Consider the following 57,671-nt stretch of genomic DNA (forward strand, 5'->3'; position numbering starts at 1 on the left):
AGTTCGGTCAGCGAGCTGCTGGCGGCTTCCTGCCAACTGGCACGGCGGGCGAAGTTGACGTAGGCATCGACGGCAAAACGTACACCGGGCAGTACTAATTCCTGCGAGCGTAGCTGATCCGGGTCGAGGCCGACGGCCTGACCCAGACGTAGCCAGGCCTCGATTCCGCCGTCTTCGCCGGGGGCGCCGTCATGGTCGAGCAGGCGCTGAATCCACTCACGACGAATCTCGCGGTCCGGGCAGTTGGCGAGGATCGCGGCGTCCTTGAGCGGGATGTTCACTTGGTAATAGAAACGGTTGGCGACCCAGCCCTGGATCTGTTCGCGCGTTGCCCGGCCTTCATACATCGCCACGTGGTACGGGTGATGGATGTGGTAATAGGCGCCTTTGGCGCGCAGGGCCGCTTCGAACTCGGCGGGGGACAGTGCGGTGTCAGTCATTTCGGTTCTCCGGGTACGACCGGTGGATTCTTTGGTGTCTGGTCGGACGCCTTCGCGGGCAAGCCCGCTCCCACAGGGTGACGCGATCCACTGTGGGAGCGGGCTTGCCCGCGAAGAGGCCATCCACTACAGCACAATACTCATGCCGTCATACGCCACTTCAACCTCGCGCCGAGCCAGTTCTGCACGCTCCGACGAATTCTCATCGAGAATCGGGTTGGTGTTGTTGATGTGGATAAGTACTTTGCGCTGTTTGGGCAGTTGTTCCAGCACTTCCAGCATGCCGCCGGGGCCGTTCTGCGCCAGGTGGCCCATTTCCCGGCCAGTGCGGGTGCCGACGCCACGGCGCTGCATTTCGTCGTCATCCCACAGAGTGCCGTCCACCAGCAGGCAATCGCTGCTCGCCATGATCTCGAGCAGCGGTGCGTCGACCTTGCCCAGACCCGGTGCGTAGAACAGTTTGCCGCCGGTGTTCAGGTCTTCAACGATCAGGCCGATGTTGTCGCCGGGGTGCGGGTCGAAACGGTGCGGCGAGTACGGCGGGGCGGCGCTGCGCAGCGGCAAGGGGGTGAAGCGCAGGCTCGGGCAGGCCGGGATGGTGAAGCTGCGGTCGAGCTCGATCGGGTTCCAGGTCAGCCCGCCGTTCCAGTGGGTCAGCATGGTGAACAGCGGGAAACCGCTGCTCAGGTCTTCGTGGACCATGTCGGTGCACCAGACCTGGTGCGGGCAACCTTCACGCAGGCTGAGCAGGCCGGTGGTGTGGTCGATCTGGCTGTCCATCAGGATGATCGCGCTGATGCCGGTATCGCGCAGGGCCCGGCCCGGTTGCATCGGGGCGAAGCTCTGGAGTTGGGCGCGGATGTCCGGCGATGCGTTGCACAGCACCCAATTCACGCCGTTATCGGAAATGGCGATGGACGACTGGGTCCGCGCCTTGGCGTTCAGGCTGCCATCGCGAAAACCGGCGCAGTTCACGCAGTTGCAGTTCCACTGGGGGAAACCACCGCCGGCGGCGGAACCTAGAATCTGGACAAACATGGCCGCTCCATCATTTTGAAAACTGAAAATAAAAACGCCCCGGCGAGCCGAGGCGTTGCACTGCGCTACAAAAAGATTAGCGGCTTGCGAAGTACATGGTGACTTCAAAGCCGATACGCAGGTCGGTGTAAGCAGGTTTGGACCAAGACATAGAGCGCTCCTTCAGGTGATGGGACAGTTGAGATCTATACATATAGTCCACCTCCAGCCGGAGATGTTCAGATAGTTAGGTGGCTATGTTACTCAAAATTACAGGGCGATTGCCGGGAATCTTTGAGAAAGCTAATTGCAGCACCGGTAATGATCATTTTGCCGCTTGCCAAGGCGAGCCCGGGCCCGGTCCGCTGGCCAGACAGCGCCAACCACCTTCGGCCTGATTCAGTCGTTGTGCTGCGGCCAGTAACGTTTCGCGGTCGATTTTCAGAATCGCCTGAGGTAGAAGCTCCAGATAATCCGACGAGTGGCCGGCCAGTTTGCCCTGCCAGAGCAGTTCGGCGGCCTGCGCATTGGGCAGCGCTGCGCTATCGAATTGATCGGCCAGTGCCTGGCGTTGGTCAATGAAGGTCTCGTCATCGAGGTCGTTGATCATCCCGGCCAATCCGCTCAGGAAGTGTTCGATGTGTTCCAGCAGATCCAGAGGGACGACGCTGGGTGATTGCACGCCGAACAACAGCCCTGTCTGCCCATGGATCTGCCGCAGGGCGCTGAACACCGCATAACCGAGCTGCAGTTCTACCCGCAGGCGTTGGTAAAACGGCGTCTGGCAGACGTGAGCCAGCAAGCGCCAGGCGGCTTCGTCAGCGATATTTGCCGTTGCGGTCGGACAGAAGAGCAGCAGCGCATGTTCGCTGGACCCGGTATCGACCGCGCTCCACAGATGCTGCGCGTTTATCGGCGAGGGCGGTGTCAGTTGATTGTCCGCAGTGCCAGGCACACGACTCAAGGCAAGGCCCATCGCCGCTTGTGTCTGGGCGGACAGACCGGTCGCCAGACCATCCCAGCGTGCGCTCGACCAAAGCTGCATCAAATCGTCCGAGTCAGCGGTGCGCTCAAGGCAGTGATCAGGCAGCGCTTTAAGCAGCTGTCGAATCGGCATCAACGCAACGCTCGGCGGCTCTTCTTGCGAGAAACCGGCATCGGCTGTTGTCAGTTCTTTCAGCACATGTTCAAGGACGGTCGGCATCGGCTCCTGTAGCCCGATCATTTTCAGCAGCCATTCATTACTTGATGCGCTAAAGGAAAAGTCGACACCTGCCTGACGCGCGTCTTCACGCAACGGCTGAAGGCGGTTTTCCAGGCTCGTCTGAACGTTGCTGCGAGGTGCCGAGTCCAGACGCCAGCGCAGGTAAACGGCACCTTCGGCACTGTTATCCGGCAACGCCTGACTGAACTGCATGGGCGAACGTTCGCGACGACCGCGCGAGCGATCCTGGGCAAAGGTCCGCAGGCCTCGGTGTTTGCTGGTTTGGCCGCGGATCAGTCCGGCACTTGGGGCCGGAGCCTCTGCGCGTAAAAATGGATTAGGTGTTGGCAGTTGCCATTGGCCGGTGAAGTTATCCACAGCGCCGATTTTTTCCAGGACTTCCTTGAGGGCTGCAATGCCCAATTCTGATAACCCGGTTTCACGCTGTTCGCTGTCCAGTCGGGCCAGTTGCAGGGCGCCGCTGACTTGCTGCTGACGTTGCAGCAGGGCGGCGTATTCTTCACGCAAGCCGGCCCAAGGTTGCTGTGAGGCAAAGAATCCAAGCCAATCCTGTAGCTGTTCGCGGATCCCGTTGGGCGTCGCGTTGGCATGCAACGCGAACTCGATGTGCAACAAAGCCTGGCCGGCGAACTGATACAACGGCGCAGCTTTCAGGCTGTCAGCCAGCCCGCGTTCGCGCAGTTCCGCCAGCAGACCACCGGGTTTCGCGGCGTTCAGCCAATGGCACAGGAACGCCAGCGCCTCGGGCGATGAATCGGGCAATGCTTCGAAGGCAAACAGCAGATCCAGTCGCCGCGCTCCAGCCTGTTGATAACTTTTGTCCGAAGAATCCATCAGCGATGTAGGCGCTTGTTGCAGCACCTTTTCCCCTACGGGAATCGCAGCGCTAAAGCGCTGAGCCATTGCCCTCAACTCATCGAGACTCTGCGGCCCAGTCAGGCTCAACGTCATCTGTCCGGTCTGATAAAACCGCTGATAGAAACCCTGCAAGGCGTGCTGGAACTCAGGTTGCGGCACCGGCAGGCTGTAGCGGTTGCCGGCATGAAACGCCCGCAGGGGATGCGCCGCTGAAACTCCGTCGAACAGCGCGAATTGCTGTTGAGCGGCCGTGTCCCGAGACCATGCGACAAATTCTGCGTGCAGCACTTCCCGTTCCCGTCGCTGATCGTCAGGATTCATACGCGGATGAGCGAGCATGTCCGACAGGCGCTCCAGTCCCCCGGCAAATGACTGAGGCGGTAACTCGAAAAAGTAGTCCGTGGTGCGTTCACTGGTCCGCGCATTCACCTGACCACCATGGCCCTGGACGTAGGCCATCAGTGCTTGGCTTGCGGGAAAACGCTCTGTGCCGAGAAACAGCAGGTGTTCAAGAAAGTGCGCCAGTCCGGGCCAGGCCAGCGGCACGTCATGGCTGCCCGCCGCGACCCGCAACGCAGCAGCACTGCGCTTTAAATCAGGAGCATGACGCAGCGTCACCCGCAGACCGTTGGCCAGGGTTTCAGTGTGAGGGTGGGGGTGGTTCAGCGCAGGCATGAGCACTTCCAGAACAGAGAAGTGCCAATGCTAGCGGATAACGATGGATCAGCGCTTGTTAAGCTCGCTGTAAAGCTCGGGGCGACGATCGAGGAAGTAGCGATTGGCGGCGCGGGAATCGACCATCAACTGACGATCCAGCTCACCGACAATCAGTGCTTCATCGAGGCCGGCCTGGGCAATGCGATTGCCATCCGGCGCGGCAATGCTGCTCTGACCGCAATACTGGATCTCGCCTTCGTTGCCGCAATAGTTGGCGTAAGCCACATAACACTGGTTTTCGAAGGCCCGGGCACGGACGGTGACGTCGGCGATGAAGTCGTAGGGAATCATGTTCGCCGTCGGCACCAGGATCAGCTCGGCGCCGGCCAGGGCCAGGCGTCGAGCGTTTTCCGGGAACTCCAGGTCGTAGCAGATCAGGAAACCGAGCTTCCAGCCATTGAGTTCAACCAGCGGAAACTCATCCGGCCCGGCGCTGAACATTGAGTGATCGAGGTCGCCAAACAGGTGAGTCTTGCGGTAGTTGCACAACCGCTCGCCATTGGCGTCGATCAACTGCACGGCGTTGTAGATCTGCCCGTCCTCGGTGCGCTCGGGATAACCATACAAAATGGCGATCCCGGCCGTCTTGGCGATGCGCGCGATTTGCTGCGCCGACTCACCGTTGTGCACCTCCGCCAGCACGCTGACGGCATCGATGCCGATGTTGTAACCGGTCAAAAACATCTCCGGCAACACCAGCAAATCCGCGCCCTTGGCCTCCAGCGCCAATTGATGCAGACGTTGCAGATTACCTGCGACATCCAGGGGCAGCGGTGGACATTGGTAAAGGGCTACGCGCATTTCGGAATCCTCTTACTCGGGCAGGGCGATCGGACCGATCTCGTTGAACACATCTCCTGGACCCGGGTTCTCGGCGTGAGTTTCACCGCCGAAGTGTTTCATGATGCCCCACACCGCATTAAGCGAGGTCTGCACCGCGCCTTCGACCCAGGCTGGCGTCCACGAAACATCGTCGCCAGCGATGAAAATCCCGCGCTGCTCGGCCGGCATATCGGCCTGCATGAAGTGCGCGTACATGCGCTGGTTGTAGCGGTAGTGGCCGGGCAGGGCGCCTTTGAAAGCGCCGAGGAAATGCGGGTCAGCTTCCCAGGACACAGTGATCGGATCACCAATGATCCGCGCCGCGATGTCGACTTTCGGGTAGATCTTCTTCAACGCATCCAGCGCCAGTTTCACGCGTTTTTCCACCGGTTGCGGGAGCATTTTCAGCGCGTCGCTCATCCACGAGTACGACAGGCAAATCACGCCCGGCTTGTCGTCGCCGTTGTCGAACAGATAAGTGCCGCGGGTCAGGCGATCGGTGAGGGTCATGCTCATCAGGTCGCGGCCGGTTTCCGGGTCCTTGTCCTTCCAGAATGGGCGGTCGACCATCACGAAAGTTTTCGACGATTGCATGTAGCGGGTGCGGTCGAGGGCCATCCACATCTTTTGCGAGAACAGGGTTTCGTCGCATTCGATCTGGGTGGTCAGCAGCCAGCTCTGGCAGGTGGTCAGCACCGCCGCGTATTCGCGGGTGTCGCCCCAGTTATCGGTGACGGCAAAGCGCCCGTCTGCCGCGTGGGCAATTTTTTTCACGCCGGTACGCGGTGCGCCGTTGTGCAGGGAGCTGAGGCTGGTGCCTTCTGGCCAGTGCACGCAACGTTCCGGCACATGACGCCAGATCCCCAATGGCACTTGTTCCACACCGCCGACCACCAAGTGCTGGTGATCGTCGCAGTTGGTCATGACCACGCGGAAGATTTCCAGCATCGAGTTCGGGAAGTCCGAGTCCCAGCCGCCGGTACCGAAACCGACCTGCCCAAACACTTCGCGATGATGGAACGAGAGTTTGGCGAAGGCTTTGGAAGTGGCCACGAAGTCGTAGAACGTGCGGTCGTCCCATAGCGGAACGAGGGTATTCCACAGCTCTTTGAGGCGCGGCACATCGCGGTCGCGGATCGCTTGCTGGATGTCAGAGAATTGCGAACCGGCTTCCAGCGCGTCGGCCCAGGCGTCGGCGACTTCCTGGAACAGTGCCGGAAGATCCGCCAGTTTCTGTGCGTAATGGGTCTGGCCTTCGAGGTCGATCACCGTGCTGCCCGAGGCCGGTGTCAGCGGGTTCGGGAACGGTTTGGTTTCGAGGCCGAGCTTGTCGACGTAGTGATAAAACGCGGTGGAAGACACTGGGAAGCGCATGCCGCCGAGCTCGGCGATGATGCCTTCAGCGCCGTTGAATGCCTGGGAGCGCAGACGGCCGCCCATTTTCGAGGCTTCGTAGACGACGGGTTTGAGGCCCAGTTTCATCAATTCGTAGGCGGCCACCAGACCTGCGATGCCGGCACCGACGATCGCAACCTCGGCGCCATGGTTGTGCGCAGGGATGCTGCCCAGGCCGGCCGGATGCTCGATCCAGTCGTCGAAAGCGAAGGGAAAGTCCGGACCGAAAATGGTGACTGGTTTTTTACCGTCTGCAGGATGGCGATTGTTCTTGTTCATGGCTGACCTTGCTGGCGACCGGACGCGGCATGCGCGTCTGAGTATAGGAAAAGATGCCAGCCATTCTAGAGAGCGTAGAACACGTTAATAAGACGCAATGTGTCGTCGTTTTGCTAATAGTTTGATCAGAATGACGACAGCTTGCTGCACATCGTCAATGTAGGAGCCGAGCTTGCTCGCGATGAGGCCCTCCCAGACACCAAAGAGCTATCGGTAAAAAAACTCAAACTGGCTGCCCCCGATCAATCTTGCTACTCAAGATGATTGACGTAGTGGTCTTCTCCACCCCATCCACACTGCCGATCTGATCCAGCAACTGATCCAGCTGCTCAGGTGAATCGGTGCGCAACCACGCCACGTAATCAAATTCGCCACTGACCGCGCACAACTGCTGCACCTGAGCCATCGCGCTGAGACGCCGCAACACCTCCTTGCCCGAGCGCGGTTGCACCGTGATCCCGACGTACGCCTGCAAGCCGCCATCCACGACACGTTGACCCAAACGCACGCCGTAACCGGTGATCACCTTGGCTTTTTCCAGTCGAGCCAACCGCGAAGTGACGGTGGTGCGAGCGATGCCCAATTGGCGGGCGAGCATGGCTACGCTTTCGCGGGCATTGATCTGCAGGGCTGCAATCAATTGGCGGTCGATTTCGTCAAGAACGGGCGGGCGGGTGTCAGGCAAGGGTCGTCTCCAGCGGCACAGATCAATGGGTTGGCATGTTACAGGCACATCTCGCACTGCGGAGGGTTGATCTCGCCTCAGTACCGTTCATAGCGTTTTCTACATGTCGGGTTTTTCTTTGGCTTGAACAAGGCGCGATCGACAGGATGGACACCAACAGTCAGCCGTAGTCGAATGCGAAATCGAGGGATGCGAGGCAATGGAAATGACAAAGAAAATGCCGCCCGCTGTACGGGAACGTGCGTTGCAAATTGCCAATCACGAAATGGCTCACTACGTGATTGCCCGAGCCTTGGGGTTTGATACGGGTGGCGTGACCCTGACAGTGACCATGGACTTGCGGCATCAAGGCGGGGCGTCCATTAGCTTGGTGCGGTCAATTTCGTCGATGGACGCCATGAGGGAACACCTGGAAGCGCGGATGATGGTCCTCTTTGCTGGCGCTATGGGGCAGGCATTGGTTTCAAAGCCTTCGCTCGACAAACGCGTCGATAAATCGAAAGCGACAGCCATCCTCAAAGGAGAGCTCGGGGCGGAACAGGATTACGCAAAAATAAGGGAGTTACGGCACTTGCTGCGCAATATCGCCCACCCCGATACGGATCCGGCCTCGTCTGATCGCATCACGGCTGAGCTGAAAGAGATTACTGATCGCGTGTGGTTTCGGACTCAAACGATCGTAGAGCAATTGTCCGAGACGATTACCGGATTGGGAGGGGCGCTGGTCGACGGCATGGTCATCGTGGAGCAGTGGGGCAGGGCGGCGGATACGTATGAAGTCGTATGGACGGGTGAAATGCTTGAGCGGCTGCGGCTGGTGCAGGCCATTCCGGTGGTAAGTGTTTGGACTGACAGCTGCAGTGATGCCGGTCAGCATAGAAAGTAGCGACCAGTGCGTTGGCTGCCAGGCAGGCTCGATAGGTCCCAAAAAGGGAGCGATAAGTCCCTTTTTGGGAATCTTCAACGCGGGTGTAATTATGTGTTGTTCGGCTGGTTGGCTTTCTGTCTCGTCTGAACAGGAGTTCGTGTCAGCACCTTCACCACATCATCAATCACAGCCTTACTCATCGCCGTCAGATAATGCGCAGCCCATGCATGGCGGTCGGTGTCTTTTGCGTAGGCGGCATCCACAGCAAACGCTTTGGCTAGGAAAAGAAAATCAGAAGCCTGTGCCAGCGCATCGCTGATCGGGACGCCGGGGCGGACGTTGAACAGGGCTTGATTTGAGCAATAAATCAACGAGGTGAAGCCGATGGTTTTCAGTTCGGAAGGTTCGGACGGGTTTGTTTTGGTCATGCTCAATCTCCTGGGTTCAAGGAGCCGGCGCATTCGTTTCCAAGCGAATGGGTGACGGCTGTACGCAGGTTGGAAAACCGGGAACCAAGGAACCGGCACGCCCGAAGGCGTCCCACGCACAGCCGCCATAACACAGGTTTCGCAGTCGTATAAAACGTCTGCAGTCGTGATGGGGTGCTGTTGCGCTGAGGTTCGACGGGTTTCCAAGCCCGATCGCTGAATGGTCAGCGACGTCAGGAGATTATCCCGTCGAAGAAAAACGCAACATGGCAGCAAAGTGCCCAAATGCAATTTTCGGAGTTTGCCTACAAGGTCCTCAGGCGTCATCCGATATTTCGACACCTTAGGTAAACACAACCAAACGTCAGGCACCGAACACCCAGATCCAACCAGAAACCAACGTTAACAATTTGATTGGCAACCAAGGTGTTCACACGGCTGTTAAAGCCTAGAGTTATTCCCTTGAGGTCATATTCCTTGGGTGGCAAAAAAACGGTCGAAACCGTTGGTATGACGAGCATGTCCCGCAGGCGGAAACATTGTATGACGACCATTTGGAAACATTGCGTAAAGAGGGCCGCAACGATGGCTAAAAAATTTGCTGAACTGCAAGCTCGCATGACGCCGGAGTCTCGCGCTAACGCAGAGCGGTTGTTCCAGCAGCACCTGAAAGAAATGCCTCTGCACGAGCTGCGTAAGGCCCAAGAGCTGAGTCAGGAAACGCTGGCCAAGACGTTGCACGTCAACCAGGCAGCGATCTCCAGAATGGAGCGGCGCACAGACATGTACATCAGCACCCTGCGAAACTACATCCGCGCCATGGGCGGCGAACTGGAAATTATCGCGACCTTTCCTGAGGGCCAAGTCAGGATCGAGAATTTTGCCAACTGAGTGATGTTTCGGCAGGCGCTCGTCGGGATTGAGTTATTCCAGCAGACACGAAAAAGCCGCGCATTGCGCGGCTTTCTTGTTTGGTGGGCCCAGTAGGACTCGAACCTACGACCAAGGGATTATGAGTCCCCTGCTCTAACCAACTGAGCTATAGGCCCTCAGTAGGCCGCGGATTATAGCGACGGTTTCTCGGCTGTGCTATCCGAAAAGTCTGAAATGGCTATACGAAGAAACGTCGCGGCAAATTCTTCCGGTGGCAAGGGCAGGCTGACGATGTAGCCCTGGATCTGTTCACACCCTTCGGTAGCGAGGAATTGCTGCTGCGCGAGGGTTTCGACGCCCTCGGCGATGATGGTGAATTGCATGCTGCGGCCCAGGGCGATAATGGCGCGAACGATGGCTGCGTCGTGGGGATCATCCGGCAGGCCGCGGACGAAAGACTGGTCGATCTTGAGAATGTCCAGTGGCAGGCGTTTGAGGTAACTCAGGGACGAGTAACCGGTGCCGAAGTCGTCGATCGCCAGTTGCACACCCAGGTGTTTGAGTTGATGCAGCACTGCCAACGCCTCTTCAGCCTGGCTCATGATGAAGTTTTCAGTAATTTCCAGTTGCAGGAAATCGGGTTTGAGGTGGTTGTCCTTGAGCAATTGTTCGATCCGGCCGAGCAGGTTTGGCTGGCGCAATTGAGCGCCCGCGAGGTTGACCGACAGCGGGCCGACGGGTTCGTAAACCTGATTCCACTCGAACATCTGCCGGCAGGCGGTTTCGAGAACCCAATCGCCGATTTGCAGGATCATGCCGTTTTCTTCGGCCAGCGGAATGAAGTGCTCCGGTGGCACATCGCCGAAGGTCGGGTGGCGCCAGCGAATGAGCGCTTCTGCGCCGACCAGGCGATGGTCGACCAAGCTGATCTTCGGTTGATAATGGAGGTGCAGTTCGTTGCGCTCGATAGCGCGTCGCAGTTCATGTTCCAGTGCCACTCGCTCGCTGGCTTGAGCGGTGAGGTCACGGGTGTAGCTTTCGACCCGGTTGCGACCCTTGGCCTTTGAACGGTACATCGCCGCGTCGGCGTTCTTGACCAGCGTGGCGACGTCGCAGCCATCCTTGGGATACAGGCTGGTGCCGATACTGGCGCTGATAAAAAACTCATGTTCGCCAGCCTGGAACGGCGCGCCGAAGCAATTGAGCAATTTGGTCGCGATGTTGTCGGCGTCACTGGATTGTTGCAGACCGGGCAGCAGGATGATGAATTCGTCGCCGCCCAGGCGCGCCACGGTGTCGATGTCGCGCAACTGCTCCTTGAGGCGCACGGCAATGCCCTTGAGCAGCAGGTCACCGACCGGGTGACCCAGGCTGTCGTTGATGTGTTTGAAACGGTCCAGGTCCAGGAACAACACCGCGCCCTGGCCGCCGTTTTCCTGTTGGTTGTTGAGCGCAGTCAGCAATCGGCTCTCGAACAACGTGCGATTTGGCAGCCCGGTCAGCGGGTCGTGGTGTGCCTGGTAATCGAGCTTGGCCTGGGCGTGTTTGAGGCTGGAAATGTCCGCGAACACCGCGACAAAATGGGTGACGAATTTGTCTCGGTTGCGCACCGCACTGATGGTCAGCCAGCTCGGATAGAGCTCGCCATTCTTGCGCCGGTTGGAAATTTCACCCTGCCAATGACCTTCGGCCGTCAGTTGATGCCACATGGCGGCATAAAACGCGCTGTCGTGCAGGCCCGAGGCGAGCAGGCGAGGGGTATGGCCCAATGCTTCGCTCTCGCTGTAGCCGGTGATTTCGGTAAACGCACGGTTGACCGCACTGATGTGCTGTTGAGTGTCGGTGATCAATACACCTTCGGCGGTGCTCTCGAATACCGTGGCGGCCTGTTGCAGCTTCTCCTGCATCAGGTGTCGCTCGGTGATGTCCCGGGCGATGGTCAGCATGCAATCTTCATCGCCGATCGGTAGCGGACGGCTGGACACCTCGCAGAGGCGGATTTGTCCGTCGCTGCGGCGTATATGGCAACTGAAGTCGCGGACGAAACCGTCCCGGTGCAGCAAATCGAGCATCTGTTTGCGCTCGTTAAGATTGACCCAGATGCCCAGCTCGAGGACGGAGCGATCCACGGACATCGCGCTGTTGAAACCGGTAATGCGACTGAAACCCTCGTTGACCTCAATCAGTAAACCGTCGCTCTGCCGTGACAACAGCAAGCCGTCGGGTGAGGCATGGAAGGCCTTGGCGAATTTCTCTTCGGAGGTTTGCAGTTGTTGCTGGGTTTCCTTGAGCTGGCTGATGTCCCGTACGACGACCACCAAGGCCGCGGTCGTATCGAGGTCGAAAGGCTCGGCGGAAATCAGTCCGGTAAACACTTGGCCATTGTTGCGGCGAAAGGGCATCTCCAGGTTGCGGATGCTGCCGGCCTGCAACCGTTGCAACAAGCCCGGCCCGACGCCGGGTATGCCCCAGATGTTCAGGTCGGTGGCTGTCTGGCCGATGACGTCTTCGGCCTTGAGACCGATCTGTTCCTCGAACGCTTCGTTGACCTCCAGCAGGCAGCCGTCGGAGAGTCGTGCGATGACTAGTATGTCCGGGCATTGCTGGAACACCGAGGCGAACTTCTGTTCTGACAGACGCAACGCCTCTTCGGTGCGCTTGGCGTCGCTGATGTCGATCATCAGCCCGCGCATCACCGGTTCATGGCCGTGCTCGATCAGGCTGACGATATCGCGCACCCAAATGCAGCGGCCATCGGCGGTGATGACCCGGTAATCGTGGCTGTGATCGCGCCCGGCCAGTACTTCGTGATCACAGAAGGTCTGGGCGCGAGTCAGGTCGGCCGGGTGGATAATGTTGCGCCAGAAGCCCGGAATCAGCCAATGAGACAAGGGGTAACCGAGCAGATCCTCGGCATGGGGGGACACATAGCTGTAGGTGAAATCGCTGATCCGCGCTTCCCAGGCGATGGCCGAAAGGCTCTCCACCAGCCCGCGGTAATGGTATTCACTGCTGCGCAGTTCTTGTTCCAGGTCGACCCGGCGGGCAATTTCTGAACTCAGCCGGCGGTTGATCCGGATAACCATCGCCAACACGATGATCAGCAGCAGCATTCCCGGTAGACCGTAAACCAGCAGATCGTTCCAGAATGTTCGATGATCGAGGACGTTGCCGACCCAGTGCTCCTGAATTTCATTGATTTCGTTCGGGGACATGTCCGCCAGGACTTTATCCAGAATGCCGACCAGTACCTTGTTGTTCTTGGGCACGCCCATCGCCAATTGATAGCGATAGGGGGTTTCACCGCTGACGTAGAGCCCGTCGAGCTTGAGCTGACGCAGGCTCCAGACGCTGGAGGCGAGATCGCCGACCACCGCATCCACTTCATCGGTAGCCAGCGCTTGCAGCGCTGAGCTGACGTTGGGCATCGCCACCAGATTGAGGTCGGGATTGTGGGTGCGCAACAGCTCGTGGGGTGCGTAGTTTTCCACCACGGCGACTTTCAGGCCGTACAAGTCTTTGAGTTTGCGTGGCTGGGGGCCTCCGATATGGGCAAGGATGACAATCGGAAAGTCCAGGTAGGGTCGGGTGAATGAGAGGTAAGTCTGGCGCTCCGGGGTCGACATGATGCCGGGCAACAGGTCCAGCTTGGCTTGTTTGGCCTGCTCCAGGACGGCGGTCCAGCTGACGGGTTCGATGGGCGTGAGCTTGATGGCCAGGGTTTGACGGATCCGGTCGATATAGTCTGCTGCAAGGCCCTGATAGCGGCCCTGATCGTCGCGAAACTCGAAGGGTGGCCATGACGCATCGACACCCAGACGCAAGTTCGGGTGAGCCGCCAGCCAGCTACGTTCTTCGTCGGTCAGAGTCAGCGCGCCAGCCGTTGCGGTCCAGGTCAACAGCGACAGCAAAAAAAGCACGGTCGGCAGTCTGGGCATAACGGTCTCGTTATGGCTCGGGGAATGTTTCGAGTGTAGACGGGCAATTCGGAGGGGGGGAGGTACGGGGGATTTAATCTGTATAAAAGCAAAACCCCCGGCCTGCGCCGGGGGTTTTGTTATTACTCGTCGAGGAAGGAGCGCAAATGCTCGCTTCTCGTCGGGTGGCGCAGCTTGCGCAGCGCCTTGGCTTCGATCTGACGAATCCGTTCACGGGTCACGTCGAACTGCTTACCAACCTCCTCGAGGGTGTGGTCGGTATTCATGTCGATACCGAAGCGCATGCGTAGAACCTTGGCTTCACGGGCAGTGAGGCCGGACAGAACTTCGCGAGTCGCTTCTTTAAGGCTCTCAACAGTGGCGACATCGATTGGCGACTGCATGGTCGAGTCTTCGATGAAGTCACCCAAATGGGAGTCTTCGTCATCACCGATCGGGGTTTCCATGGAAATCGGCTCTTTAGCGATCTTCAATACCTTGCGGATCTTGTCCTCAGGCATTTCCATGCGTTCGCCCAGCTCTTCCGGGGTCGGTTCGCGACCCATTTCCTGCAACATCTGGCGGGAAATGCGGTTGAGCTTGTTGATCGTCTCGATCATGTGCACCGGAATACGGATGGTGCGGGCCTGGTCGGCGATCGAGCGAGTGATCGCCTGACGGATCCACCAGGTGGCATAAGTCGAGAATTTGTAGCCGCGGCGGTATTCGAATTTATCTACCGCTTTCATCAAGCCGATGTTGCCTTCCTGGATCAGATCGAGGAATTGCAGGCCACGGTTGGTGTACTTCTTGGCGATGGAGATCACCAGACGCAAGTTCGCTTCAACCATCTCTTTTTTCGCGCGGCGGGCCTTGGCCTCACCGATCGACATGCGACGGTTGATGTCCTTGATCTCGGCGATCGTCAAACCGGTTTCGGTTTGCAGCGCGGTCAGCTTCTGCTGGCAACGAATGATGTCCGGTTGCAGGCGACCAATGGCTTCAGCGTATTTGCTTTTGCCTTTGGCCAGTGCGTCGGTCCAGCTTTCGTCGACTTCGTTGCCCGGGAACTGGCGCAGGAAGTCGGCACGCGGCATACGGGCATCACGAACGCAAAGTTGCATGATCGCGCGCTCTTGCTGACGCAGACGATCCAGGGCACTGCGAACACGCTCGACCAGGCCTTCGAATTGCTTCGGAACCAGTTTGATCGGCATGAACAGCTCAGCCAGAAGCACCAGCTCGGCAATTGCCAGCTTGTTGCCACGACCGTGCTTTTTCAGCGCCTTGCGGGTGATTTCCATCTGATCGGAGACAGCGCCAAAGCGCTGAGCTGCGATGACTGGATCTGGACCGCTTTCGGCTTCTTCTTCGTCGTCGGTGCTGGCTTCGGCTTCGTCGTCGTCGGTGTCGTCGTCCGCTTTCACGGCTTTCGGGTCGACAGGCGGCGGCACTTCTGCAGCAGGCGGCGCAATGCCGTCGTCCGGGTCGATATAACCGCTCAGGACGTCGGACAGGCGGCCACCTTCGGTGGTGACGCGAGTGTATTCGGAGAGAATATGGTCAACCGTGCCAGGGAAGTGCGCAATTGCGCCCATCACTTCGCGGATGCCCTCTTCAATACGTTTGGCGATTTCGATTTCGCCTTCACGTGTGAGGAGCTCTACCGTACCCATTTCACGCATGTACATGCGCACTGGGTCGGTGGTGCGACCAATGTCGGTCTCGACCGCTGCCAACGCAGCTGCTGCCTCTTCGGCCGCGGCTTCGTCGGTATCGGCGTCGGCCAGCATAAGGGAATCCTTATCTGGCGCAACCTCGAATACGTTGATCCCCATGTCATTGATCATGCGGATGATGTCTTCCACCTGTTCCGGATCTGAAATATCCTCCGGCAGGTGGTCGTTGACCTCCGCGTAAGTCAGGTAACCCTGCTCACGACCAAGTGTGATCAACTCTTTGATACGAGACTGCTGTTGCGCTTTTCCGGACATAACACCCTATCCACTGAAGGTCTTGGCGGGCAAAAAACAAGCCGAGGATTATACCTGAGCTATGACCTCACGCGCCAGTTGAGGTCGGGCTTGTTGCGGAAACATTGCGACTTAATAGGTCGCGCAGTTGATTTTTCTCTTCGGCACTCAGTTCACTTTGACGTGCTTTCCTGAGGAGTTGTTCCAGGTTTCGCTCGCGTTGGCGGGCTGACAAGCTAGTAATGGTGTCGAAAAACTGTTGTTCAAGGTTATCTCCGTCAATCAGCCATTCCTTTTCCGCCAGCGCCTTGAGCAAACGTCCTTGTTCCGTTCCGTGCCAGCGTGCAATCAACTGAAATGAGTTTAGCTTGGGATTCTTCTGCACGGCTTCGAGTAGGGCCACCAGTAATTGCGTGTTGGTGTGATCCTCGGCAGCAAAGTGCCCGGCATCCTCGACTTTCTCGGCCAGTTGCGGGTGATGCAATAGCGTGCGCAAGGCGGCCAGGGTCGGCGGCTCTACAGCGGCCGGCACCCGTGGCGCGCGGGGTTGATCGTGATCACTGCCGCGTTTGCCGTTTTTGTCCCACGGTTTTTTGTCCCATTTTTTGCCGCCGGCGCCGGGTTTCTTCGGCGTCCATTCCTGCTGCGGCACATACATCTCTTGCGCCTGCGGCTGATGGTAGTCGCTGTAATCCGGCATGGCGTCGTAATCGATGCCCGGGTCGTACGCCGGCGGTGCTTCCAGGGGTGCGCTTTGTACCAGTTGGCTCACGGCTTCACCGCTAAGCCCGGTGATTTCGGTCAGGCGCTGACGCATCAGGATGCGCAGGTTCGCCCCCGGGACTTTGTCGATCAACGGCGCGGCGAGGGTGGCCATGTGGGCCTTGCCTTCGAGCGAGCGTGGGTCCGATTCCTCGGTCAGCTGTTGAAAAAAATAATCCGCTAATGGTTGGGCATGCTGATTGATCCGTGCGCGGAAGGCATCAGTGCCTTCGGAGCGGACCAGCGTGTCCGGGTCTTCGCCTTCAGGCAGAAACAGAAAGCGTGCGCGCCGCCCGTCCTGCAGGCTCGGCAGCGCTGCCTCCAATGCCCGCCAGGCGGCATTTCGACCTGCCTGGTCGCCGTCGAAACAGAACAGCACGTTGGGCACGACGCGAAACAAGCGCTTCAAGTGCTCTTCGCTGGTGGCGGTGCCCAGGGTCGCGACAGCATTGCGCAGGCCTTGCTGAGCGAGGGCGATAACATCCATGTAGCCTTCGACGACGATGATTTCGTCGAGGTTGCGGTTGTTCTTGCGTGCTTCATAAAGGCCGTAGAGTTCCTGGCCCTTATGGAATACCGGGGTTTCCGGTGAGTTCAGGTATTTCGGCTTGTCGTCGCCCAATACCCGGCCGCCGAAGGCGATGATTCGCCCGCGGCTGTCGCGGATCGGGAACATCACGCGATCGCGGAAGCGGTCATAGCGTTTGCCGGTTTCGGCGTTCTCGATCAGCAGGCCAGCATCGATCATGGCTTTCTGTTGCAGGGTGTCGCTGCTCAAGTGCTTGAACAGATTGTCCCAGCCAGGCGGGGCAAAGCCGAGGCCGAAGTCTCGGGCGATTTCGCCGGTCAGTCCGCGGCCTTTCAAGTAATCCACAGCTGCTTTTCGCGATGGATGGCTTTTCAGTGCCTGACGGTAAAAGTCGGCGGCGGCGGTGAGTAGCGGGTAGAGCGGCGAATCGGTCGGCTGCCGCGGTTTGTGCGGCCGTCCGCTTTCTTCGCGGGGGATTTCCATGCCGGCGGCTTTGGCCAGTTCTTCGACAGCCTGGACGAAATCCAGATTGTCGTGGTCCATCATGAAGCCGAGGGCGTTGCCGCCAGCGCCGCAGCCAAAGCAATAATAAAACTGCTTGTCGGGACTGACGCTGAAGGAGGGGGTTTTCTCTTTGTGAAACGGGCAGCAGGCGGTGTAGTTCTTGCCAGCCTTTTTCATTTGCAGGCGCGAGCTGACCACATCGACGATGTCGGTGCGGTTCAGAAGGTCGTCAATGAAGCTCTGGGGAATTAGCCCGGCCATGGCGTTCTCGTCATCTGCGCTGCAATGGATCCGAAACGAAGAGCGGTTGAGCGCGGGTCGTTGTTTGAGGCGCGCAAAATGTGCGGCTCGACCAGTGTCGTCTGCGTAATCGCTGTCGGGAAGTGTATCTGCCGAAAATCCACTGACGTTAGTACCAATCAGTATTCGACTATTTGAAAGTGTTGCGCTGAAATCCGCTGCGGCCTGTCGATGGCCTCGGATAGCTCATAAGCTGGCGCGCAAGAAGGCGCCTTGGGCTGATCGTCGTGAGAGGAATCAGTGGGTGTGCTCGTCAGTAGCCTTGGAAGGCTCGTCAGAAAAGACGTGCACCGCTGGCAAAAGAGCCAGGTCTGACGCTGTGAAGCAGATTTGTCTCGGTCGCGTGTGCGGCTTTGACGGTGAAGCATCAAGCGTTATCCGCAAATGCCATTAGCCCGGCTGAGGGCCGGGCTTGGCAGAAGCTTGCTACGAACGTCTGTGTATTAGTACAGACGAACGGCGCGGCGCTGTTCGCGCTGAACTTTCTTGGCGTGACGCTTAACAGCGGCTGCTGCTTTGCGCTTACGCTCAGAAGTAGGCTTCTCGTAGAATTCGCGGCTACGAACTTCAGCCAGTACACCGGCTTTTTCGCAGGAGCGCTTGAAACGACGCAGAGCTACGTCGAAGGGTTCGTTCTCTTTTACTTTGACGGCTGGCATCCAGAGCTACCTTCATTCATTACCGGGGTCAACATCCTCGTGGCAAAAGAGCACTTGAAGACGTCGGTTTTTAAGGGTTGCGGATGTTAACCCCTCATCGCTCGGAATGCAAAGCCTCTGATCGAAAACCGCTAGTCGGGGCATCACATGGCGACTATTATGCGCGCCTTCGAATTCAGCCTAAACAAGGCGCAAACCCATGCTAGTACTGGGATTAGAAACCTCCTGCGACGAAACTGGTGTCGCATTATATGACAGTGAACGCGGCCTGCTGGCCGACGCGCTGTTCAGCCAGATCGACCTGCACCGCGCCTATGGCGGGGTCGTGCCGGAGCTGGCCTCGCGTGACCACGTCAAACGCATGCTGCCCTTGATTCGTCAGGTGTTGGCCGAAGCTGACTGTGTGCCGACCGAGATCGACGCCATCGCTTATACTGCGGGTCCTGGCCTGGTCGGTGCCTTGTTGGTGGGCGCTTCCTGCGCTCAGGCACTGGCCTTCGCCTGGGGTATTCCGGCGCTGGGTGTGCACCACATGGAGGGTCACCTGCTGGCGCCGATGCTGGAGTCACAACCGCCGCAATTCCCGTTCGTCGCTTTGTTGGTGTCTGGCGGTCATACGCAGCTGGTTCAGGTCGACGGGATCGGTCAATACACGCTGTTGGGCGAGACCCTCGACGATGCCGCCGGTGAAGCTTTCGACAAGACCGCGAAGATGATGGGCCTCAATTATCCGGGTGGCCCGGAAATCGCTCGGCTGGCGGAGCAAGGGGTTGCAGGACGTTTCACTTTCCCGCGTCCGATGTGCGACCGCCCGGGCTTGGCTTTCAGTTTCAGTGGCTTGAAAACCTTCGCCCTGAACACTTGGCAGCAGAGCGTCAGCGCCGGGGACGACAGCGAGCAAGCCCGTTGCGACATCTCGCTGGCGTTCCAGCAGGCCGTGGTGGAGACTTTGACCATCAAGTGCAAGCGTGCCCTGAAGCAGGCTGGTATGAAGCGTCTGGTGATCGCTGGCGGCGTTAGCGCCAACAAGGCACTGCGTGCCTCGCTGGAGAAGATGCTTGGCGACATGAAGGGCGATGTTTTTTATGCGCGTCCGGAGTTCTGCACCGATAACGGCGCGATGATTGCCTTTGCCGGCTGCCAGCGCTTGCAGGCCGGTCAGCACGAAAGCCTGGCGATCAGCGTGCAGGCGCGTTGGCCGATGGAGCAATTGTCGGCGCTGTGATGAGCAGCGCTCATGCCCGGTATTTAAAAATGCCGTTCGCGCCCGGCAAACAGGTCGCGTAGATTGCCCCGATGACGCCAGACGATCAATCCCGTGAGTGCGCTCATGGGCAGCAGTGCCGCCGGTTCTTGCCAGGCCAATAGCGGCAGGGTCAGCGGTGTAGCGATCAAGGCCGCCAGTGAGCTGGTGCGAGTCAGGTAGAACGTCAGCAGCCAGGCGCAGACCGCCAGCAGTGCGGCGGGCGGGTAGAGGCCCAGCAGCATGCCGGCAGAGGTGGCGACACCCTTGCCGCCGCGGAAGCGAAAGTACAACGGGAACAGGTGGCCGATGACGGCACAGACGCCGATCCAGGCCTGTTCTTGAAGCGAAAGGCCCGCAACGCCGGCGATCAGTACGGGTAGCAGGCCTTTGAAGAGGTCACCGATCAAGGTCAGGACGGCGAGTTTTTTGCCGGCCAGGCGCAACATGTTGGTGGCGCCGGCATTGCCCGAGCCACTCATTCGCGGATCGGGGTTACCGGTCAGGCGGCTGAGCAAAATGGCGAAGGACAGAGAGCCGAGCAGGTAGGCGAGGGTCGCCAGTAACCAAAACATGCTAACTATTCCGGGCGAGGACGCCCTGATTCTAACGGCGCATTGCGCCCTTGTCGTGCAGCGGAGAAAAGTGCTTGGACAGAGTGTTTATCGAGGGCCTGGAAGTCGACACCGTGATTGGTGCCTACGACTGGGAGCGAGGCATCCGACAGTGCTTGCGTCTTGACCTGAGTTTCGCCTGGGATAATCGCCCGGCCGCCGCTGGCGATGACCTGACGCTGGCGCTCGATTACGCCAGTGTGTCGTCGCGTATCCAGGCCTTTGCCGAGCAGGCGCAGTTCCAACTGGTCGAGACGTTCGCCGAGCGTCTGACAGAAGTCCTGATGAGCGAATTCAACATCACCTGGATGCGCCTCAAGCTGACCAAGCCAGGCGCCATCCCGGCTGCCACGGGTGGTGTGGGCGTGGAGATCGAGCGCGGATGTCGCTGACTCAGGTGTTTCTCGGGCTCGGTAGCAATATCGAGCGCGAATCCCATTTGCAGGCTGGCCTGGAAGCCTTGGCCGGTTTCCTGGTGGATATACGCTGCTCGGCGGTGTTCGAAAGCCAGCCGGTGGGGATCAAGAGCGGGCCATTCTTCAATTTTGTGGTGTCGGCTTTTACCGATTTGCCGCTGATGGAGCTGGATCGCCGGCTGAAATTCATCGAGGCGGACAACGGCCGTTATGCGCCGGATCGCAAGGGTTTGCCGCTGGATATCGACGTGCTGCTGTTTGGCGATCTGGTGGGCAACTTTGATGGCTTGATCCTGCCGCGGGCAGAAATTCTGAAAAATGCCTTTGTGCTGTGGCCGTTGTCGCTGATTGCGCCAGATCGCGTGCATCCGGGGGTAGGCAAGAGCTTTGCGACGTTGTGGCGTGAGGCGCAGATTGATCAGGTGTTGGCGCCGGTAGCGTTTGAGTGGCGCGGCGAGCAGCTGACCCCATCGAATTTGTTGTGAGGCGAAAGAAGCCTTCGCGAGCAAGCCCGCTCCCACAGGGATTACATAGAGCCTGTGGGAGCGGGCTTGCTCGCGAAGCTTTTCAGGCGGACGCCGCGTCTTTGTAAGCCTTCAACGCCTTGAGCCGCTCTCGCTTGATCGCCTCACCCAATTCCGGTCCTTTGAATCCCTTCTCCAGCAACGGCTGAACCGCCACGGTCCGAGCAGCATTCGCCGCGCCGCGCAAATAATCAGCCTGTGGATAACTTCGCTGCTCCAGCCCTTTACGTCCTCGGGCGTCCATCTCGCACGCCGCGATAAATTCCTCGAACCGCTGCGGCCGACGGTAAACGTCAAAACTCTGCAGCAACTCCAGCAAAGTCGACGGCTTCAGCTCCAGGGCGCGATGGCCGTGGGTGTGATATTCGCCCACCAGCAGAGCCAGTTCCTGACAGTCCTTCGGCGCTTTGAAGCGTTCGTTGACCGCTTTGATCAGCTTCAAGCCCTTGTGCTCATGAGCAATGTGTCGCGGCCACTCTTCCTCGGGTGTCAGTCCCTTGCCGAGGTCGTGCAGCAGGCAGGCCCAACGCACGGTGAGTGGTTGTTTGTGCCGCGCCGCTTGCTCCAGCACGCTCAAAGTGTGCACGCCTGTGTCGATTTCCGGGTGGTGGGCTTCCGGTTGCGGTACGCCGAACAGGGCATCGACTTCCGGCATCAATACCTTGAGAGCGCCACACTCGCGCAGCACTTCGATGAACACCCGTGGCTGATCTTCCATCAGGGCGCGGGAGATTTCCTTCCAGCTGCGTTCGGCGGTCAAGGCTTCCAGTTCGCCTGATTCGCTGAGTTGGCTCATCAGTTCCAGTGTCTCCGGCGCCACGGTGAAACCGAGCCCCGCGTAACGAGCTGCGAAGCGGGCAACGCGCAGAACCCTGAGCGGATCTTCGGCAAACGCGGGGGAAACATGACGAAGCAAGCGCGCCTCAAGATCGCGCTGACCGTGGTAAGGATCGGTCAGGTTCTGTTGATCGTCTTCGGCCATGGCATTGATGGTCAGGTCACGACGGATCAGGTCTTCTTCGAGGGTGACTTCGGGGCTGGCGTGAAAGGTAAAGCCGCCGTAACCGCGTCCGCTTTTGCGTTCGGTCCGGGCGAGGGCGTATTCCTCACCGCTTTTGGGGTGAAGAAACACCGGGAAATCCGCACCCACCGGGCGAAAGCCCTTGGCGAGCATTTCTTCAGTGGTGGCGCCAACCACAACCCAGTCGATGTCGGTGACAGGCCTGCCCAGCAGGCGATCGCGTACCGCACCGCCGACTTTATAAATCTGCATAAAAAACCTCCGTTAGCTCGACAGAATAACCTTTGCGTCGAACTTCCGGAGGCCGAAACGGGATCAAAGATGGATAACGGCCAGGTCAAGTCGCCCGTAATCACCTTCAGCGTGCTCGCCTCTGGGCGGAACGTGGTGGGTTTTCATCACCTGGTCGCCTTGCAGGGTTTCCAGATGAATATCGAAGCCCCAGAGACGGTGCAGGTGTTTGAGCACTTCCTCGGTGGACTCGCCCAGCGGTTTGCGGTCGTGTTGCTGGTGACGCAAGGTCAGCGAGCGGTCACCACGCCGGTCGATGCTGTAAATCTGCACGTTGGGTTCACGATTGCCGAGGTTGTACTGCGCCGCCAGGGTTTCACGGATGATGCGGTAGCCACCTTCGTCATGAATAGCCGGGACCAGCAGATCCTCCTTCTGGTCGTCATCAAGAATGCTGAACAACTTCAGGTCACGAATCACCTGGGGGGACAGGTACTGCAGAATGAAGCTTTCATCTTTGAAGCTGCTCATGGCGAACTTGATGCTCGACAGCCAGTCGGTGCCGGCAATCTCAGGGAACCAGCGGTAGTCCTCTTCGGTAGGATGTTCACACATGCGGCGAATATCCCGGTACATGGCAAAACCCAGGGTGTAGGGGTTGATGCCGTTGTAGTAGGGGCTGTCGAAGCCGGGTTGGTAGACCACGCTGGTGTGGGACGTCAAAAACTCCATCATGAAGCCGTCTGTCACCAGGCCTTCGTCATACAAGTCATTCATCAGGGTGTAATGCCAGAACGTGGCCCAGCCCTCGTTCATCACCTGAGTCTGACGTTGCGGGTAGAAATACTGAGCGATCTTACGCACGATCCGCACGATTTCCCGCTGCCATGGCTCCAGCAATGGTGCGTGTTTTTCGATGAAGTAGAGGATATTTTCCTGAGGTTCGGCGGGGAAGCGCGCGTTGTCCTTGTCGCTGTACTTGTCTGCACCTTTTGGAATGGTCCGCCACAGATCGTTGATCTGTTTCTGCAAATGCTCTTCACGGTCCTTTTGCCGACGACGTTCTTCTTCGGCGGAAATCGGATAGGGGCGTTTGTAGCGATCGACCCCGTAGTTCATCAGGGCGTGGCAGGAATCCAGCAGGTCCTCGACTGCGTCGATACCGTGGCGCTCTTCGCACTGCATGATGTATTGCTTGGCGAAGACCAGGTAATCGATGATCGAACTGGCATCAGTCCAGGTGCGGAACAGGTAGTTGCCTTTGAAAAAGCTGTTATGCCCGTAGCAGGCATGGGCGACGACCAAAGCCTGCATGCAGATGGTGTTTTCTTCCATCAAATAGGCGATGCACGGGTCCGAGTTGATCACGATTTCGTACGCCAGCCCCATCTGGCCGCGACTGTAGGATTTCTCGGTGCTGAGGAAGTGTTTGCCGTAGGACCAATGGTGATAACCCAGCGGCATGCCGACGGAGGCGTAGGCGTCCATCATTTGCTCGGCGGTGATCACTTCAATCTGGTTAGGGTAAGTATCGAGCGCGTAGCGAGCTGCCAGACGACTGATTTCTTTGTCGTAGGCCTGAATCAGCTCGAACGTCCATTCGGAGCCGGTGGAAATGGGTTGGCGCTTCTGCTCTTTGGCGGTCATGTCACTAACCTGCGCTGGAAGAGTTCACGGAAGACCGGATAGATATCCCCGGCCGAGACCAGTTGTTGCTGGGCAAAAGTGTCAGAGAAGGCTTCGGCGATGCGTTCGTACTCGAACCAAAGGGCCTGATGTTCGCGCGGGGTGATCTCAACGTAAGTGTAGTACTGCACGAACGGCATGATCTGGTTGATCAGAATGTCGCGGCAGATTGGCGAGTCGTCGTTCCAGTTATCGCCGTCGGAGGCCTGGGCGGCATAGATATTCCACTCATTGCTCGGATAGCGTTCGGCCATGATCTCCTGCATCAGCTTCAAGGCGCTGGAAACGATGGTGCCGCCGGTTTCGCGAGAATAGAAAAACTCCTCTTCGTCCACTTCCCGGGCACTGGTGTGGTGGCGGATGAACACGACGTCGATCTTGTCGTAGTTACGCTTGAGGAACAGGTACAGCAGGATAAAGAAACGCTTGGCGATGTCCTTGGTCGCTTGGGTCATGGAGCCGGACACGTCCATCAGGCAGAACATTACCGCCTTGGAACTGGGGTTGGGTTGCTTGATGAGCAGGTTGTACTTGAGGTCGAAGGTATCGAGGAACGGTACGCGATGAATGCGCGCACTGAGTTTTTCGATTTCTGCTTCAACTTTCTGAATATCGCCGAAATTGTCTGGCTCATCACGCTTGAGTCGCAGCAGTTCTTCTTTGGCTTCGCGCAGTTTTGCCCGGCTGCTGCCAGACAGGGCGATTCGCCGTGCATGGGCCGAGCGCAAGGTGCGGATGATGTTGATCCGCGACGGATTGCCCTCGTTACTGATCCCGGCACGAACGGTCTTGAAGGTGTCGGTGCCGGTCAGGTTGCGCTTGACCAGGTTCGGTAGTTCAAGGTCCTCGAACATGAATTCGAGGAATTCCTCCTGGGTGATCTGGAAGACAAACTCGTCCATCCCTTCACCCGAGTTGCCGGCCTTGCCGGGGCCTCTGCCACCGCCACCTCCGGGCGGGCGGGCAATGTGCTCACCACTGGTGAATTCCTTGTTGCCCGGGTGTACGACGGTCTGCTTGCCACCGCGACCGTGGTGAAGCACCGGCTCGTCAATGTCGCGGCCGGGGATACTGATCTGTTCGCCGTGTTCCATATCGGTAATGGAGCGCCGGCTGACCGCCTCTTCGACAGCCTTTTTGATGTGATCACGGTAACGCCGCAGAAACCGCTGACGGTTCACCGTGCTCTTGTTCTTGCCATTGAGACGTCGGTCGATCACATAGCTCATGACTGCTCCTTAGAAGCTGTCCTGAAAGGGGCGAGCGGTTATGCAGCATCGACGGTGCCAAGGGATGTTCACGCTCCCCCAAGCGCTTTTGGACGCTGACTGAACCTCGCTACCGACTTTCGAACACCTCCCAGAGGTCTGTGTAACAGAAAATGCGTACACAGGCCTCTGGCTGACGACAACCGGTCTGACCGGCAGCGGGTTATTGTGATTTTCTGACCCGCAGGTACCACTCGGACAGCAGTCGTACCTGTTTGTCGGTGTAGCCCCGCTCGACCATCCGTGTGACGAAGTCGTTGTGCTTCTGCTGGTCCTCTTTGCTGGCCTTGGCGTTGAAGCTGATGACCGGCAGGAGGTCCTCGGTGTTGGAGAACATTTTCTTCTCGATGACCACCCGCAGTTTTTCGTAGCTGAGCCAGGTCGGATTCTTGCCGTTGTTATTGGCCCGGGCGCGCAGTACGAAGTTGACGATTTCGTTGCGGAAATCCTTCGGATTGCTGATGCCGGCCGGTTTTTCGATTTTCTCCAGTTCTTCGTTCAGCGCTACGCGGTTGAGGATCTCGCCGGTTTCCGGGTCGCGGTATTCCTGGTCCTGGATCCAGAAGTCGGCGTACAGCACATAGCGATCGAAGATGTTCTGACCATACTCGCTGTAAGACTCGAGGTAGGCGGTCTGGATCTCCTTGCCGATGAATTCGATATAACGCGGTGCCAGGTACTCCTTGAGGAAGCGCAGATAGCGTTCGCGGGTTTCCGCCTGGAATTGTTCCTGTTCGATCTGTTGTTCCAGCACGTACAGCAAGTGCACCGGGTTGGCGGCGATTTCGTGCGGATCAAAGTTGAACACTTTCGACAGGATCTTGAACGCGAAGCGGGTCGACAGGCCGTTCATGCCTTCGTCGACACCCGCGTTATCGCGGTATTCCTGGATCGACTTGGCCTTCGGATCGGTGTCCTTGAGGTTTTCGCCGTCATACACGCGCATCTTGGAGTAGATGTTGGAGTTCTCAGGCTCTTTCAGTCGCGAGAGTACGGTGAACTGGGCAAGCATCTTCAGGGTGTCAGGCGCGCAGTGAGCCTTGGCCAGGGAACTGTTGAACAAGAGCTTGTCGTAGATCTTCACTTCGTCGCTGACCCGCAGGCAATACGGCACTTTGACGATGTAGATCCGGTCGATGAAGGCTTCGTTGTTTTTGTTGTTGCGGAAGGTGTGCCATTCAGATTCGTTGGAGTGGGCCAGCAGGATCCCGGTAAACGGAATGGCTCCCAGACCTTCGGTACTGTTGTAGTTGCCTTCCTGTGTGGCGGTCAGCAGTGGGTGCAGCACCTTGATCGGTGCCTTGAACATTTCGACGAATTCCATCAGGCCCTGGTTTGCCCGGCACAGTGCGCCCGAGTAGCTGTAGGCGTCGGCATCGTTCTGCGGGAACTCTTCCAGTTTGCGGATATCGACCTTGCCCACCAGTGCCGAGATGTCCTGGTTGTTTTCATCTCCCGGCTCGGTTTTGGCCACTGCGATCTGGTTGAGGATCGACGGATACAGCTTCACCACACGGAACTGGCTGATGTCGCCGCCGAATTCGGCGAGGCGTTTGGTCGCCCACGGCGACATGATGGTGTTGAGATAGCGCCGTGGAATGCCGAAGTCTTCCTCGAGGATCGCGCCATCTTCAGTGGCGTTGAACAGACCCAGAGGCGATTCGAATACCGGCGAGCCCTTGATCGCATAGAAGGGCACTTTTTCGATCAGCTGTTTCAGCTTCTCGGCCAGGGATGATTTACCGCCACCCACAGGGCCGAGCAGATAGAGAATCTGTTTCTTCTCTTCCAGGCCCTGAGCGGCATGGCGGAAATACGACACGATCTGGTCAATGCATTCTTCCATCCCGTGGAAGTCTTCAAAGGCCGGATAGCGGCGGATTACCTTGTTGGAAAAGATTCGCGACAGCCTCGAGTTGGCCGAGGTGTCGAGGAGCTCCGGTTCGCCGATGGCCAGTAACAGACGCTCGGCGGCGGAGGCGTAGGCGCTGCGGTCGCTTTTGCACAGTTCAAGATACTCTTGCAGCGAGAGTTCTTCCTGGCGTGTGGACTCGAAGCGTTGTTGGAAGTGGCTAAAGATACTCATGACGTCACCTCGCTCGATACGTGGAGCCGACGCCGGATCATTCAGTCGATGCTGGCAGCGACCGAATATGCAGTCGCTGTTTACCCCCCAGAACTCTTTCGAAGCTGACTACCCCGAAAGCTACTCCCGATGACCCGCGCGCCGGTGTACCGGCTCTCCCCTGTTTTGGATGGCCTGCGCTTAAGGATAGTTGCTTATTCGACAGGTAAAGGCGAGATACGTAATTAGTTGTGGCAGACCGTTCGTCTGCCACCGCGCGAGCCCACGGGGACCGGGGCTTGCGCGTTACAAAAAAATTATTCGGAAGTGCCTTGCGCCGTTTCCGAAGGATAAGTCGTACGCCACAGCTCAAAGCCACCATCCATGCTGTAGACGTCGGAGAAGCCCTGGCTAATGAGGTACGCAGCGGCGCTCTGACTGGAATTGCCGTGGTAGCAGACCACCACTGTCGGTGCGTCGAGGTCGGCAGCGCGGATGAAATCCGAGATGGAGTGGTTATCCAGATGCTTCGAGCCGGCGATGTGCAGTGCGGCAAAGGTTGCTGGGTCGCGAACATCGACCACCACCGCGCCTTGTTCGCGCAGGGCCTGGGCCTGTTCCGGGGGGATACGTTTGAATTCGCTCATGGCGGGCTCCTGTGGCTCGGCTGAAAGCGCAGTCTAGCGCGGGGCGCTTGCTGACGATGGTTCGGGGATAAGTGTGGCGACTGGCGGCAGGGCAAGGCCATGCTCGTCGCATTTGCAAGACAGGCGTTCACCGCTGTCGACATTCATGAGGGTCAGGGCGCCACCCCAGACACAACCGGTGTCGAGGGCCGAGATGCCTGGCTCATTGCATCGGCCTTCCAGAGCAGCCCAGTGGCCGAATATGATCTTCAGGCCCCTGGTCTTGCGCTCTTTGTGCTCAAACCAGGGTTTGTAACCCGGTGGCGCGTTGTCGAGGCCTTCCTTGCTTTTGAGGTCAAGCTTGCCCTCGGCAGTACAAAACCGCATGCGGGTGAAATAGTTGGTGATCACCCGCAGGCGTGTCACGCCTTTGAGGTCGTTGTCCCATTTCGCCGGATCGTTGCCGTACATGCCATCGAGGTAGGGCGGCAACAGGTTGTCATCGCGCAATGCCGTCTCGACTTCGGCGGCATACTTCAAGGCCTTGCGCAGCGACCACTGGGGCGGAATGCCGGCATGTACCAGGGCGACATTGCGTTGTTCGTCGTAGTGCATGAGCTTTTGCTGGCGCAGCCACTCCAGCAGTTCCGCGCAATCGGGCGCGGCGAGAATCTCGAGCAGGGTGTCGGATTTCTTCAGGCGTTCGATGTTTTTTCCGGCAGCCAGCAAGTGCAGGTCGTGGTTGCCGAGCACGCATACCAGCGATTCGCGGATGCTATAGAGGAAGCGCAAGGTGTCCAGGGACTGCGGGCCACGGTTGACCAGATCGCCGACCAGCCACAGACGATCCCGTGTCGGGTCGAAGGCGACTTGTCTGAGCAGGCATTGCAGTGCTTGAAGGCAGCCTTGCAGATCGCCGACGGCGTACGTTGCCATCAGTGCAGGGCTCCGGGCACCGCCAGGCGGAATGGGGCGATGATGGCGTCGAAGTGTTTGCCGTCGTCGGCAACCATTTCATAAGTACCCTGCATCGTGCCGACCTTGGAGGTCATGACGGTGCCACTGCTGTAGGTGTGGCTTTCGCCGACGTCGATCAACGGTTGCTGGCCAACAACGCCGGCTCCGCGAACCTCTTCGACATGCCCGTCACCGTCGGTGATCACCCAGTGCCGCGACAACAGTTTGGCCGGTAGCTCGCCATTGTTGTGCACGGTGATGGTATAGGCGAAGGCAAAGCGGTTTTGCTCGGGTTGCGATTGTTCTGCCAGATAGCGGGTGACGACGCTGACGTCGACCTGGTAACGAGGATCGGACATGCAAGAGGCCTTAAACGAAGCGGAACGCGGGGCGTAGCTGATGGAGATCAGTCTAGGCCAAGTATCGGGTAGTAAACCAGACATGAAGGCTGGTGTCCTACCCGATAACGCTCATAGCCTGTCAGTCGGCGGCGGGCGTCTGTAGGACTTGTTCGCTGAGCTTGTCGGCCAGGCGCACGAAGGCGGCCAGATCGAGCTGTTCGGGGCGCAGGCTGCCATCAACGCCGGCGGCTTCGATTTCAGCGTTGCTCAGCAGCAGCTTGAGGGTGTTACGCAGAGTCTTGCGGCGCTGGTTAAAGGCTTCGCGCACGACACGTTCCAACAGCTTGTGATCCTTGGCCGGGTGCGGCAACACCGCGTGAGGCACCAGGCGCACGATAGCCGAATCGACTTTGGGCGGCGGATTGAACGCGCCCGGACCAACGTTGAACAGGTGTTCAACCCGGCAGTGATACTGAACCATGATCGACAAGCGACCCCAGTCACCACCACCAGGGCCTGCTGCCAGGCGCTCGACCACTTCCTTTTGCAGCATGAAATGCATGTCGCGAATCAGACTGGCGTTATGCAGCAGGTGAAAAATCAGCGGCGTAGAGATGTTGTACGGCAGGTTGCCGACCACCCGCAGGCTGTTCGGCGCAGCGTTCAGGCTGGTGAAGTCGAACTTCAGCGCGTCGCCCTGATGCAGGTTGAAATTGCTCTTGCTGGCAAATAGCTGGTTGAGGATCGGGATCAGATCCTTGTCCAGCTCCACCACGTCCAGCTGGGCGCCGCTGTTGAGCAGGCCTTGAGTCAGCGCACCCTGGCCAGGGCCGATTTCCAGCAGACGGTCTTCGGGCTTGGCGCGGATGGCGCGCAGGATGCGGTCGATAACGCCGGCATCGTGCAGGAAGTTCTGGCCAAAGCGTTTGCGCGCCTTGTGTTGGTAATGCTCGGTCATAAACGGGTCTCGGCCATCTGGTAGGCGGTTTCCAGGGCGACTTGCAGGCTGCCGGTATCGATTTTGCCGCTGCCGGCCAGGTCCAGGGCAGTGCCGTGGTCGACCGATGTGCGGATGATCGGCAAGCCGAGGGTCACGTTGACTGCCGCACCGAAGCCTTTGTACTTCAGCACAGGCAAGCCCTGGTCGTGGTACATCGCCAGCACTGCATCGCAGTGCTCCAGATACTTGGGGGTAAACAGAGTGTCGGCGGGCAGGGGGCCACGAAGGTCCATTCCTTCGCCGCGCAGGCGCTCTAATGTAGGTTCGATGATGTCGATTTCTTCATGGCCCAGGTGTCCGCCTTCGCCGGCATGGGGGTTGAGCCCACACACAAGGATGCGTGGCTGGGCAATGCCGAATTTTTCTTGCAGATCGGCGTACAGAATTCGCGTGACCCGTTCCAGACGCTCCGGCGTGATCGCATCGGCAATCTCGCGAAGAGGCAGGTGAGTGGTGACCAGCGCTACGCGCAATCCTCGAGTGGCGAGCATCATCACCACTTGTGCGGTATGGGTCAGGTCGGCGAGAAATTCTGTGTGCCCGGAAAAGGCGATCCCGGATTCATTGATCACGCCCTTGTGCACAGGGGCTGTGATCATGCCGGCAAAATGCCCGTCCAGGCAGCCTTGGCCCGCTCGGGTCAGGGTTTCGAGAACGAAAGCCGCGTTGGCCTTGTCCAGTCTCCCGGCAGTGACCTTGGCGTTGAGCGGTGTATCCCAGACATACAGGCTGTTGGCTGGTGCGGGTACATCCGGCCAGTTGTCCGGGGTTACCGGCAGCAAATCGACAACCACACCCAGCTGCACGGCCCGCTCAAGGAGCAGGTCGAGGCTGGTAATGGCAATCAGGGGATGTGGCTGGGCTTGCGAGGCGAGCAGCAGGCACAGGTCGGGACCTATGCCGGCCGGTTCGCCGGGTGTCAGCGCGAAACGTTTGGGGTTCACTGCGCTGCCTGGTCTGCACCAGGGAGTTTGATCTCTACGTACGCTTCGTCACGGATCTGACGCAGCCAGGTTTGCAGCTCTTCGTCATATTTGCGGTTACGCAATACGGTCATTGCCTGCTGCTCGCGGGCCTGGGTGGTGCTGTCAGTGGCGCGACGGCCAAGGACTTCCAGAACATGCCAGCCATATTGGGTCTGGAACGGCTTGGACAGCTGACCTTGTGGGGTCTTGGCCATCACTTCGCGGAACTCGGGAACCAGTGCATTCGGGTCGACCCAGTTCAGGTCGCCACCGTTGAGGGCGGAACCCGGATCTTCCGAGAAGCTTTTCGCCAGTTCGCCGAAATCTTCGCCCGCTTCGATTCGGGTGTAGAGGGACTGAGCCAGGGCTTTGGTTTTTGCTTCGTCGCGGATCGGACTCGGTTTGACCAGGATATGACGCACGTGCACTTCATCGCGTGTCTGGGTCTCACCGCCACGCTTGTCGAGGATCTTCAGGATGATGAAGCCGCCCGGTGTGCGCATTGGCTGGGTAATGTCGCCGACAGCCATGGTGCTCAGCATGCGATCGAACGGAGGTGGCAGTTGACCGGCTTTACGCCAGCCCATGTCGCCACCTTCCAGTGCGGTTTCGCTGGCGGATTTGGCGATTGCCAACTGACCGAAGTCAGCGCCTTGCTTGAGCTGCTGGTAAACCGCGTCGGCCTGTTTAGCTGCATTCTGAATCGCGTCGGAGTTGGCGCTTTCCGGCGTAGGAATCAGGATGTTGGCCAGGCGGAATTCTTCGGACAGTTGCATTTTGCCAAGGTCGGAAGCGAGGAAGTTCTTCACTTCCTGTTCGGAAACCTGGATTCGCTCGGCCACACGACGCTGACGCACACGGCTGATGACCATTTCGCGGCGAATCTGGTCACGGGCGTCGTCGTAAGACAGACCGTCGCGAGTCAGGGCCGCGCGGAATTGATCCACGGACATGTTGTTGCGCTGGGCAATGGTGCCGACAGCCTGGTTCAGTTCTTCATCGGTAATGCGGATACCCGAACGTTCGCCGATCTGCAGTTGCAGGTTTTCGACGATCAGACGTTCAAGTACCTGCTGATCCAGCACGTTGGCCGGCGGTACGGCAGCGCCGCGCTTGGCGATGGTTTGCTGAACTTCATGAACGCGTTGGTCCAGTTGGCTCTGCATGACCACGTCGTTATCGACAATGGCCACCACTTTATCGATGGACTGCACCGCGGCGTTCGCCGCGGTACCCAGGAACAGCGCGCCCAGCATCAGCGGGCGCAGACAATCAGAAAGCTTGGTCTTCACGTTCACGATAACCTTGGATGCCTTTGTCGAGGAAGCTCTCTACTTTGGCGCCGGTGAGGCCGCCGAGTCCCTTCAGAACAATTTGTAGGAAGATGCCGTGGTCGCCTTTTTCGTTTTGCGGAGCTTCCTGACTGAATTCGTCATAGGAAACCCAGTAACGGTTGATCAGGCGCAGTTTCCAGCAGCAGTTGTCGTACTCGAAGCCACCGAAAGCTTCCAGGGTACGGTTACGGTTGTAGTCATACTGCCAGCGGCTGATGGCGTTCCATTGCGGCACGATCGGCCAGATCACCGAGAAATCGTGCTGCTCGATCTTGTAGTAGTCCTTCACGTAGCCAGGTTGGCCCGGGGTGCCGTAGTCACCACCGCCGACGGACCATTTACCGGTGTTCTGGTCGTAACGGACCTGGTCATTGCGATAGCGATAGCCGGCGTTGATGACCTTGTTCGGGTTGTCTTCAGGCTGGTAGTGGAACATCGCGCTGCCCGAGCGAGGGCTGCGGCTGTCCGGGTCCCAGTTGTAATCGGCCGTGGTGCGCCAATCACGGTTCCAGCGGTATTCGTATTCCAGCGCATAGGGTGAAACGTTGGCATGCGCGTCGTCGCGGGTTTTTGCATCGATACCCGGCAACTGAACTTCGCGATCCTTGAAATACATGGCCTGGCCGACGCTGATGCGTTGACGTTCGAAGCCATTGTCTTCGATCCAGCGGTTGGTTATGCCCAGAGACAGTTTGTTCTCGTCGCCGACGCGGTCGGAGCCGGAGAAGCGGTTGTCACGGAACAGCGACGCGTAGTTGAAGGTGTATTCGCCGGTGTCGAAGACTGGAATGTCGGACTGGTCTTTCTCAGGTACATAGAGATAGTACAGGCGCGGTTCCAGGGTCTGGCGATAGTTTTTGCCGAACCAGTTCGTGTTGCGATCGAAGTAAAGGCCGCTATCGATGCTGGCGATCGGCACGCCACGGCTTTGGTTGCTGCCGAAGGTGCCGTTGAGTCGATCGCCTTCAGCGCCTTGGCTGGCGATGTCAGCTTTGCCCTTGTTATCGAGATCCAGGTCGTACTGGGTGTATTGATATTTGAGCGACGGTTTCAGGAAACCATAAGTCGCATTCATCGGATAGCTGACAACCGGAGCTACGTTGAGACGATTGCCGTTGGCCCGGGCCAGGCCGAAAACGTTGGTATCAAGACGTGGAGTACCGATGGTGCCATCCGCATTAAGCGGCCCGCCATCTTCATCTGTGTAATTACCGGTTTTCAAATCCCGATCAAACCGCACGATTTCCGTGTTGTATGCGAAATCCAGGCCGCCCGGATGTACCGGCAGTGCACCGTCAAAGGTGATCTGCGGCAAGCGGTCATACGGAGTGATGTTTGAAACGGTCGCCAGCTGATAAGCCTGAGCGTTGATGCGAGCGACATAGCTGTCGCCCCGATACGTGACAGAACCCTGCTGATTCACATAATCCGCGCTTTTCACGCCAATCTGGTCAGTCTGCAGATCCTGGAAGTAATACGGATCGCTGATCTTGGTGTAATCGACTTGAGTCAGAACGCGCGAGTCGAGACCGCCCTTGTGCTGCCAGTTGTACATGTAGCGGGTTTTTTCGGCGTCGGTCTGTTTGTCGCGATCGTTGGATTCGTCGTTGAGGTACGCGGCGCCGAACTGACCTTCGCTGGACTTGGTCAGGTAACGGAATTCGCCTTCCATCAACAGACCGTGCTTGGCCATGTAGCGCGGGTACAACGTGGCATCGTAGTTCGGTGCCAGGTTGAAGTAATACGGTGTGACCAGCATGAAGCCGGTATCGCTGCCGGTGCCAATGGTCGGCGGCAGGAAGCCGGACTGGCGACGGTCGTCGATCGGGAAATAGATGTACGGCGTGTACAGAACCGGAATGTCCTTGACCCGCAGTGTCACGTTGGTCGCGGTACCGAAACCGGTGGCCGGGTTCAAGGTGATGTTGTTGCCCTTGAGCTGCCAGGCGTTGCTGTTCGGTTCGCACGTGGTGTACGTACCATCCTTGAGGCGGATGATCGCGTTCTCGGCACGTTTGGCGTACAGCGCATTACCGCGGATACGGGATTTATGCATCACGTATTCGGCGTTGTCGACCTTGGCTTCACCGGTGTCGAGCTGTACGTCGGCGTGGTCGCCAACGATCAGTGCGCCGTTGTCGCGAACACGGACGTTGCCGCTCAGTTCGCCACGGCTCTCGGCCTGGTACAGGTTCGCTTCGTCGGCTTCGACCTGCATGCTGCCCTGGCGCATGACCACGTCGCCCGCGAGGGTCGCGACCTGCTCATCCTGCTTATAGCGAGAGGCTTTGGCGCCGAGAAAGGTCGGAGCGTCACTTTTATTCGTCTTGTCATTCATGCCAGGACGAATGGGTTCGATATAGGAACCAGAGCAGTAAGGACCTGTTTCGGCCAATTGCGCTGCAGTGAGCTTCTCGCGCGGAACCCAGTCGAGGTGACTGTAGTCTTCGCTACGCGACTTCAGGCCACGGCCCTTGGATTCGGTCACCAGCACAGGCTTGGCACCGGTGTCTTGACTTAAACCGCTGTCAGCCGGAGTCTCGCCGCTGGTGCTTGCCGCCGCACTGCCGTCATGGACGGGGCGAGGTGGCAGCGCAGCTGCTGGAGATTTTGGCGCACAGTTCCAGGCACCCGAAGCAGAGACTGAGCAGTCATACTGTTCCGCGGCGACCACGAACGAAGTGGCTAGAGGTTGCAGGGCCAGCAGACTGCCGGTAACCAACAACGGAAATTTTTTACGAAACGCGGGGGATTTCAATGCCATCTTATTAGTCCGGGCTTCCTGCGTGCCATCTGCCCGCGGTGTGGGCCGCACGCCTCTCGATGGTCTGAAAAAGATGCTGGATAATAAAGCATGACCCGCTTGACGGCTAGCGCCGTCGGAGACCCTTGCAATGCCTGACCAAGATGTACGTTTGCAACACCTGAAAGTTTGGCTCGATGAGCAATTGGCTGTCCTCTTTGCAGAGCAGAATTGGGGTGTCGTACCCCCGGCCACGTTGACCGCGGCCAGTAGCGATGCGAGTTTTCGACGTTATTTTCGCTGGGAAGGCGAGGGCAGAAGCTTCGTCGTGATGGACGCGCCACCGCCCCAGGAAAACTGTAAACCCTTCGTGGATATCGCTTTTTTGCTGGCGAAATCCGGAATAAATGTTCCGAAAATTTATGCTGAAGACCTCGAACGTGGTTTTCTTTTGCTCAATGACCTGGGCAACAAGACTTACCTTGACGTGATCGACAGCGAAAATGCTGACGATTTGTTCGAGGATGCCCTGCAAGCACTGCTGGCTTTTCAGCAGTTGCCGATGGTTGCACCGCTGCCAAGTTATGACGTGGCGCTGCTGCGCCGTGAGCTGGAGTTGTTCCCTGAGTGGTACGTGAAGCGCGAGTTGGGCATCGAGTTCGACTCGGCGCAGCAAATACTCTGGCAGAACATAACTGAGCTATTGATCGACAGCGCACTGGCCCAGCCCAAAGTGCTGGTGCACCGCGATTACATGCCACGCAACCTGATGCTCAGCGAGCCAAATCCTGGCGTGCTGGATTTCCAGGACGCAGTCTATGGTCCCGTGACCTACGACGTGACCTGCCTGTTCAAGGATGCGTTCCTCAGCTGGCCCGAGGAACGTGTGCGCGGCTGGCTGCAAGCTTACTGGCAGCAAGCGGGCGATCTCGGAATCCCGGTTCAGCCCGACTTCGAAGATTTCCTGCGTGCCAGTGACCTGATGGGCGTGCAGCGGCACTTGAAAGTGATCGGCATCTTTGCCCGCATCTGTCACCGTGACGGCAAGCCTCGCTATCTCGGCGATGTGCCACGCTTCTTTGCTTATATAGACGCCGTGATCGCCCGCCGTCCTGAACTGGCCGAGCTGGATGTGTTGCTGCTGAGTCTACGTGCTGGAGTGAATGCATGAAGGCAATGATTCTGGCCGCAGGGAAAGGCGAGCGCATGCGCCCGCTGACCCTGACCACGCCGAAACCGCTGGTTCGCGCGGGCGGTATACCGTTGATCGAGTATCACTTGAAAGCCTTGGCGGTGGCGGGGTTTACCGAGGTGGTAATCAACCATGCCTGGCTCGGCCAGTTGATCGAAAACTACCTGGGTGATGGTTCGCAATACGGCGTACGTATTCAGTACTCGCCGGAAGGTGAACCACTGGAAACCGGAGGCGGGATTTTCCGCGCGCTGCCGTTGCTGGGTGACGAGGCCTTTATGGTGGTCAACGGTGACATCTGGACCGACTACGACTTCAGCATGTTGCACCACCCCATCACCGGGCTGGCGCATCTGGTGTTGGCGGACAACCCTGCCCATCATCCGACTGGCGATTTCAACCTGATCGACGGGCAAGTACGCGACGCTCAACCGGGCACTGCAACCCTGACCTACAGCGGCATCGCGGTCCTGCACCCGCAGCTGTTCGACGGTTGCTCTGCCGGCGCCTTCAAGCTTGCGCCGCTGCTGCGCAAGGCCATGGCCGATGGACAAGTCACCGGCGAGCACTTGAAGGGACATTGGGTGGATGTTGGCACTCACGAGCGTCTGGCTGAAGTCGAAACCCTGTTAGAAGCGAGACGCTGACATGTTGTGGCCAGGGACTCTGATTGGAGCCGGAGCGGGCTTTTACATCGCCAGCATTCCGGGGGCCATGCTTGGCGCCTTGTTGGGGCAGGTGCTGGATCGGCACTTGCACATACAGAGCTGGGCGCACTTGCGAGAAAAGCTCGGTGGCCGCCCGGTGCTGCGCAACGATGAATTGCTGTTTGTGTTGTTGGGACGCCTGGCCAAGAGCGATGGAAGGGTGGTCGAGGGCCATATCCAGCAGGCCCGTCAGGAAATGCGTTCTCTGGACATGACCGAGTCGGCCCAGCTCCGGGCCATTGCCGCGTTCAATCGCGGCAAGTCGGGAAATGACCGGTTGCGTGGGTATTTGCGCCGCTTGAGCGCTCAGCCTCATGCGGCCGAAGGCGTCTTGCGCGCCTGTTGGCGGATGATCTGGGCGGATGGCCGCGCCGGCAGTGCTGAACGAGAGCTGATCAGGCAGTGGGGTAAATGGCTGGGCTGGACGTCACAACAGGTGCAGGCTCTGGCAGCCGATTACGAGCAGCACAAGTTTGCACAGGCCAGCACCGCGCTGACCTATCAAGATGCTCTGCGGCTTTTGGGCGTTTCGGCGACCACCGAGCCGGCGCAGATCAAGCGTGCTTATCGACGCCTGCTGAGTCGCCATCACCCGGACAAGATCGCCGGCAGCGGTGCGACGGCGCTGCAGGTGCGCGAAGCCACTGACAAGACTCGCGAACTGCATAGCGCCTACACATTGATTCGCGCGCGGCGGAATTTTCGTTAGGGCAACAGATTTGTAGTGTTTGTACGCCCCCTTCGCGAGCAAGCCCGCTCCCACATTTGACCGGTATACACAGGACAAATGTGGGAGCGGGCTTGCTCGCGAAGGGGGCGGCGCGGTCTATCAGTTGACCGCGTTCTGTGGATTCAACCAGCCTCGCACCCGCCGGAACAGCTGCTCTTGCTCAGCCTTGGAATTACCCGGTAAAGCCTTGAGCGAGACCTGACTGAACCCCGAAGTCTTCAAGCGTTTGCTGGCTTGCAAACGCTCCAGTGCCAGGTTGCGATCCAACGGCTTGTCCATATAGAAGATGTCTGCGGTGGGCAGCTTCAGGGTCGTTGTCAGCTCGGCCAGCTCCGGTTTGGCTTTCACCGGCATCTGAGCGGCGACCATCACAAACTTCTCGACTTGCGAGGGCTGCTTCTCGCTCAGGTAGCGCGCGGCCCAGTAAGCGCCAGTGCCATGCCCCAGCACGACAATGCGGCGAGCGCTTTGCTGTTCGGCGTAGGCAATGGCGGCGTCGATGCGGGCGAAGATTCGTTCGGCGTCGGCTTTGGCCTGTTCCTCGGTGGTTTCGGCGATCGCCTTGTCCGCCACCTCCGCTTCACCGCCTGCCGCTTGTTCGATGGGCGCGGCAGTGGTCGAGTTTTTGCTGCCGGTGTCAGCGGCTTTTGGTGTAGGTGCGATTTCTACGATACGCGGCGCAATGGCATCGCTTTGCAGGTCCGGCAAGGTGATACTCAGGCTGCTCCACTCGGCGTCCGGCAATTTACGTCGCAATGGACCGATTGCTTGCGGCCAGTCAACGGTTTCGCCGGCGCCCGGGATGATAATCACCGCGCCTTTGGGTTCGGCGGCATTGGCCGGTTTCCACAAGGCCAGAAACGTGTCGCTGCCCGCTTGCAGTTGCTGCTGTTCCTGAGCCGGGATCTGTCGCTCAAGTGCAGACGCTTCTTCCTGACTACGCTCAAGCAGCGGCTGGCGCTCGACCGGTTTTTCTTCGGCCGGTGTTTCCGTAGTGGCAGGCACCGGGTCAGCGGCCTCGACAGAAAAGGCGCAAGGCAGGATTAGCGACAGGCACAATGCTGGCAGTGCCAGGCGGTAGACAGGGGGCATCGGATATTCCAGGCCAGAAGTTATTCCGGCAGCCTAATGGGTTGGTCAGTATTTGTCAGTGTGTGAGATTTCGATGATGCGTTTTCGCTGCCTGTGGGTTATCGGCTGTTTGTGGTTTCCCTTGATGGGCTGGGCGGCTCCCGCGCCACCGGTGCACGTCGCGCAATTGTCCGCGGGCCAGCAGCAATGGCTGGCGCAGCATGGCGAATTGCGCGTGGGGCTGGTGTTGCAGGTGCCTTACGCCCAATACGATCGCCGCTTGCAGCGTTTGTCCGGGGTCAATGTCGAGCTGATGAAGTGGCTGGCAAAGGCGCTCAAAGTCGAGCTGAGCTGGCGCAACTTTCCCGACCTGGAGCAACTGGAAGCCGCCGCGCGCGAGGGTGAAATCGACATCGCTCCGGGGCTGACCCAAACCCCCGGTGGCCTGCGGCTCTGGCAGTTTTCCGACCCGTATATGCGGGTGCCGCAACTGGTGGTCAGCGACCAGAAAAGCACTGGCGTGGTCGAGCTGGAAAAACTCGACAGCCAGACCCGCGTGGCCGTGCGCATGCCCGGCGCCACCGCCGATTACCTGCGCAGCAATTACCCGCACCTGAATCTTCAAGGCGTACCGATCGAACGCCAGGCACTGCAACTGTTATTGAGTCAACAGGCCAGTTACGCCGTGGTCGACGAAGCTCAGTTGGGGCGTTTGTCCGCCGAACCTGAGTTCGCCGGGCTGGTGGTGGTCGGTGATATCGGCTTGCCGCAACTGTTGCGGGTGGCCACGCGCCGGGATTGGCCGGAACTGGCCGGCATCGTTGAAAGCGCGCTGCGGGCGATCCCGGCCAAGGACCTGGAGCAGCTGCACAATCAATGGCTGCAACCCAAATACCCGCGCCTGACCGAGTCCCCGGGTTTCTGGCAAAACCTCTGTCTGTTGTTGGCGGTGCTGATGCTGAGCAGTATGGCCATCGTGTTCTGGCAGCGTCGGCAACAGCACAGTCTTGAGCATCGTTTGCGGGCCGCGCGCGAAGACATTGCCCTGCGTGCCGCCAGTGAAGAAGCCTTGCGCCTCACTCAGTTTTCCATCGACCAGAGCACTGTCGGCATTCTTTGGGTCAACTGGGACAGCCATGTGCGCTACGCCAATCGCGCGGCCGAAACCATGCTGGGTTATCCGGCGGGCGGGATCATTGATCGGCCGCTGATCGACTTCGAGCCCGGCTTGCACATGGATCGCTGGCTGAACCTGTGGAAACGCGCCCGGGCCAGTGAGGACGGCCCGCAAAGTTTTGAAACCAACTGCATACGGGCGGATGGCAGCAACCTGCCGGTGGACGTTTCGCTGAGCTTTTTGCGGTTTCGCGACAGTGAATATCTGGTGGTTTACCTCAACGACGTCACCGAGCGCCGTCGTGCATTGGCTGCGTTGCAGGAAAGCGAGGCGCGTCTGCAAGGGATCGCCGCCAACGTTCCAGGACTGGTCTTTCGTCTGGAACGGGCGCCGGTGACGGGGCAGATCGATTTTGCCTACATCAGTGAAGGCAGCGAGAGCCTGGTCGGTTACTCGCCGGCCACCCTGGCCCATCGCGACAAAGGCCTGCGCAGTCTGGTGCATCCCGACGACAAGGCCAGTTATCACCAAACCCAGGATCATGCGCTGGACACCGACAGTGACTGGTCGTGGCAGGGACGGATTCTCACCCGTTCGGGCGAACAGCGCTGGGCCGAAATCAAGGCCATCACCCGCCGACTCGAAGACGGCGCCTATGTCTGGGACGGGATCGTCTGGGACATCAGCGAGAGCAAGCGCATCGAACTGGAACTGGCCAGTTCTCGCGAACAGTTGCGTGAATTGTCCGCGCACCTGGAGAGTGTGCGGGAAGAGGAAAAAGCCCGCATCGCCCGGGAAGTACACGACGAACTCGGTCAGATGTTGACCGTGCTCAAACTGGAAACCTCCATGTGCGAACTGGCCTACGCGCAGCTCGATCCCGGTTTGAACGAACGCTTGAACAGCATGAAGCGACTGATAGCGCAGCTGTTCCAACTGGTTCGCGATGTAGCCACGGCACTGCGGCCACCGATTCTCGACGCCGGGATCGCCTCGGCCATCGAATGGCAGGCTCGCCGATTCGAGGCGCGCACGCAGATTCCGTGTCTGGTGCAGGTGCCGGAGAACCTGCCGGTGCTCAGTGATGCCAAGGCGATTGGCCTGTTCCGGATCCTTCAGGAAGCGCTGACCAATGTCATGCGCCATGCCCAGGCGCATACTGTCGAACTGACATTGGCGCTGGAAGGCGACGAGTTGTGTCTGACCGTCAGCGATGATGGCGTAGGATTTGTCCCCGCTACCGGTAGGTCAACCTCCTTCGGGGTGGTCGGCATGCGCGAGCGAGTGTTGATCATGGGCGGGCAGTTGTCGCTTGAGAGTGAACCGGGTGAAGGCACGACCCTGAGCGTGCGAGTGCCGCTGGATGAGGCCTGAGGGTTTTGAGTTGTTTGGGCAGACGCCTTCGCGAGCAAGCCCGCTCCCACAGGGAGTTGTGTAAGTGCAGAAATCTTTGGCTCTCCCCAATCACTGTGGGAGCGGGCTTGCTCGCGAATGATCTTGAATCTGGAGAAGAACGTGATCCGTGTACTGGTAGCCGAAGACCACACCATCGTCCGCGAAGGCATCAAGCAATTGATCGGCCTGGCCAAGGATTTGCTGGTGGTAGGGGAGGCGAGCAATGGCGAGCAGTTGCTCGAGACGTTGCGCCATGTTCCCTGTGAAGTGGTCTTGCTGGACATCTCCATGCCTGGGGTTAACGGCTTGGAGGCGATTCCGCGGATTCGTGCGCTGAACAATCCGCCAGCGATTCTGGTGTTGTCGATGCACGACGAAGCGCAAATGGCCGCCCGTGCGTTGAAGGTCGGCGCTGCGGGTTATGCGACCAAGGACAGCGATCCGGCGCTGCTGCTGACGGCGATCCGCAAGGTCGCGGCGGGCGGGCGCTACATCGACCCGGACCTGGCCGACCGCATGGTCTTCGAAGTCGGCCTGACCGATTCGCGGCCGTTGCACTCGTTGCTGTCCGAGCGCGAATTCTCGGTGTTCGAACGCCTGGCCCAGGGCGCCAACGTCAACGACATCGCCCAGCAACTGGCCTTGAGCAGCAAAACCATCAGCACCCACAAGGCGCGGCTAATGCAGAAACTCAACATCACCTCCCTGGCGGAACTGGTGAAGTACGCCATGGAGCACAAACTCCTCTAAAGCACACCACCCGACCATTGTGGGAGCGGGCTTGCTCGCGAAGGGGCCGTGTCAGTCGAAATCAATATTGCCTGACCAACCGCTTTCGCGAGCAAGCCGGCTCCCACAGGGATAGTAGTGGCATATCCATTTGCGACACCCCGCAAATCCGCTTTTGCCTGTCCTTGCGGCTTGTAGCTGACAGCTTGCCGCTGTGTTTGCCAAAACGCGCCATCCTTGTAGGGCAATCCCTACACTCAACCTTCCATCCTGCTGAGGCCATTCTCTCCTGCGCCCCGATTTGCGTGGTCAGCAGCGTCCACTAGGCTTAGTCCACAGCAGTCATCACAAAAAAGGTGTGGGTATGAGCCAGGTCGATTCAAACGCAGGGGCCAGCGATATTCTGGTCAGCTTTCGTGGAGTGCAAAAAAGCTACGACGGCGAGAACCTGATCGTCAAAGACCTCAACCTGGAGATTCGCAAAGGCGAATTCCTCACCTTGCTCGGGCCGTCCGGCTCCGGCAAGACCACCAGCCTGATGATGCTCGCCGGTTTCGAAACACCGACCGCAGGCGAAATCCAGCTGGCCGGGCGTTCCATCAACAACGTGCCGCCGCACAAACGCGACATCGGCATGGTGTTCCAGAACTACGCGTTGTTCCCGCACATGACGGTCGCCGAGAACCTGGCGTTCCCGTTGACCGTGCGCGGCTTGAACAAGAGCGACGTTAGCGACAAGGTCAAAAAAGTCCTGAGCATGGTTCAGCTCGACACCTTCGCCCAGCGTTATCCGGCGCAACTGTCCGGCGGTCAGCAACAGCGTGTGGCTTTGGCCCGCGCCTTGGTGTTCGAACCGCAACTGGTGCTGATGGACGAACCCCTCGGCGCACTGGACAAACAACTGCGTGAACACATGCAGATGGAAATCAAGCACCTGCACCAGCGCCTCGGCGTGACCGTGGTCTACGTGACCCACGACCAGGGCGAAGCCCTGACCATGTCCGACCGTGTAGCCGTGTTCCACCAGGGCGAAATCCAGCAGATCGCGCCACCGCGCACCCTCTATGAAGAGCCGAAAAACACCTTCGTCGCCAACTTCATCGGCGAGAACAACCGCCTCAACGGCCGCTTGCACAGCCACACCGGCGACCGCTGCGTGGTTGAGTTGGGACGCGGTGAAAAGGTTGAAGCCCTGGCGGTCAACGTCGGCAAGACCGGTGAACCGGTCACGCTGTCGATTCGCCCCGAGCGCATTAGCCTCAACGGCGCTAGCGATCAATGCGTCAACCGCTTCTCAGGGCGGGTGGAGGAATTCATCTACCTGGGCGACCACGTCCGGGTTCGCCTGGAAGTCTGCGGCAAGACCGATTTCTTTGTGAAACAACCGATTGCCGAGCTCGATCCCGCGCTGGCCGTCGGCGACGTAGTACCGCTTGGCTGGCAGGTCGAACACGTTCGCGCGCTCGACCCACTTCTAGAGGCGCATTGATCGCCCCCCTGCTTCAACAACACCAACCCTGCACGTGGAGAGAACAATAAATGTTGAGATCCCTGAAATTCACCGCTTTGGTCATGGGCATGATCGGCGCGGCACACGCAATGGCGGCGGGCCCGGACCTGACCGTGGTGTCCTTTGGCGGGGCGAACAAGGCGGCGCAGGTCAAAGCCTTCTACGCACCGTGGGAAGCGGCAGGTAACGGCAAGATCGTGGCGGGCGAGTACAACGGCGAAATGGCCAAGGTCAAAGCCATGGTCGACACCAAGAGCGTGTCCTGGGACCTGGTAGAAGTTGAATCGCCAGAACTGTCCCGTGGTTGCGACGAAGACATGTTCGAGCAGCTTGATCCTAAATTGTTCGGCAAGTCCGAAGACTACGTCAAAGGCGCCATCCAGCCATGCGGCGTGGGCTTCTTCGTGTGGTCGACCGTGCTGGCCTACAACGCCGACAAGCTGAAATCTGCACCGACCAGCTGGGTGGATTTCTGGGACACCAAGAAATTCCCGGGCAAACGTGGCCTGCGTAAAGGCGCCAAGTACACCCTGGAATTCGCTCTGATGGCCGACGGCGTTGCGCCGAAAGACGTCTACAAAGTACTGGCCGGCAAGGACGGTCAGGACCGCGCGTTCAAGAAGCTCGATGAGCTCAAACCAAGCATCCAGTGGTGGGAAGCCGGCGCGCAACCGCCGCAATACCTCGCTTCCGGCGACGTGGTCATGAGCTCGGCCTACAACGGCCGGATCGCTGCCGTGCAGAAAGAAAGCAACCTGAAAGTCGTGTGGAACGGCGGTATCTACGACTTCGACGCATGGGCCATCCCAAAAGGTCTGGATAAAGCACGCGCTGAAGCGGCGAAGAAATTCATCGCGTTCTCCGTGGCGCCGCAGCAGCAGAAGACCTACTCGGAAAACATCGCCTACGGCCCGGCCAACATTCAAGCCGTACCGCTGCTGGCCAAGGATGTCCTCAAAGACATGCCGACCACCCCGGAAAACATCGCCAACCAGGTGCAGATCGACGTCAGCTTCTGGGCTGACAACGGTGAGCAACTGGAACAGCGCTTCAATTCCTGGGCTGCGAAGTAAGCACGACCTGTGATGGCGGGCTTGCCCACCCTGTGGGAGCGGGCTTGCTCGCGAAAGCGGTAGATCAATCGGCATTGATGCCGGCTGTACCGACGCCTTCGCGAGCAAGCCCGCTCCCACATAACGATCGAGGTGGTATTCCCATCTCTGTATTGATCAAAGATTTCCGGAGTACGCCATGGCCACCGCCATTCCCCTGAACGCGGGCATCGACCGCACCTTGAAGCAGCGGCTCAAGCACGCCGAGCGGATCAACCGCTGGAAAGCACAAGCCTTGATCGCGCCGTTGGTGCTGTTTCTGTTGCTGGTGTTCCTGGTGCCCATCGTGGCGCTGCTCTACAAAAGTGTCGGTAACCCGGAAGTGGTCGGCGGCATGCCGCGCACTGTGGCAGCTATCGTCAGTTGGGATGGCCGAGGCCTGCCTGCGGAACCGGTTTACAAGGCCGCCAGCGAAGACCTCGCTGAAGCCCGCAAGAATCAGACTTTGGGCGACCTGTCCAAGCGCTTGAACATGGAGTTGGCCGGCTACCGCAGCCTGCTGACCAAAACCGCACGTGCCTTACCGTTCGCCACCGAACCGACCTCCTATAAAGAAGCGCTGGAAGGTCTCGACGAGCGCTGGGGCGACCCGGCCTACTGGCAAGCCGTGCGCCGCAACACCAGCAACATCACGCCTTATTACTTGCTGGCGGCAGTCGATCACCGTATCGACGACCTCGGCGAAATCGCCCCGGCCACGCCCGATCAGGCGATCTACCTCGACATTTTTGCCCGGACGTTCTGGATGGGCCTGATCATCACCGCCATTTGCCTGGTGCTGGCGTATCCGTTGGCCTACCTGCTGGCGAACTTGCCGTCGCGGCAAAGCAACCTGCTAATGATTCTGGTGCTGCTGCCGTTCTGGACCTCGATCCTGGTGCGGGTCGCCGCGTGGATCGTGTTGCTGCAATCGGGTGGCTTGATCAACAGCGGCCTGATGGCGATGGGCATCATCGATAAACCGCTGGAACTGGTGTTCAACCGCACCGGGGTTTACATCTCCATGGTGCACATCCTGCTGCCGTTCATGATTCTGCCGATCTACAGCGTGATGAAAGGCATTTCGCCGACCTACATGCGTGCCGCGATTTCCCTCGGCTGCCATCCGTTCGCCAGTTTCTGGCGGGTGTACTTCCCGCAGACCTATGCCGGTGTCGGCGCCGGTTGCCTGTTGGTGTTCATCCTCGCCATCGGCTATTACATCACCCCTGCCTTGCTGGGCAGTCCGAACGATCAGATGGTCAGTTACTTCGTCGCCTTCTACACCAACACCAGCATCAACTGGGGCATGGCGACCGCACTCGGTGGGCTGCTGCTGCTGGCAACCGTGGTGCTTTATCTGATTTACAGCTGGCTGGTGGGCGCCAGTCGCCTGCGCCTGAGCTAAGGGGAGAACGAAATGCTGAGTCCTTATATGTCGCCCATTGAGCGGGTGTGGTTCTACAGCTTGCGCATTCTCTGCGGGCTGGTCTTGTTGTTCCTGATTCTGCCGGTACTGGTGATCATTCCGCTGTCGTTCAACTCCGGGAGTTTTCTGGTGTACCCGCTGCAAGGCTTTTCGTTGCACTGGTACCAGGACTTCTTCGCTTCGGCCGAATGGATGCGTTCGCTGAAGAACAGCATCATCGTTGCTCCGGCGGCGACTGTGTTGGCGATGATCTTCGGTACGCTGGCGGCCATCGGCCTGACGCGGGGCGACTTCCCTGGCAAGCCGTTGGTGATGGCGCTGGTGATTTCGCCGATGGTGGTACCGGTGGTGATCATCGGTGTGGCCAGTTACCTGACCTTTGCTCCACTGGGATTTGGTAACAGCTATACCTCGCTGATTGTTGTGCATGCTGTACTGGGTGTGCCGTTTGTGATCATCACGGTGTCGGCGACGTTGCAGGGGTTTAACCAAAACCTGGTGCGCGCCGCTGCGAGCCTGGGTGCTTCGCCACTGACGGCGTTCCGTCGGGTGACCTTGCCGCTGATTGCGCCTGGCGTGATCTCCGGTGCGCTGTTTGCCTTCGCCACTTCGTTCGATGAAGTGGTGGTGACGCTGTTCCTCGCCGGTCCTGAACAAGCGACATTGCCACGGCAGATGTTCAGCGGTATCCGCGAAAACCTCAGCCCGACCATCGCGGCGGCGGCGACGTTGCTGATTGCCTTCTCGGTGATCCTGCTGCTGACCCTGGAATGGCTGCGCGGCCGTAGCGAAAAACTGCGTACGGCCCAAGTCTGAGGCCGTACACGGTCAAAATGTGGGAGCGGCGGTGCGACGATTCGACTTGCTCGCGAAAGCGGTCTTTCAGTCACATAGATGTTGGATGTGCTGACGCTTTCGCGAGCAAGCCCGCTCCCACAGTTGATTTGTGTCGACCCTGTCATGGTTATGAAGTCAATCACTGCCTGAAAGCAGACAAACCCCAATCCCCAGCTACTCTTGTGCCCAGCTCCCCTATCTATAAGAGGCTGCGCACATGAGTCTTTCCTCTTTCAAAATCGCCCACAAACTGATCACCGGCGCAGCTGCCATCGAGCAACTGGCGGCTGAACTGACACGCCTGGACATCGACAACCCACTGATCGTCACCGATGCCGCCCTGGTCAAGTCCGGCACGGTCGAGCTGGCGCTGGCGCAGCTGGGCGACCGAACCTATGAAATTTTCGACCGTGTATTGCCTGACCCGGAAATCGCCATCGTCGAAGACTGCATGCGGGTCTACCGCGAGGGCGGGCACGACGGACTGATCGGCCTGGGCGGCGGCAGTGCCATCGACATCGCTAAAAGTGTCGCGGCCTACGCCGGTTATCACGGAGCGCTGGACGATCTGTTCGGCATCGATCAGGTGCCGCGCAAAGGCCCGCCGCTGATCGCCATTCCGACCACCGCCGGTACCGGCTCGGAAGTCACCAACGTGGCGATCCTCTCCGACAAGGTCGCGCAGCTGAAAAAAGGCATCGTCAGCGACTATCTATTACCGGACGTGGCGCTGGTCAGTCCACAAATGACCCTGACCTGTCCGCGCAGTGTCACAGCTGCCAGTGGCGTCGATGCTCTGGTGCACGCCATCGAATCCTATCTGTCGTTGAACGCCTCACCGATTACCGACGCGCTGGCCATCGGCGCCATCAAGCTCATCGCCAAGGCGCTGCCCAAGGCCTACGCCAATCCGTCCAATCTCCAGGCCCGCGAAGACATGGCCACCGCCAGCCTGATGGCCGGCATGGCGTTCGGCAATGCCGGGGTCGGGGCGGTGCACGCGCTGGCGTATCCGCTGGGCGGCCGTTTCAACATTGCCCATGGCGTCAGCAACGCCTTGCTGCTGCCGTATGTCATGACCTGGAACAAAATGGCCTGCGTGGAGCGCATGCAGGATATCGCCGAGGCCATGGGGGTGAAGACCGCTCATCTGAGCGCCAACGACGCGGCGGACAAGGCCGTAGAGGCGATGACCGAGTTGTGCGCTGCGGTGGAAATCCCGCCGGGACTGCGCAGCTTCGGCGTTCTCGAAGACGCCATCCCGGCCATGGCCGTGGAAGCGGCGGGAATTGAGCGCCTGATGCGCAACAATCCGCGCAAACTGAGTGCCATCGACATAGAGAAGATTTACCGAGCGGCCTACTAGGGCCTGCCATCCATTATTTTCTGTGCCGCGCCGGGTCTGCTGTTGCGCAGGGCAAGGCGCGAGGAGCGTGGTTTGGTCATTCCAAATAAGCTCCGAGCAACGCAGCCCTGCGCAACAGCAGGCCCGGCCCTTCGGGTTGTGTCTGAAAGCGGGCCAGGCTGCGTTGCAGTCCTTGGCAAGGGAACAACCATTACCGGCGGCCTGCGCCTTGCCTGGCCCGCTTTCAGACACAACGCGGCACAGAAAATAATGGATGGCAGGCCCAATCATCGCAGCCACGTCGCGCGGGTCAAAGCATGAGGTATACAATGCGCGCCATCGTGATTCTGCTCAAAAAAGGTGCGTCATGCAGCCCTTCGTAATTGCTCCGTCGATTCTCTCCGCCGACTTCGCCCGCCTGGGTGAAGAAGTGGACAACGTCCTGGCCGCTGGCGCCGACTTTGTGCACTTCGATGTCATGGACAACCACTACGTGCCGAACCTGACCATCGGCCCGATGGTGTGCGCTGCACTGCGCAAGTACGGCGTGACCGCGCCGATCGACGCGCACCTGATGGTCAGCCCGGTGGACCGCATCGTCGGTGACTTCATCGAAGCCGGCGCGACCTACATCACTTTTCATCCGGAAGCCTCGCAGCACGTCGACCGTTCCCTGCAACTGATCCGCGAAGGCGGCTGCAAGTCGGGCCTGGTGTTCAACCCGGCGACGCCGCTGGACGTGCTCAAGTACGTGATGGACAAGGTCGACATGATCCTGCTGATGAGCGTCAACCCGGGCTTCGGCGGGCAGAAGTTCATCCCCGGCACCCTCGACAAGCTGCGTGAAGCGCGGGCGCTGATCGATGCCTCCGGCCGTGACATCCGCCTGGAAATCGACGGCGGCGTGAACGTGAACAACATTCGTGAAATCGCCGCTGCTGGCGCCGACACCTTCGTCGCCGGCTCGGCGATCTTCAATGCGCCGAACTACCAAGAGGTGATTGAAAAGATGCGTTCCGAACTGGCGCTGGCCCGCCCATGAGTGGCTTTGAGCAGTTGTTCCCGGGGTCTCTGCCACGGCTGGTGATGTTCGATCTGGATGGCACGTTGATCGATTCGGTCCCCGACCTCGCAGCGGCTGTGGATAACATGCTGCTCAAACTCGGGCGAAAACCTGCCGGCATCGAATCGGTGCGTGAGTGGGTGGGCAACGGCGTGCACACGCTGGTACGCCGGGCCTTGGCCAACCACATCGACGCCGAGGGTGTCGATGAGGTCGAGGCCGAGCATGCCCTGGAGCTGTTCAACGGTTTTTACGAAGACGGTCACGAGCTGACGGTGGTTTACCCCGGCGTGCGCGACACCCTGAAATGGCTGCACAAGCAGGGTGTCGAGATGGCGCTGATCACCAACAAGCCGGAGCGTTTCGTCGCGCCGCTGCTGGACCAGATGAAAATCGGTCGTTATTTCCGTTTGATCATCGGCGGCGACACCCTGCCACAGAAAAAGCCGGACCCGGCAGCGTTGTTTTTCGTGATGAAAATGACCAACATCCCGGCGTCGCAATCCTTGTTCGTCGGCGATTCGCGCAGCGATGTGCTGGCGGCGAAAGCGGCGGGGGTCAAATGCGTGGCGCTCAGTTATGGCTATAACCATGGCCGTCCGATTGCCGAAGAATCGCCGGCACTGGTGATCGACGATCTGCGCAAGTTAATTCCCGGTTGCCTGGATCCAGCCGCTGAGATAACGTTGCCCGACGCTGTTCAACCCCCTTCTGGAAACGCCATCGTGGTGGTCACTCGCAAACTCTGGATGAAAGTCATCAAGGCCCTGGCCCGCTGGCGTTGGCGCGCCTGACTTGTTCCTGGCCGGCCTACCGGCGCGTTTGCATACCTGACTGTTAGACCCTCAAGCCACGAGGCTACCCCATGATCCGCGAAGAATTCCTGCGTTTGGCCGCTGCCGGCTACAACCGCATCCCGCTTGCCTGCGAAACCCTGGCCGACTTCGACACACCGCTGTCGATCTACCTGAAACTGGCCGACCAGCCCAACTCCTACCTGCTGGAATCGGTGCAGGGCGGGGAGAAGTGGGGCCGTTACTCGATCATCGGCCTGCCGTGCCGCACCGTGCTGCGGGTTCACGACCATCACGTCAGCGTGACCCACGACGGCATCGAGATCGAAAGCCACGAAGCCGAAGATCCACTGGCCTTCGTCGAAGCATTCAAAGCCCGCTACAACGTGCCGACCATCCCTGGCCTGCCGCGCTTCAATGGCGGTCTGGTGGGTTACTTCGGTTACGACTGCGTGCGCTATGTGGAGAAGCGTCTGGGCAAGTGCCCGAACCCGGATCCGTTGGGCGTGCCGGACATTCTGCTGATGGTTTCCGACGCGGTGGTGGTATTCGACAACCTCGCCGGGAAGATGCACGCCATTGTGCTGGCCGATCCGTCGCAGGACGATGCATTCGAGCAAGGTCAGGCGCGCCTGGAAGAGCTGCTGGAAAAACTCCGTCAGCCGATTACCCCGCGCCGTGGACTGGATTTCAGCAAGCAACAGTCCGCTGACCCAGTATTTCGTTCGAGCTTCACCCAGGACGATTACGAAAAAGCCGTCGACACCATCAAGGAATACATCCTGGCCGGTGACTGCATGCAGGTCGTGCCGTCCCAGCGCATGTCGATCGACTTCAAGGCTGCGCCCATCGACTTGTACCGGGCGCTGCGTTGCTTCAACCCGACGCCTTATATGTACTTCTTCAACTTCGGCGACTTCCATGTCGTCGGCAGTTCGCCGGAAGTGCTTGTGCGGGTCGAAGACAACCTGATCACCGTGCGCCCGATCGCCGGCACTCGCCCACGCGGGGCCAACGAAGAGGCGGACCTGGCGCTGGAAAAAGACCTGCTGTCCGACGACAAGGAAATTGCCGAGCACTTGATGCTGATCGACCTGGGCCGTAACGACACCGGTCGGGTCTCGGAAATCGGTTCGGTGAAACTCACCGAAAAGATGGTGATCGAGCGTTATTCCAACGTGATGCACATTGTTTCCAACGTCACCGGTCAATTGAAGGCCGGCCTGACGGCGATGGACGCACTGCGGGCGATACTGCCAGCGGGCACCTTGTCTGGCGCACCGAAGATTCGCGCGATGGAAATCATCGACGAACTGGAACCGGTCAAGCGGGGAGTCTACGGCGGCGCGGTGGGCTATTTCGCCTGGAACGGCAACATGGACACCGCGATCGCGATCCGCACCGCGGTGATCAAGAACGGCGAACTGCACGTGCAGGCCGGTGGCGGCATCGTTGCCGACTCGGTACCGGCGCTGGAATGGGAAGAAACCCTGAACAAGCGCCGAGCGATGTTCCGCGCCGTAGCCCTGGCCGAGCAAACCCCGGACGCCTGAGTTCACGCAAAACCTGTGGGAGCGGGCTTGCTCGCGAAAGCGGCGTTTCATTCAACATTTGAGGTGAATGACACTCCGCTTTCGCGAGCAAGCCCGCTCCCACAGATCTAGTCGGTTATCAGAAATCCAGAACGACCCCCACGTTGATGCCTTGCTGGGTAAAGTCATCATCCTTGCGGAACGTGTACCCACCGCGCAACGCCAGATCGGCCGTCAACTTGTGGCTGACCCCCAGGCTCACGCGATTCAAGTGGCTTTGCGGTGTATAGCCGTCCAGCTTGAAGTCCAGGGACGGCAGGCTGTTGAGCGCGATGTTTACTTTCTGAGTGTCATCCTCGTATTCATGCTCATACGCGTATTCGCCGAACACTTGAGTCTGCGGGGTGATCTGATACTTACCCTGCAGACCGGCGCCCAGACGTTTTGAATCGCGAGTCTGATCATCAAAGGTCAACGCTGTGGAGCGGGTGCTGTTTTCCGAATAGCCGTCGACTTCCACTGTTGCGTAATCGGCGCTGATGAACGGCGACAGGTGCCACTCGCTGCCCGGTTGTGCAATGTCGTAGCCAACCCGTGTGCTGAAGGCCCACAGATAGCCATCGGTATCGCCTTTCTCCGCACCTTCGCTGGCACCCAGGTCGAATTTGCGTTTGAGGTTGTCGTAATCCAGCTTGCCACCGGTCAACGCGGCATCGGCCCACCAGTGATTCTGCTGGAACTGGGCGAAGGCGGTAGCCAGGTAGCTGTTGAGTTTGTAGTCCGAATCGTTATTGCCTGCTTCCAGGTTCTGACGATAGAAACCTGCCGCCACACCGACGCGCCAGGCATCATTGAGACGATAGCTGCCGCCGATGTTCAGGTTGTAACCGTTGCCGTCGGCGCTGGCGCCGCTGCTTTGGCTATCGACATCCAGATGCTGACCGCCACCGGCGACAATCGCGCGCCATTGGCCGACCGCCTGCCAGTTCTCCCAGTCCGATTGCCATTGGCTGCGCAGTTCATCCTGGTGCGCACGCAAGGTGGCGTGGGCCATTTCCGGCAACAACGTCAGCTCCCACGGCGCAGCCAGTAAGGAATAGGCGTAGTCGGAAATCAGTTTCTGCCCGGCTTCGGTCGGATGAACCCCATCGTTGTAAATCAGCTTGCTGGGGTCCGGGGTGGCACTGTTGATGCCATACGCAGGGTTTTCGGTGCAGCTGTTACCGCTGAAGCAGGTCGCCGTCAGGTTCTGGCCTGTAGCAAAACCGAATCGCGCCGGATCGGCGAAGGTTTCCTGCAACAGCAGCGGAATGTTCAACGGGATGATTTCGGCATCGATCCCTGCGAGACGGGTGACCAGTTGCCGGTTGAAGGCAGAGCTCAGTAGTGAGGTGGGAGTCTGCAGAGGCGTGCCATTGATGGCGGGCGTCAAACCCAGGTCGGGTAGCAGCCAGACCATAATGTACTGGGCGCCGGCGGTTTGCAGAACCTGGACGCTGTTAGCCAGTCGATCCGCAGCGGCATTCGCCTGAGCGCCACTTTGTACACGTCCCTGAAGAAAATCGTTACCACCGCCGGAAATGTAATACAGCGCATTCGGATCGGCGCTGAAGTTGTTTGTCGGCAGATAGCCCGGGCGCGTGCGTTCGCCCGTGGCGGATACGCTGGTGATCGAGGTGAGGATCTGGTCCGTGCGGTAACCGCCAACGGCCCAGTTGTTCCCGTCCGGCAGGCCCTGGCTCGCACGCGCCGCCGAGGTTGAAGCGGCCGTCTGGTCCGGTGAAAACCCGAGCCGGTCACCCAGCAATTGGGTGGAGTTGGCGGAGTAGACTTCGCCGCTGCCGTCCCGGTAAATCGGGCCGGTCCGGTTGGTGAAGCGCAGGGGCGAACCGGGAGGGCCACCCGTGTCGGTAAACTGCCCGGCATCGTTGAGGCTATCGCCGAAGACGATGAAACTCGAATAAGGGTTGGGCGCCGCGATCGCCTGGGTGCAGGCCATGGCGAGCAAGCAGCCGGCAAGCGGTACAGTCAACGTCTGTCTGATCATGAGCAAGTCCGTTTGTTATTGTTGTAGTGAGCGAAACGATAGTGCCAAAAACTATAGAGCCTGTTGCCGTTCGGCGCGAACCCGTCAATTGTTTCAAGAGCTTCGATCGCCCCATATTGCACGCTCTGCCCAGCTAAGTTACTGTGCCGAGACGTATAAATGAGACCTTCCCCGTGTTGATCGTCAGCAAACTTCTGGATCAAGTCATCAAGGCACACGCCCGTTGGCGTTGGCGCGCCTGAATCCTTCTGCCGGCCCGGCCGGATCTTTACCGCTTTGCCTTCTTTACCCGCAAGACAAACCGCTTTGCAGCGCGACTCCAGCGACTGACAAAGTGCAGGACGCTGCGGGTAAATCATTCGAAGGCTGTATTCAAAGTCAGTAAATTCAAGAGGTTCTTAACGCCATGTTGCTGATGATCGATAACTACGACTCTTTTACTTACAACGTTGTGCAATACCTCGGTGAGCTCGGTTCCCAGGTCAAAGTCGTGCGCAACGATGAGCTCACCATTGCCGAAATCGAAGCGCTCAACCCAGAGCGGATCGTCGTTTCACCCGGCCCTTGCACGCCGAACGAAGCCGGCGTGTCGATTGACGTAATCAAACATTTTGGCGGAAAACTGCCGATTCTGGGCGTGTGCCTGGGCCATCAGTCCATCGGCCAGGCCTTTGGCGGCGATGTGGTGCGTGCCCGTCAGGTCATGCACGGCAAAACCAGCCCGGTGTTCCATGAGGACAAAGGCGTTTTTGAAGGCCTGAACCATCCGCTGACAGTCACCCGCTATCATTCACTGATCGTCAAACGCGAAACCCTGCCCGATTGCCTGGAACTGACCGCCTGGACCCAGCTTGAAGACGGTTCGGTCGACGAGATCATGGGCCTGCGCCACAAGACACTGAACATCGAGGGCGTCCAGTTTCACCCTGAGTCGATCCTCACCGAACAGGGCCACGAGCTGTTCGCCAATTTCCTCAAACAAACCGGCGGCACGCGCTAAGGACTTTTCATGAATATCAAGACAGCCCTGAGCCGTATCGTCGAACAGCTCGACCTCAGCACCGATGAGATGCGCGATGTCATGCGCGAAATCATGACCGGGCAATGCACGGACGCGCAGATCGGCGCGTTCATGATGGCCATGCGCATGAAGAGTGAAAGCATCGACGAGATCGTCGGTGCCGTGTCGGTCATGCGCGAGCTGGCGGACAAGGTCGAACTCAAGACCCTCGACGGCGTTGTCGATGTGGTTGGTACCGGGGGTGATGGCGCGAACATTTTTAACGTCTCGACCGCTTCCTCGTTCGTGGTCGCGGCGGCCGGTTGCACCGTGGCCAAGCACGGTAACCGTGCGGTCTCGGGCAAAAGCGGCAGCGCCGATTTGCTGGAGGCGGCGGGCATCTACTTGAACCTGACGCCGGTTCAGGTCGCACGCTGCATCGACAACGTCGGCATCGGTTTCATGTTCGCCCAGACCCATCACAGCGCCATGAAGCACGCCGCCGGCCCGCGCCGGGAGCTGGGCTTGCGCACGCTGTTCAACATGCTCGGCCCGCTTACGAATCCGGCCGGCGTGAAGCATCAGGTGGTGGGCGTGTTCAATCAGGCGTTGTGCCGGCCGCTGGCCGAAGTCTTGCAGCGTATGGGCAGCAAGCACGTGCTGGTGGTGCACTCGAAGGATGGCCTGGACGAGTTCAGTCTGGCGGCGCCAACCTTCGTGGCGGAATTGAAGGATGACCAGATCACCGAGTATTGGGTCGAGCCAGAAGACCTGGGCATGAAAAGCCAGAGCCTGCACGGTCTGGCAGTGGATAGCCCGGCGGCTTCCCTGGAGCTGATTCGCGATGCCCTGGGCAAGCGCAAGACCGAGAACGGTCAGAAAGCCGCGGAAATGATTATGCTCAATGCCGGTGCCGCGTTGTACGCCGCTGACCATGCCAGCAGTTTGAAAGAAGGCGTTGCCCTGGCGCACGATGCGCTGCACACAGGCCTCGCTCGGGAAAAACTGGAGGAGTTGGGTGCATTTACCGCGGTATTCAAAGTGGAGAATGAGGGATGAGTGTACCGACGGTTCTGGAAAACATTCTGGCCCGTAAAGTCCAGGAAGTCGCCGAGCGTAGCGCTCGCGTAAGCCTGGCGGAGCTGGAAAGTCTGGCCAAGGCGGCCGATGCACCCCGTGGTTTTGCCAAGGCACTATTGGCTCAGGCCAAGCTCAAGCAGCCAGCGGTCATTGCAGAAATCAAGAAAGCTTCACCGAGCAAAGGCGTGATTCGCGAGAACTTCGTTCCCGCCGACATCGCCAAGAGTTACGAGAAGGGCGGCGCGACCTGTCTGTCAGTGCTGACCGATATCGATTACTTCCAGGGCGCCGATGTGTATCTGCAACAGGCGCGGGCGGCGTGCAAACTGCCGGTGATCCGCAAGGACTTCATGATTGATCCGTACCAGATCATTGAAGCCCGAGCGTTGGGCGCCGACTGCGTGCTGCTGATCGTCTCCGCTCTGGATGACGTGAAAATGGCCGAGTTGGCTGCCGTCGCCAAAAGTGTCGGCCTCGATGTGCTGGTGGAAGTTCACGATGGCGACGAGCTGGAGCGGGCCTTGAAAACCCTCGACACTCCGTTGGTAGGCGTCAACAACCGCAACCTGCACACTTTCGAAGTCAACCTGGAAACCACCCTCGATCTGTTGCCGCGTATCCCGCGTGATCGTCTGGTGATCACCGAAAGTGGCATTCTCAACCGGGCCGATGTCGAGCTGATGGAAATCAGCGATGTGTACGCGTTCCTGGTGGGCGAAGCGTTCATGCGCGCCGAAAGCCCGGGCACCGAGCTGCAGCGTCTGTTCTTTCCTGAGCGTGGCATCGCGGTGAGCGGTTCTACACTCGACTGAGTACAAATAGACAAACCGCGACGCTCCCTTCGCGAGCAAGCCCGCTCCCACATTAGTCCGCGTCCATTCAGACAACGCCGATCCAATGTGGGAGTGGCGGTGCGACGACTCGACTTGCTCGCGAAGATGGCATGAGATGCACAGCAGATTGAACGTCCTGTGGATTAACTGATGACCTCACCTATCGCCTTGACCGTCGAAGCCGGCCTGCTCGCCGAACAGGATCTGTTGGCCCATGTGTGCACCGGCGATTCGGAGTTTGGCCTGCTGTTCTGGCAGCCCAGTGACCGGGCACTGGTCATGCCGCGACGGTTGAATCGTCTGCCTGGGTTCGAGGCCGCGTGCGAAGTGTCGGCTGCGGCAGGTTGGCCGGTGTTGTTGCGTGAAACCGGCGGTGAACCGGTGCCGCAATCGGCCTCGACGATCAACATCGCACTGGTCTACGCGCCACCGCGTAGCGAGGGTGACCAAAACCGCATCGAAACCGGTTATCGCCGGCTTTGCGATCCGATTTGTCAGTTACTCGATGAGCTGGGCGGCGTTTCGTCTTTGGGCGAAATAGAGGGTGCGTTCTGTGATGGACGTTTCAACGTCAACCTTGACGGGCGCAAGATGGTCGGCACGGCTCAACGCTGGCGCCAGAGCAAGGGCGGTACGCGTCCGGTAGGGTTGGTGCACGGTGCTTTGTTGCTCGATAACGAGCGTGAGTCGATGGTTGCGGCGGTTAACCGTTTCAATGAAGCCTGTGGCCTGGAGCAGCGAGTTCGCGCCGAGAGCCACATTGCTCTTCATGAAAAATATGCAGCACCTGATGCGATGGGGCGACTCGACACGTTGTACCGCGAGTTGCTGGCAAACATGTTCAGGGTTTAGCGCGTACCGAAGACCACCATGGTCTTGCCTTT

General features: G+C 59.0%; 50 protein-coding genes and 1 tRNA gene (1 of these 51 running past the window's edge). 22 read left to right on the plus strand and 29 right to left on the minus strand.

What is annotated here, in order from left to right:
* The 7 genes from pqqC to DFS28_RS29140 form a co-directional block, all read right to left on the minus strand.
* A partial coding sequence (gene pqqC / locus DFS28_RS29110; protein ID WP_146604233.1) for a pyrroloquinoline-quinone synthase PqqC occupies positions 1-440 on the minus strand: 440 nt, incomplete at its 3' end.
* Between the two features lie 126 nt (positions 441-566).
* Positions 567-1,478, minus strand: a complete 912-nt coding sequence (gene pqqB / locus DFS28_RS29115; RefSeq protein WP_111452545.1) for a pyrroloquinoline quinone biosynthesis protein PqqB — start codon at positions 1,476-1,478, stop codon at positions 567-569.
* 76 nt (positions 1,479-1,554) lie between these two features.
* Positions 1,555-1,629, minus strand: coding sequence for a pyrroloquinoline quinone precursor peptide PqqA (pqqA, locus tag DFS28_RS29120; protein WP_009045898.1), 75 nt, complete (start codon positions 1,627-1,629; stop codon positions 1,555-1,557).
* Positions 1,630-1,782: 153 nt separating this feature from the next.
* Entirely contained in the window at positions 1,783-4,215 is a 2,433-nt protein-coding gene (pqqF, locus tag DFS28_RS29125; RefSeq protein WP_111452546.1) for a pyrroloquinoline quinone biosynthesis protein PqqF, read from the minus strand.
* A 48-nt stretch (positions 4,216-4,263) separates the two neighbouring features.
* A complete protein-coding gene (locus tag DFS28_RS29130; protein ID WP_111452547.1) occupies positions 4,264-5,058 on the minus strand; it encodes a carbon-nitrogen hydrolase family protein in 795 nt (264 codons plus the stop codon).
* Positions 5,059-5,070: 12 nt separating this feature from the next.
* The gene (locus DFS28_RS29135; RefSeq protein ID WP_046045362.1) at positions 5,071-6,753 is read right to left on the minus strand and encodes an NAD(P)/FAD-dependent oxidoreductase; all 1,683 of its coding nucleotides are present in this window, start codon (positions 6,751-6,753) and stop codon (positions 5,071-5,073) included.
* Positions 6,754-6,976: 223 nt separating this feature from the next.
* Complete coding sequence (locus tag DFS28_RS29140) at positions 6,977-7,438, minus strand: Lrp/AsnC family transcriptional regulator (RefSeq protein ID WP_007980298.1); 462 nt, start codon at positions 7,436-7,438, stop codon at positions 6,977-6,979.
* A gap of 205 nt (positions 7,439-7,643) precedes the next feature.
* On the opposite strand from DFS28_RS29140, the gene DFS28_RS29145 reads away from it, so the two are divergent.
* On the plus strand, positions 7,644-8,324 hold the full coding sequence (locus tag DFS28_RS29145) for a peptidase M41 (protein WP_111452575.1): 681 nt from the start codon (positions 7,644-7,646) through the stop codon (positions 8,322-8,324).
* A gap of 89 nt (positions 8,325-8,413) precedes the next feature.
* Here DFS28_RS29145 and DFS28_RS29150 read toward each other — a convergent pair whose 3' ends face one another.
* On the minus strand, positions 8,414-8,734 hold the full coding sequence (locus tag DFS28_RS29150) for a DUF3077 domain-containing protein (protein WP_111452548.1): 321 nt from the start codon (positions 8,732-8,734) through the stop codon (positions 8,414-8,416).
* A 585-nt stretch (positions 8,735-9,319) separates the two neighbouring features.
* Between DFS28_RS29150 and DFS28_RS29160 the strand changes: the two genes are divergently transcribed.
* Positions 9,320-9,625: an XRE family transcriptional regulator gene (locus tag DFS28_RS29160; protein WP_056741296.1), complete on the plus strand. Its 306-nt coding sequence runs from the start codon at positions 9,320-9,322 to the stop codon at positions 9,623-9,625.
* An 81-nt stretch (positions 9,626-9,706) separates the two neighbouring features.
* On the opposite strand, the gene DFS28_RS29165 is transcribed toward DFS28_RS29160, so the two are convergent.
* From DFS28_RS29165 to rpsU, 5 genes are all read right to left on the minus strand, one after another.
* Positions 9,707-9,783: transfer RNA gene (locus DFS28_RS29165), tRNA-Ile, on the minus strand.
* A gap of 15 nt (positions 9,784-9,798) precedes the next feature.
* On the minus strand, positions 9,799-13,545 hold the full coding sequence (locus DFS28_RS29170) for an EAL domain-containing protein (RefSeq protein WP_111452549.1): 3,747 nt from the start codon (positions 13,543-13,545) through the stop codon (positions 9,799-9,801).
* A gap of 122 nt (positions 13,546-13,667) precedes the next feature.
* Positions 13,668-15,518: an RNA polymerase sigma factor RpoD gene (gene rpoD, locus DFS28_RS29175; RefSeq protein WP_010467151.1), complete on the minus strand. Its 1,851-nt coding sequence runs from the start codon at positions 15,516-15,518 to the stop codon at positions 13,668-13,670.
* 67 nt (positions 15,519-15,585) lie between these two features.
* Positions 15,586-17,553: a DNA primase gene (gene dnaG, locus DFS28_RS29185; protein WP_111452550.1), complete on the minus strand. Its 1,968-nt coding sequence runs from the start codon at positions 17,551-17,553 to the stop codon at positions 15,586-15,588.
* Positions 17,554-18,035: 482 nt separating this feature from the next.
* The gene (rpsU, locus tag DFS28_RS29190) at positions 18,036-18,251 is read right to left on the minus strand and encodes a 30S ribosomal protein S21 (RefSeq protein WP_002551877.1); all 216 of its coding nucleotides are present in this window, start codon (positions 18,249-18,251) and stop codon (positions 18,036-18,038) included.
* 199 nt (positions 18,252-18,450) lie between these two features.
* Between rpsU and tsaD the strand changes: the two genes are divergently transcribed.
* On the plus strand, positions 18,451-19,476 hold the full coding sequence (gene tsaD, locus DFS28_RS29195) for a tRNA (adenosine(37)-N6)-threonylcarbamoyltransferase complex transferase subunit TsaD (protein WP_111452551.1): 1,026 nt from the start codon (positions 18,451-18,453) through the stop codon (positions 19,474-19,476).
* A gap of 23 nt (positions 19,477-19,499) precedes the next feature.
* Here the strand turns inward: tsaD and plsY are convergent, their stop codons facing one another.
* Positions 19,500-20,069, minus strand: coding sequence for a glycerol-3-phosphate 1-O-acyltransferase PlsY (gene plsY, locus DFS28_RS29200; protein ID WP_008147193.1), 570 nt, complete (start codon positions 20,067-20,069; stop codon positions 19,500-19,502).
* Positions 20,070-20,143: 74 nt separating this feature from the next.
* Here plsY and folB point away from each other — a divergent pair, with 74 nt between their 5' ends.
* Together folB and folK are read left to right on the plus strand one after the other, a co-directional pair.
* A complete protein-coding gene (gene folB, locus DFS28_RS29205) occupies positions 20,144-20,500 on the plus strand; it encodes a dihydroneopterin aldolase (RefSeq protein ID WP_008147194.1) in 357 nt (118 codons plus the stop codon).
* On the plus strand, positions 20,491-21,009 hold the full coding sequence (gene folK / locus DFS28_RS29210) for a 2-amino-4-hydroxy-6-hydroxymethyldihydropteridine diphosphokinase (protein ID WP_008147195.1): 519 nt from the start codon (positions 20,491-20,493) through the stop codon (positions 21,007-21,009). Before folB ends, folK begins: the two co-directional genes overlap by 10 nt.
* Before the next feature lie 82 nt (positions 21,010-21,091).
* On the opposite strand, the gene DFS28_RS29215 is transcribed toward folK, so the two are convergent.
* The 11 genes from DFS28_RS29215 to DFS28_RS29265 form a co-directional block, all read right to left on the minus strand.
* The gene (locus tag DFS28_RS29215) at positions 21,092-22,321 is read right to left on the minus strand and encodes a multifunctional CCA addition/repair protein (protein WP_111452552.1); all 1,230 of its coding nucleotides are present in this window, start codon (positions 22,319-22,321) and stop codon (positions 21,092-21,094) included.
* A gap of 63 nt (positions 22,322-22,384) precedes the next feature.
* The gene (locus DFS28_RS29220; protein ID WP_074871405.1) at positions 22,385-23,947 is read right to left on the minus strand and encodes a SpoVR family protein; all 1,563 of its coding nucleotides are present in this window, start codon (positions 23,945-23,947) and stop codon (positions 22,385-22,387) included.
* A complete protein-coding gene (locus DFS28_RS29225) occupies positions 23,944-25,215 on the minus strand; it encodes a YeaH/YhbH family protein (RefSeq protein WP_008147198.1) in 1,272 nt (423 codons plus the stop codon). The genes DFS28_RS29220 and DFS28_RS29225 overlap by 4 nt, the downstream gene beginning before the upstream one ends.
* A gap of 202 nt (positions 25,216-25,417) precedes the next feature.
* Positions 25,418-27,340: a PrkA family serine protein kinase gene (locus DFS28_RS29230; protein ID WP_033056218.1), complete on the minus strand. Its 1,923-nt coding sequence runs from the start codon at positions 27,338-27,340 to the stop codon at positions 25,418-25,420.
* 296 nt (positions 27,341-27,636) lie between these two features.
* Positions 27,637-27,966 carry a thiosulfate sulfurtransferase GlpE gene (glpE, locus tag DFS28_RS29235; RefSeq protein ID WP_008147200.1) on the minus strand — a complete coding sequence of 110 codons (330 nt, stop codon included), beginning with the start codon at positions 27,964-27,966 and terminating at the stop codon, positions 27,637-27,639.
* A gap of 33 nt (positions 27,967-27,999) precedes the next feature.
* Positions 28,000-28,881 carry a symmetrical bis(5'-nucleosyl)-tetraphosphatase gene (locus DFS28_RS29240; protein WP_111452553.1) on the minus strand — a complete coding sequence of 294 codons (882 nt, stop codon included), beginning with the start codon at positions 28,879-28,881 and terminating at the stop codon, positions 28,000-28,002.
* Complete coding sequence (gene apaG, locus DFS28_RS29245) at positions 28,881-29,261, minus strand: Co2+/Mg2+ efflux protein ApaG (protein ID WP_046052365.1); 381 nt, start codon at positions 29,259-29,261, stop codon at positions 28,881-28,883. Before apaG ends, DFS28_RS29240 begins: the two co-directional genes overlap by 1 nt.
* 121 nt (positions 29,262-29,382) lie before the next feature.
* Positions 29,383-30,201, minus strand: coding sequence for a 16S rRNA (adenine(1518)-N(6)/adenine(1519)-N(6))-dimethyltransferase RsmA (rsmA, locus tag DFS28_RS29250; RefSeq protein ID WP_111452554.1), 819 nt, complete (start codon positions 30,199-30,201; stop codon positions 29,383-29,385).
* Complete coding sequence (pdxA, locus tag DFS28_RS29255) at positions 30,198-31,187, minus strand: 4-hydroxythreonine-4-phosphate dehydrogenase PdxA (RefSeq protein ID WP_111452555.1); 990 nt, start codon at positions 31,185-31,187, stop codon at positions 30,198-30,200. The genes rsmA and pdxA overlap by 4 nt, the downstream gene beginning before the upstream one ends.
* Positions 31,184-32,500, minus strand: a complete 1,317-nt coding sequence (gene surA, locus DFS28_RS29260; RefSeq protein WP_146604234.1) for a peptidylprolyl isomerase SurA — start codon at positions 32,498-32,500, stop codon at positions 31,184-31,186. Before surA ends, pdxA begins: the two co-directional genes overlap by 4 nt.
* Positions 32,481-35,306, minus strand: coding sequence for an LPS-assembly protein LptD (locus DFS28_RS29265; RefSeq protein ID WP_111452556.1), 2,826 nt, complete (start codon positions 35,304-35,306; stop codon positions 32,481-32,483). The genes surA and DFS28_RS29265 overlap by 20 nt, the downstream gene beginning before the upstream one ends.
* A 130-nt stretch (positions 35,307-35,436) precedes the next feature.
* Between DFS28_RS29265 and DFS28_RS29270 the strand changes: the two genes are divergently transcribed.
* From DFS28_RS29270 to DFS28_RS29280, 3 genes are read left to right on the plus strand one after another with little or no spacing between them, the layout of a single operon-like run.
* Positions 35,437-36,456 carry an aminoglycoside phosphotransferase family protein gene (locus DFS28_RS29270; RefSeq protein ID WP_111452557.1) on the plus strand — a complete coding sequence of 340 codons (1,020 nt, stop codon included), beginning with the start codon at positions 35,437-35,439 and terminating at the stop codon, positions 36,454-36,456.
* A complete protein-coding gene (gene murU / locus DFS28_RS29275) occupies positions 36,453-37,124 on the plus strand; it encodes an N-acetylmuramate alpha-1-phosphate uridylyltransferase MurU (RefSeq protein WP_111452558.1) in 672 nt (223 codons plus the stop codon). Before DFS28_RS29270 ends, murU begins: the two co-directional genes overlap by 4 nt.
* 1 nt (position 37,125) lies before the next feature.
* Complete coding sequence (locus DFS28_RS29280) at positions 37,126-37,893, plus strand: TerB family tellurite resistance protein (protein WP_111452559.1); 768 nt, start codon at positions 37,126-37,128, stop codon at positions 37,891-37,893.
* Positions 37,894-38,013: 120 nt separating this feature from the next.
* Here DFS28_RS29280 and DFS28_RS29285 read toward each other — a convergent pair whose 3' ends face one another.
* On the minus strand, positions 38,014-39,006 hold the full coding sequence (locus tag DFS28_RS29285; protein WP_111452560.1) for an alpha/beta hydrolase family protein: 993 nt from the start codon (positions 39,004-39,006) through the stop codon (positions 38,014-38,016).
* Positions 39,007-39,079: 73 nt separating this feature from the next.
* Between DFS28_RS29285 and DFS28_RS29290 the strand changes: the two genes are divergently transcribed.
* The 10 genes from DFS28_RS29290 (at position 39,080) to trpE (ending at position 51,848) form a co-directional block, all read left to right on the plus strand.
* Entirely contained in the window at positions 39,080-41,476 is a 2,397-nt protein-coding gene (locus DFS28_RS29290) for a PAS domain S-box protein (RefSeq protein ID WP_111452561.1), read from the plus strand.
* 117 nt (positions 41,477-41,593) lie between these two features.
* The gene (locus DFS28_RS29295) at positions 41,594-42,247 is read left to right on the plus strand and encodes a response regulator transcription factor (RefSeq protein WP_178082239.1); all 654 of its coding nucleotides are present in this window, start codon (positions 41,594-41,596) and stop codon (positions 42,245-42,247) included.
* A 343-nt stretch (positions 42,248-42,590) separates the two neighbouring features.
* Positions 42,591-43,715: an ABC transporter ATP-binding protein gene (locus DFS28_RS29305; protein ID WP_008147213.1), complete on the plus strand. Its 1,125-nt coding sequence runs from the start codon at positions 42,591-42,593 to the stop codon at positions 43,713-43,715.
* 50 nt (positions 43,716-43,765) lie between these two features.
* Complete coding sequence (locus tag DFS28_RS29310; RefSeq protein WP_111452562.1) at positions 43,766-44,809, plus strand: ABC transporter substrate-binding protein; 1,044 nt, start codon at positions 43,766-43,768, stop codon at positions 44,807-44,809.
* Positions 44,810-44,987: 178 nt separating this feature from the next.
* Complete coding sequence (locus DFS28_RS29315) at positions 44,988-46,235, plus strand: ABC transporter permease (protein WP_111452563.1); 1,248 nt, start codon at positions 44,988-44,990, stop codon at positions 46,233-46,235.
* A 12-nt stretch (positions 46,236-46,247) separates the two neighbouring features.
* A complete protein-coding gene (locus DFS28_RS29320) occupies positions 46,248-47,072 on the plus strand; it encodes an ABC transporter permease (RefSeq protein ID WP_033056203.1) in 825 nt (274 codons plus the stop codon).
* A 238-nt stretch (positions 47,073-47,310) separates the two neighbouring features.
* The gene (locus DFS28_RS29325; protein WP_111452564.1) at positions 47,311-48,459 is read left to right on the plus strand and encodes an iron-containing alcohol dehydrogenase; all 1,149 of its coding nucleotides are present in this window, start codon (positions 47,311-47,313) and stop codon (positions 48,457-48,459) included.
* A gap of 346 nt (positions 48,460-48,805) precedes the next feature.
* A complete protein-coding gene (gene rpe, locus DFS28_RS29330) occupies positions 48,806-49,480 on the plus strand; it encodes a ribulose-phosphate 3-epimerase (RefSeq protein WP_008027088.1) in 675 nt (224 codons plus the stop codon).
* On the plus strand, positions 49,477-50,295 hold the full coding sequence (locus DFS28_RS29335; protein ID WP_046045387.1) for a phosphoglycolate phosphatase: 819 nt from the start codon (positions 49,477-49,479) through the stop codon (positions 50,293-50,295). The genes rpe and DFS28_RS29335 overlap by 4 nt, the downstream gene beginning before the upstream one ends.
* Before the next feature lie 71 nt (positions 50,296-50,366).
* Positions 50,367-51,848: an anthranilate synthase component I gene (gene trpE / locus DFS28_RS29340; protein ID WP_111452565.1), complete on the plus strand. Its 1,482-nt coding sequence runs from the start codon at positions 50,367-50,369 to the stop codon at positions 51,846-51,848.
* A 118-nt stretch (positions 51,849-51,966) separates the two neighbouring features.
* On the opposite strand, the gene estP is transcribed toward trpE, so the two are convergent.
* The gene (estP, locus tag DFS28_RS29350; protein ID WP_111452566.1) at positions 51,967-53,874 is read right to left on the minus strand and encodes an esterase EstP; all 1,908 of its coding nucleotides are present in this window, start codon (positions 53,872-53,874) and stop codon (positions 51,967-51,969) included.
* A complete protein-coding gene (locus DFS28_RS30565; RefSeq protein WP_158539706.1) occupies positions 53,871-54,233 on the minus strand; it encodes a hypothetical protein in 363 nt (120 codons plus the stop codon). Before DFS28_RS30565 ends, estP begins: the two co-directional genes overlap by 4 nt.
* 47 nt (positions 54,234-54,280) lie before the next feature.
* Between DFS28_RS30565 and DFS28_RS29355 the strand changes: the two genes are divergently transcribed.
* From DFS28_RS29355 to DFS28_RS29370, 4 genes are all read left to right on the plus strand, one after another.
* Entirely contained in the window at positions 54,281-54,874 is a 594-nt protein-coding gene (locus tag DFS28_RS29355; protein ID WP_033056198.1) for an aminodeoxychorismate/anthranilate synthase component II, read from the plus strand.
* A gap of 9 nt (positions 54,875-54,883) precedes the next feature.
* On the plus strand, positions 54,884-55,933 hold the full coding sequence (trpD, locus tag DFS28_RS29360; protein WP_056741323.1) for an anthranilate phosphoribosyltransferase: 1,050 nt from the start codon (positions 54,884-54,886) through the stop codon (positions 55,931-55,933).
* Complete coding sequence (gene trpC / locus DFS28_RS29365) at positions 55,930-56,766, plus strand: indole-3-glycerol phosphate synthase TrpC (RefSeq protein WP_111452567.1); 837 nt, start codon at positions 55,930-55,932, stop codon at positions 56,764-56,766. Before trpD ends, trpC begins: the two co-directional genes overlap by 4 nt.
* Positions 56,767-56,937: 171 nt before the next feature.
* Complete coding sequence (locus DFS28_RS29370; RefSeq protein WP_111452568.1) at positions 56,938-57,639, plus strand: lipoate--protein ligase family protein; 702 nt, start codon at positions 56,938-56,940, stop codon at positions 57,637-57,639.
* On the opposite strand, the gene crp is transcribed toward DFS28_RS29370, so the two are convergent.
* Positions 57,636-57,671, minus strand: partial view of a cAMP-activated global transcriptional regulator CRP gene (gene crp, locus DFS28_RS29375; protein WP_008147233.1) — the end only. It continues 609 nt past the right edge of the window; the window shows 36 of its 645 coding nt (coding positions 610-645); its start codon lies off the right edge, out of view; it ends in the stop codon at positions 57,636-57,638. The two genes, DFS28_RS29370 and crp, sit on opposite strands and share 4 nt — an antisense overlap.

The organism is Pseudomonas sp. 478 (assembly GCF_003254125.1).
Classification (GTDB): domain Bacteria; phylum Pseudomonadota; class Gammaproteobacteria; order Pseudomonadales; family Pseudomonadaceae; genus Aquipseudomonas.

Bases quoted from the DNA above. Each gene is read 5' to 3' on its own strand.
- DFS28_RS29280 (WP_111452559.1), top strand. From the start codon at position 37,126: ATGTTGTGGCCAGGGACTCTGATTGGAGCCGGAGCGGGCTTTTACATC.
- DFS28_RS29270 (WP_111452557.1), top strand. From the start codon at position 35,437: ATGCCTGACCAAGATGTACGTTTGCAACACCTGAAAGTTTGGCTCGAT.
- trpC (WP_111452567.1), top strand. From the start codon at position 55,930: ATGAGTGTACCGACGGTTCTGGAAAACATTCTGGCCCGTAAAGTCCAG.
- DFS28_RS29130 (WP_111452547.1), bottom strand. From the start codon at position 5,058: ATGCGCGTAGCCCTTTACCAATGTCCACCGCTGCCCCTGGATGTCGCA.
- DFS28_RS30565 (WP_158539706.1), bottom strand. From the start codon at position 54,233: ATGATTTACCCGCAGCGTCCTGCACTTTGTCAGTCGCTGGAGTCGCGC.
- DFS28_RS29230 (WP_033056218.1), bottom strand. From the start codon at position 27,340: ATGAGTATCTTTAGCCACTTCCAACAACGCTTCGAGTCCACACGCCAG.
- DFS28_RS29240 (WP_111452553.1), bottom strand. From the start codon at position 28,881: ATGGCAACGTACGCCGTCGGCGATCTGCAAGGCTGCCTTCAAGCACTG.
- DFS28_RS29225 (WP_008147198.1), bottom strand. From the start codon at position 25,215: ATGAGCTATGTGATCGACCGACGTCTCAATGGCAAGAACAAGAGCACG.
- pqqB (WP_111452545.1), bottom strand. From the start codon at position 1,478: ATGTTTGTCCAGATTCTAGGTTCCGCCGCCGGCGGTGGTTTCCCCCAG.
- trpE (WP_111452565.1), top strand. From the start codon at position 50,367: ATGATCCGCGAAGAATTCCTGCGTTTGGCCGCTGCCGGCTACAACCGC.
- DFS28_RS29315 (WP_111452563.1), top strand. From the start codon at position 44,988: ATGGCCACCGCCATTCCCCTGAACGCGGGCATCGACCGCACCTTGAAG.
- dnaG (WP_111452550.1), bottom strand. From the start codon at position 17,553: ATGGCCGGGCTAATTCCCCAGAGCTTCATTGACGACCTTCTGAACCGC.
- murU (WP_111452558.1), top strand. From the start codon at position 36,453: ATGAAGGCAATGATTCTGGCCGCAGGGAAAGGCGAGCGCATGCGCCCG.
- DFS28_RS29215 (WP_111452552.1), bottom strand. From the start codon at position 22,321: ATGCAGATTTATAAAGTCGGCGGTGCGGTACGCGATCGCCTGCTGGGC.
- rpoD (WP_010467151.1), bottom strand. From the start codon at position 15,518: ATGTCCGGAAAAGCGCAACAGCAGTCTCGTATCAAAGAGTTGATCACA.
- plsY (WP_008147193.1), bottom strand. From the start codon at position 20,069: ATGTTTTGGTTACTGGCGACCCTCGCCTACCTGCTCGGCTCTCTGTCC.
- trpD (WP_056741323.1), top strand. From the start codon at position 54,884: ATGAATATCAAGACAGCCCTGAGCCGTATCGTCGAACAGCTCGACCTC.
- DFS28_RS29310 (WP_111452562.1), top strand. From the start codon at position 43,766: ATGTTGAGATCCCTGAAATTCACCGCTTTGGTCATGGGCATGATCGGC.
- DFS28_RS29150 (WP_111452548.1), bottom strand. From the start codon at position 8,734: ATGACCAAAACAAACCCGTCCGAACCTTCCGAACTGAAAACCATCGGC.
- DFS28_RS29320 (WP_033056203.1), top strand. From the start codon at position 46,248: ATGCTGAGTCCTTATATGTCGCCCATTGAGCGGGTGTGGTTCTACAGC.
- DFS28_RS29290 (WP_111452561.1), top strand. From the start codon at position 39,080: ATGATGCGTTTTCGCTGCCTGTGGGTTATCGGCTGTTTGTGGTTTCCC.
- rpe (WP_008027088.1), top strand. From the start codon at position 48,806: ATGCAGCCCTTCGTAATTGCTCCGTCGATTCTCTCCGCCGACTTCGCC.
- DFS28_RS29160 (WP_056741296.1), top strand. From the start codon at position 9,320: ATGGCTAAAAAATTTGCTGAACTGCAAGCTCGCATGACGCCGGAGTCT.
- DFS28_RS29325 (WP_111452564.1), top strand. From the start codon at position 47,311: ATGAGTCTTTCCTCTTTCAAAATCGCCCACAAACTGATCACCGGCGCA.
- DFS28_RS29135 (WP_046045362.1), bottom strand. From the start codon at position 6,753: ATGAACAAGAACAATCGCCATCCTGCAGACGGTAAAAAACCAGTCACC.
- rsmA (WP_111452554.1), bottom strand. From the start codon at position 30,201: ATGACCGAGCATTACCAACACAAGGCGCGCAAACGCTTTGGCCAGAAC.
- tsaD (WP_111452551.1), top strand. From the start codon at position 18,451: ATGCTAGTACTGGGATTAGAAACCTCCTGCGACGAAACTGGTGTCGCA.
- pqqF (WP_111452546.1), bottom strand. From the start codon at position 4,215: ATGCCTGCGCTGAACCACCCCCACCCTCACACTGAAACCCTGGCCAAC.
- apaG (WP_046052365.1), bottom strand. From the start codon at position 29,261: ATGTCCGATCCTCGTTACCAGGTCGACGTCAGCGTCGTCACCCGCTAT.
- DFS28_RS29145 (WP_111452575.1), top strand. From the start codon at position 7,644: ATGACAAAGAAAATGCCGCCCGCTGTACGGGAACGTGCGTTGCAAATT.
- DFS28_RS29305 (WP_008147213.1), top strand. From the start codon at position 42,591: ATGAGCCAGGTCGATTCAAACGCAGGGGCCAGCGATATTCTGGTCAGC.
- rpsU (WP_002551877.1), bottom strand. From the start codon at position 18,251: ATGCCAGCCGTCAAAGTAAAAGAGAACGAACCCTTCGACGTAGCTCTG.
- DFS28_RS29220 (WP_074871405.1), bottom strand. From the start codon at position 23,947: ATGACCGCCAAAGAGCAGAAGCGCCAACCCATTTCCACCGGCTCCGAA.
- DFS28_RS29295 (WP_178082239.1), top strand. From the start codon at position 41,594: ATGATCTTGAATCTGGAGAAGAACGTGATCCGTGTACTGGTAGCCGAA.
- estP (WP_111452566.1), bottom strand. From the start codon at position 53,874: ATGATCAGACAGACGTTGACTGTACCGCTTGCCGGCTGCTTGCTCGCC.
- folK (WP_008147195.1), top strand. From the start codon at position 20,491: ATGTCGCTGACTCAGGTGTTTCTCGGGCTCGGTAGCAATATCGAGCGC.
- DFS28_RS29170 (WP_111452549.1), bottom strand. From the start codon at position 13,545: ATGCCCAGACTGCCGACCGTGCTTTTTTTGCTGTCGCTGTTGACCTGG.
- DFS28_RS29285 (WP_111452560.1), bottom strand. From the start codon at position 39,006: ATGCCCCCTGTCTACCGCCTGGCACTGCCAGCATTGTGCCTGTCGCTA.
- glpE (WP_008147200.1), bottom strand. From the start codon at position 27,966: ATGAGCGAATTCAAACGTATCCCCCCGGAACAGGCCCAGGCCCTGCGC.
- DFS28_RS29335 (WP_046045387.1), top strand. From the start codon at position 49,477: ATGAGTGGCTTTGAGCAGTTGTTCCCGGGGTCTCTGCCACGGCTGGTG.
- DFS28_RS29355 (WP_033056198.1), top strand. From the start codon at position 54,281: ATGTTGCTGATGATCGATAACTACGACTCTTTTACTTACAACGTTGTG.
- DFS28_RS29370 (WP_111452568.1), top strand. From the start codon at position 56,938: ATGACCTCACCTATCGCCTTGACCGTCGAAGCCGGCCTGCTCGCCGAA.
- DFS28_RS29265 (WP_111452556.1), bottom strand. From the start codon at position 35,306: ATGGCATTGAAATCCCCCGCGTTTCGTAAAAAATTTCCGTTGTTGGTT.